Source organism: Advenella sp. S44 (assembly GCF_002810445.1).
Taxonomy (GTDB): Bacteria; Pseudomonadota; Gammaproteobacteria; order Burkholderiales; family Burkholderiaceae_B; genus Advenella.
On the sequence record NZ_NEXS01000015.1, the window covers coordinates 1 to 46613 of the forward strand.

General features: G+C 51.2%; 51 protein-coding genes, 4 pseudogenes and 1 riboswitch. Of the genes and pseudogenes, 22 read left to right on the forward strand and 33 right to left on the reverse strand.

The window, feature by feature from the left end:
- Positions 1-2: 2 nt before the first annotated feature.
- The 6 genes from CAP48_RS19495 to CAP48_RS19525 all read right to left on the reverse strand — a co-directional run bounded on the left by CAP48_RS19495 (position 3) and on the right by CAP48_RS19525 (position 4757).
- Positions 3-1159, reverse strand: a protein-coding gene (locus CAP48_RS19495) for an IS3 family transposase (protein ID WP_100699553.1) whose coding sequence is annotated in 2 segments (ribosomal slippage) — positions 3-922 and positions 922-1159 — 1158 coding nt in all. Because the reading frame shifts where the segments join, the coding sequence is not laid out codon by codon here.
- 435 nt (positions 1160-1594) lie between these two features.
- Positions 1595-1924 carry a TrfB-related DNA-binding protein gene (locus CAP48_RS19505; RefSeq protein ID WP_100006106.1) on the reverse strand — a complete coding sequence of 110 codons (330 nt, stop codon included), beginning with the start codon at positions 1922-1924 and terminating at the stop codon, positions 1595-1597.
- 9 nt (positions 1925-1933) lie between these two features.
- Positions 1934-2167, reverse strand: a complete 234-nt coding sequence (locus CAP48_RS19510) for a DUF3717 domain-containing protein (protein WP_100699555.1) — start codon at positions 2165-2167, stop codon at positions 1934-1936.
- A gap of 1 nt (position 2168) precedes the next feature.
- Positions 2169-3149 (reverse strand): ParB/RepB/Spo0J family partition protein, encoded by a 981-nt coding sequence (locus CAP48_RS19515; protein WP_100699556.1) that lies wholly within the window; start codon positions 3147-3149, stop codon positions 2169-2171.
- Between the two features lie 13 nt (positions 3150-3162).
- Entirely contained in the window at positions 3163-3930 is a 768-nt protein-coding gene (locus CAP48_RS19520; protein ID WP_100699557.1) for a ParA family protein, read from the reverse strand.
- A gap of 425 nt (positions 3931-4355) precedes the next feature.
- The gene (locus tag CAP48_RS19525; protein ID WP_100699558.1) at positions 4356-4757 is read right to left on the reverse strand and encodes a hypothetical protein; all 402 of its coding nucleotides are present in this window, start codon (positions 4755-4757) and stop codon (positions 4356-4358) included.
- 272 nt (positions 4758-5029) lie between these two features.
- Between CAP48_RS19525 and CAP48_RS19530 the strand changes: the two genes are divergently transcribed.
- Together CAP48_RS19530 and CAP48_RS19535 are read left to right on the forward strand one after the other, a co-directional pair.
- Positions 5030-5239, forward strand: a complete 210-nt coding sequence (locus CAP48_RS19530; RefSeq protein WP_100699594.1) for an antitoxin MazE family protein — start codon at positions 5030-5032, stop codon at positions 5237-5239.
- Entirely contained in the window at positions 5236-5556 is a 321-nt protein-coding gene (locus CAP48_RS19535) for a type II toxin-antitoxin system PemK/MazF family toxin (protein ID WP_100699559.1), read from the forward strand. Before CAP48_RS19530 ends, CAP48_RS19535 begins: the two co-directional genes overlap by 4 nt.
- On the opposite strand, the gene CAP48_RS19540 is transcribed toward CAP48_RS19535, so the two are convergent.
- From CAP48_RS19540 to CAP48_RS20160, 5 genes are all read right to left on the reverse strand, one after another.
- Complete coding sequence (locus CAP48_RS19540) at positions 5490-5810, reverse strand: hypothetical protein (RefSeq protein ID WP_242444579.1); 321 nt, start codon at positions 5808-5810, stop codon at positions 5490-5492. The two genes, CAP48_RS19535 and CAP48_RS19540, sit on opposite strands and share 67 nt — an antisense overlap.
- A 258-nt stretch (positions 5811-6068) precedes the next feature.
- A complete protein-coding gene (locus CAP48_RS19545) occupies positions 6069-7469 on the reverse strand; it encodes a replication protein (RefSeq protein ID WP_100699560.1) in 1401 nt (466 codons plus the stop codon).
- A gap of 165 nt (positions 7470-7634) precedes the next feature.
- Positions 7635-7949, reverse strand: coding sequence for a ParC family partition-associated protein (parC, locus tag CAP48_RS19550; protein ID WP_100699561.1), 315 nt, complete (start codon positions 7947-7949; stop codon positions 7635-7637).
- 98 nt (positions 7950-8047) lie between these two features.
- Positions 8048-8308, reverse strand: a complete 261-nt coding sequence (locus CAP48_RS19555) for a TrfB-related DNA-binding protein (protein ID WP_100699562.1) — start codon at positions 8306-8308, stop codon at positions 8048-8050.
- A 458-nt stretch (positions 8309-8766) separates the two neighbouring features.
- Entirely contained in the window at positions 8767-9162 is a 396-nt protein-coding gene (locus CAP48_RS20160) for a hypothetical protein (protein ID WP_153045734.1), read from the reverse strand.
- A gap of 351 nt (positions 9163-9513) precedes the next feature.
- Between CAP48_RS20160 and CAP48_RS19565 the strand changes: the two genes are divergently transcribed.
- The 5 genes from CAP48_RS19565 to CAP48_RS19580 all read left to right on the forward strand — a co-directional run bounded on the left by CAP48_RS19565 (position 9514) and on the right by CAP48_RS19580 (position 14837).
- Entirely contained in the window at positions 9514-9861 is a 348-nt protein-coding gene (locus CAP48_RS19565; protein WP_100699564.1) for a hypothetical protein, read from the forward strand.
- 262 nt (positions 9862-10123) lie between these two features.
- Positions 10124-10642 (forward strand): hypothetical protein, encoded by a 519-nt coding sequence (locus tag CAP48_RS20165; RefSeq protein WP_153045735.1) that lies wholly within the window; start codon positions 10124-10126, stop codon positions 10640-10642.
- A 477-nt stretch (positions 10643-11119) separates the two neighbouring features.
- Positions 11120-12589, forward strand: a complete 1470-nt coding sequence (locus CAP48_RS19570; protein WP_161495311.1) for a porin — start codon at positions 11120-11122, stop codon at positions 12587-12589.
- Between the two features lie 85 nt (positions 12590-12674).
- Complete coding sequence (mgtE, locus tag CAP48_RS19575) at positions 12675-14030, forward strand: magnesium transporter (RefSeq protein ID WP_100699566.1); 1356 nt, start codon at positions 12675-12677, stop codon at positions 14028-14030.
- 90 nt (positions 14031-14120) lie between these two features.
- Positions 14121-14837 (forward strand): MgtC/SapB family protein, encoded by a 717-nt coding sequence (locus tag CAP48_RS19580; protein WP_100699567.1) that lies wholly within the window; start codon positions 14121-14123, stop codon positions 14835-14837.
- Between the two features lie 288 nt (positions 14838-15125).
- Here CAP48_RS19580 and CAP48_RS19585 read toward each other — a convergent pair whose 3' ends face one another.
- The 3 genes from CAP48_RS19585 to CAP48_RS19595 all read right to left on the reverse strand — a co-directional run bounded on the left by CAP48_RS19585 (position 15126) and on the right by CAP48_RS19595 (position 17550).
- On the reverse strand, positions 15126-15530 hold the full coding sequence (locus CAP48_RS19585) for a DUF1641 domain-containing protein (protein WP_100699595.1): 405 nt from the start codon (positions 15528-15530) through the stop codon (positions 15126-15128).
- Positions 15531-15643: 113 nt separating this feature from the next.
- Complete coding sequence (locus tag CAP48_RS19590) at positions 15644-16834, reverse strand: FAD/NAD(P)-binding oxidoreductase (RefSeq protein WP_100699568.1); 1191 nt, start codon at positions 16832-16834, stop codon at positions 15644-15646.
- 86 nt (positions 16835-16920) lie between these two features.
- The gene (locus CAP48_RS19595; protein ID WP_100699569.1) at positions 16921-17550 is read right to left on the reverse strand and encodes a TetR/AcrR family transcriptional regulator; all 630 of its coding nucleotides are present in this window, start codon (positions 17548-17550) and stop codon (positions 16921-16923) included.
- Positions 17551-17814: 264 nt separating this feature from the next.
- Positions 17815-17912: riboswitch (TPP riboswitch) on the forward strand.
- A gap of 76 nt (positions 17913-17988) precedes the next feature.
- Between CAP48_RS19595 and CAP48_RS19600 the strand changes: the two are divergent.
- Positions 17989-18744, forward strand: a pseudogene (locus CAP48_RS19600) (phosphomethylpyrimidine synthase ThiC); the annotation flags it as partial.
- A gap of 35 nt (positions 18745-18779) precedes the next feature.
- Here the strand turns inward: CAP48_RS19600 and CAP48_RS19605 are convergent.
- Positions 18780-19151: pseudogene (locus CAP48_RS19605) on the reverse strand (Tn3 family transposase); the annotation flags it as partial.
- 20 nt (positions 19152-19171) lie between these two features.
- Here CAP48_RS19605 and CAP48_RS19610 point away from each other — a divergent pair.
- Entirely contained in the window at positions 19172-19402 is a 231-nt protein-coding gene (locus CAP48_RS19610; protein ID WP_242444576.1) for a hypothetical protein, read from the forward strand.
- Between the two features lie 54 nt (positions 19403-19456).
- Here CAP48_RS19610 and CAP48_RS19615 read toward each other — a convergent pair whose 3' ends face one another.
- The 7 genes from CAP48_RS19615 to CAP48_RS19645 all read right to left on the reverse strand — a co-directional run bounded on the left by CAP48_RS19615 (position 19457) and on the right by CAP48_RS19645 (position 24735).
- Positions 19457-19720: a BrnA antitoxin family protein gene (locus tag CAP48_RS19615; RefSeq protein ID WP_100699570.1), complete on the reverse strand. Its 264-nt coding sequence runs from the start codon at positions 19718-19720 to the stop codon at positions 19457-19459.
- Entirely contained in the window at positions 19704-19988 is a 285-nt protein-coding gene (locus CAP48_RS19620; protein WP_100699571.1) for a BrnT family toxin, read from the reverse strand. Before CAP48_RS19620 ends, CAP48_RS19615 begins: the two co-directional genes overlap by 17 nt.
- Before the next feature lie 79 nt (positions 19989-20067).
- Complete coding sequence (gene ssb / locus CAP48_RS19625; protein ID WP_100699572.1) at positions 20068-20556, reverse strand: single-stranded DNA-binding protein; 489 nt, start codon at positions 20554-20556, stop codon at positions 20068-20070.
- Between the two features lie 849 nt (positions 20557-21405).
- Positions 21406-21885, reverse strand: a complete 480-nt coding sequence (locus CAP48_RS19630) for a hypothetical protein (protein ID WP_100699573.1) — start codon at positions 21883-21885, stop codon at positions 21406-21408.
- Between the two features lie 86 nt (positions 21886-21971).
- Positions 21972-22922, reverse strand: coding sequence for an IS481 family transposase (locus CAP48_RS19635; RefSeq protein ID WP_100699574.1), 951 nt, complete (start codon positions 22920-22922; stop codon positions 21972-21974).
- A gap of 174 nt (positions 22923-23096) precedes the next feature.
- Positions 23097-24077, reverse strand: coding sequence for a zinc-dependent alcohol dehydrogenase family protein (locus tag CAP48_RS19640; RefSeq protein WP_242444577.1), 981 nt, complete (start codon positions 24075-24077; stop codon positions 23097-23099).
- Positions 24078-24153: 76 nt separating this feature from the next.
- Positions 24154-24735, reverse strand: a complete 582-nt coding sequence (locus tag CAP48_RS19645) for a recombinase family protein (RefSeq protein WP_100699575.1) — start codon at positions 24733-24735, stop codon at positions 24154-24156.
- Between the two features lie 137 nt (positions 24736-24872).
- Between CAP48_RS19645 and CAP48_RS19650 the strand changes: the two are divergent.
- Positions 24873-27766 (forward strand): annotated as a pseudogene (locus CAP48_RS19650) (Tn3 family transposase).
- Between the two features lie 26 nt (positions 27767-27792).
- Here the strand turns inward: CAP48_RS19650 and CAP48_RS20575 are convergent.
- Together CAP48_RS20575 and CAP48_RS19655 are read right to left on the reverse strand one after the other, a co-directional pair.
- On the reverse strand, positions 27793-27921 hold the full coding sequence (locus tag CAP48_RS20575) for a hypothetical protein (RefSeq protein WP_255411724.1): 129 nt from the start codon (positions 27919-27921) through the stop codon (positions 27793-27795).
- Positions 27922-27994: 73 nt separating this feature from the next.
- Positions 27995-28627 carry a DNA-binding protein gene (locus CAP48_RS19655; RefSeq protein ID WP_100699576.1) on the reverse strand — a complete coding sequence of 211 codons (633 nt, stop codon included), beginning with the start codon at positions 28625-28627 and terminating at the stop codon, positions 27995-27997.
- 272 nt (positions 28628-28899) lie between these two features.
- Between CAP48_RS19655 and CAP48_RS19660 the strand changes: the two genes are divergently transcribed.
- The gene (locus tag CAP48_RS19660) at positions 28900-29427 is read left to right on the forward strand and encodes a hypothetical protein (protein WP_153045736.1); all 528 of its coding nucleotides are present in this window, start codon (positions 28900-28902) and stop codon (positions 29425-29427) included.
- 70 nt (positions 29428-29497) lie between these two features.
- Entirely contained in the window at positions 29498-29959 is a 462-nt protein-coding gene (locus CAP48_RS19665; RefSeq protein ID WP_100699578.1) for a transporter substrate-binding domain-containing protein, read from the forward strand.
- A gap of 61 nt (positions 29960-30020) precedes the next feature.
- Here CAP48_RS19665 and CAP48_RS19670 read toward each other — a convergent pair whose 3' ends face one another.
- From CAP48_RS19670 to CAP48_RS19685, 4 genes and pseudogenes are all read right to left on the reverse strand, one after another.
- A complete protein-coding gene (locus CAP48_RS19670; protein ID WP_153045737.1) occupies positions 30021-30689 on the reverse strand; it encodes a helix-turn-helix domain-containing protein in 669 nt (222 codons plus the stop codon).
- A 26-nt stretch (positions 30690-30715) separates the two neighbouring features.
- Positions 30716-31872 (reverse strand): IS3 family transposase gene (locus CAP48_RS19675; protein WP_100699580.1). Its coding sequence is split into 2 segments (ribosomal slippage): positions 30716-31635 and positions 31635-31872, totalling 1158 coding nucleotides; the frame shifts between segments, so codons are not numbered across the junction.
- A 63-nt stretch (positions 31873-31935) separates the two neighbouring features.
- Positions 31936-32766, reverse strand: a pseudogene (locus tag CAP48_RS19680) (transposase); the annotation flags it as partial.
- A complete protein-coding gene (locus tag CAP48_RS19685; RefSeq protein ID WP_100699581.1) occupies positions 32753-33574 on the reverse strand; it encodes a TnsA endonuclease N-terminal domain-containing protein in 822 nt (273 codons plus the stop codon). The gene CAP48_RS19685 and the pseudogene CAP48_RS19680, both read right to left, overlap by 14 nt.
- Before the next feature lie 284 nt (positions 33575-33858).
- Between CAP48_RS19685 and parA the strand changes: the two genes are divergently transcribed.
- Genes parA through CAP48_RS20515 form a run of 3 tightly spaced genes read left to right on the forward strand, consistent with a single transcriptional unit; the run spans position 33859 to position 35287 of the window.
- On the forward strand, positions 33859-34503 hold the full coding sequence (parA, locus tag CAP48_RS19690) for a ParA family partition ATPase (protein ID WP_100699582.1): 645 nt from the start codon (positions 33859-33861) through the stop codon (positions 34501-34503).
- A 2-nt stretch (positions 34504-34505) separates the two neighbouring features.
- Positions 34506-34763 (forward strand): hypothetical protein, encoded by a 258-nt coding sequence (locus tag CAP48_RS19695; RefSeq protein WP_100699583.1) that lies wholly within the window; start codon positions 34506-34508, stop codon positions 34761-34763.
- A gap of 59 nt (positions 34764-34822) precedes the next feature.
- Complete coding sequence (locus tag CAP48_RS20515) at positions 34823-35287, forward strand: hypothetical protein (RefSeq protein ID WP_242444578.1); 465 nt, start codon at positions 34823-34825, stop codon at positions 35285-35287.
- A gap of 16 nt (positions 35288-35303) precedes the next feature.
- Here CAP48_RS20515 and CAP48_RS19705 read toward each other — a convergent pair whose 3' ends face one another.
- Both CAP48_RS19705 and CAP48_RS19710 read right to left on the reverse strand, forming a co-directional pair.
- Complete coding sequence (locus CAP48_RS19705; protein ID WP_100699584.1) at positions 35304-35930, reverse strand: SOS response-associated peptidase; 627 nt, start codon at positions 35928-35930, stop codon at positions 35304-35306.
- A gap of 59 nt (positions 35931-35989) precedes the next feature.
- A complete protein-coding gene (locus CAP48_RS19710; protein ID WP_153045738.1) occupies positions 35990-36712 on the reverse strand; it encodes a hypothetical protein in 723 nt (240 codons plus the stop codon).
- A 75-nt stretch (positions 36713-36787) separates the two neighbouring features.
- On the opposite strand from CAP48_RS19710, the gene CAP48_RS19715 reads away from it, so the two are divergent.
- The 4 genes from CAP48_RS19715 to CAP48_RS19730 all read left to right on the forward strand — a co-directional run bounded on the left by CAP48_RS19715 (position 36788) and on the right by CAP48_RS19730 (position 39803).
- Entirely contained in the window at positions 36788-37195 is a 408-nt protein-coding gene (locus CAP48_RS19715; protein ID WP_100699586.1) for a transposase, read from the forward strand.
- On the forward strand, positions 37192-37536 hold the full coding sequence (tnpB, locus tag CAP48_RS19720; protein ID WP_100699587.1) for an IS66 family insertion sequence element accessory protein TnpB: 345 nt from the start codon (positions 37192-37194) through the stop codon (positions 37534-37536). Before CAP48_RS19715 ends, tnpB begins: the two co-directional genes overlap by 4 nt.
- A gap of 92 nt (positions 37537-37628) precedes the next feature.
- On the forward strand, positions 37629-39230 hold the full coding sequence (locus CAP48_RS19725) for an IS66 family transposase (RefSeq protein WP_100699588.1): 1602 nt from the start codon (positions 37629-37631) through the stop codon (positions 39228-39230).
- A complete protein-coding gene (locus CAP48_RS19730; protein WP_100699589.1) occupies positions 39231-39803 on the forward strand; it encodes a plasmid pRiA4b ORF-3 family protein in 573 nt (190 codons plus the stop codon).
- 51 nt (positions 39804-39854) lie between these two features.
- Here CAP48_RS19730 and CAP48_RS19735 read toward each other — a convergent pair whose 3' ends face one another.
- Together CAP48_RS19735 and CAP48_RS19740 are read right to left on the reverse strand one after the other, a co-directional pair.
- Positions 39855-40556, reverse strand: coding sequence for a hypothetical protein (locus tag CAP48_RS19735; protein WP_100699590.1), 702 nt, complete (start codon positions 40554-40556; stop codon positions 39855-39857).
- 1 nt (position 40557) lies between these two features.
- Positions 40558-41310, reverse strand: coding sequence for a hypothetical protein (locus CAP48_RS19740; protein ID WP_100699591.1), 753 nt, complete (start codon positions 41308-41310; stop codon positions 40558-40560).
- Positions 41311-41697: 387 nt separating this feature from the next.
- On the opposite strand from CAP48_RS19740, the gene CAP48_RS19745 reads away from it, so the two are divergent.
- The 3 genes from CAP48_RS19745 to CAP48_RS19755 all read left to right on the forward strand — a co-directional run bounded on the left by CAP48_RS19745 (position 41698) and on the right by CAP48_RS19755 (position 45191).
- Positions 41698-42468 (forward strand): DUF3658 domain-containing protein, encoded by a 771-nt coding sequence (locus CAP48_RS19745; protein ID WP_161495312.1) that lies wholly within the window; start codon positions 41698-41700, stop codon positions 42466-42468.
- A gap of 137 nt (positions 42469-42605) precedes the next feature.
- Positions 42606-42884: a WGR domain-containing protein gene (locus CAP48_RS19750; protein WP_192871365.1), complete on the forward strand. Its 279-nt coding sequence runs from the start codon at positions 42606-42608 to the stop codon at positions 42882-42884.
- A 114-nt stretch (positions 42885-42998) separates the two neighbouring features.
- The gene (locus tag CAP48_RS19755) at positions 42999-45191 is read left to right on the forward strand and encodes a tyrosine-type recombinase/integrase (protein ID WP_100699593.1); all 2193 of its coding nucleotides are present in this window, start codon (positions 42999-43001) and stop codon (positions 45189-45191) included.
- A 275-nt stretch (positions 45192-45466) separates the two neighbouring features.
- Here the strand turns inward: CAP48_RS19755 and CAP48_RS19760 are convergent.
- Positions 45467-46542, reverse strand: a protein-coding gene (locus tag CAP48_RS19760; RefSeq protein WP_369806375.1) for an IS3 family transposase whose coding sequence is annotated in 2 segments (ribosomal slippage) — positions 45467-46293 and positions 46293-46542 — 1077 coding nt in all. Because the reading frame shifts where the segments join, the coding sequence is not laid out codon by codon here.
- Between the last annotated feature and the right edge of the window lie 71 nt (positions 46543-46613).

Below are 46613 nucleotides of genomic sequence, written 5' to 3' on the forward strand. Positions count from 1 at the left end.
TTTTATAGACAGTTCGTAGCCTCAGAAAAGTATTGCTGTTCGTAGTTTACCGGCGATAGGTTGGCCGCATGGCTATGACGGCGGACAGGGTTGTAAAACATTTCGATATAGTCAAAGATATCCTGTCGTGCGTGCTCTCTGGTTTTGTATATATTACGTTTAATTCGTTCACGTTTGAGTAATTGGAAGAAGCTTTCTGCGACAGCATTATCATGGCAGTTTCCGCGTCGACTCATACTCGGTTGTAGATTATGGTTGGCCAGGAACGCTGCGTATTCGTAGCTCGTAAATTGACTACCCTGATCTGAATGGACCATGATGGGTTGCTTGGGTTTGCGACGCCATACTGCGGCGAGCAGTGCCTGCAGAACTAAATCTTTATTCATTCGTGAATCCATCGACCAGCCCACTACCTGGCGCGAGAATAAGTCCACCACAACAGCCAGATAGAGCCAACCTTCATGGGTACGGATATAGGTAATATCGGTCACCCAGACTCGGTTCGGCGCTGCGACATCGAATTGCCTGTCCAGAATGTTAGCCACTACATTATGGGCAGCGCCACCATAAGACCCGGGTCGACGACGACCATACCCAACCTGAGCACGCCATCCGCAGCTACGCATCAAGCGCGCTACGCGATGACGGCTGCAGGTCTCGCCCAATGCCAGTAAATCCAAATGCACCTTGCTGTAGCCATAAACCCGGCCACTCTCAAGCCAGGAGGGCTTCATCAGAGCCAGCAATCGCTGGTCTTCATGATGGCGTGTGCTATAGGCATTGCGTCTCCAGGCGTAATATCCACTAGGATGAACGCCTAGCACCTGACACAGTCTGCGCACCGGGTATTGAGTCGAATATTGTTCTACAAACGCGTACTTTAGCCGGACTCCTTGGCAAAATACGCGGCGGCCTTTTTTAGGATATCTCGCTCTTGGGTCAATCGTTTGACCTCAGCACGTAGACGCCTGAGCTCGATCGCCTCAGTGCCAGCCTGCTTACCTGACTGCGCAGACTTACCGTATCGCTTGATCCAGGCATACAGGCTGTGGCTCGACACGCCCAGTCGTTGCGACACTTCAGCCACCGGTCGGTGGTGTTCTGTAATTTGCTTTATCGCTTCGAGTTTGAATTCTTCCGTAAATCGGACCTTGCTCATAATAATCTCCATCTGTGAGTATTATGAGGCTTAAAAGTGTCTAGTAAACCCTGGCCGATTCAAAAAGACGTATCCACCGGCTCACTCACATCAGACTCCTCAAAAAATCAATAAACCAACGAGTAGGGCGGTTTTCGCCTCGTTCGCACTACGTGTATGTGCTCAATAAGCTGATGGCCGTGCGCTTCATCCTCGACCAGGCACGTCATTTCACCATGCCGCTTTGAGCCTTTTCCTCCCCACCGTCGAACCACAACCCAATCACCCAAAAGGTCGTATACAAGTTCTGCCTCGTACCATCGACTAGACGTTTCCCAACGCTTGCGAAGAATCATCCCGGCAGTTCGTTTCATAGCACCTAAAGACGTTTAGTGACTGTAATTAGGGTTATGTTCTTTCAAGGCTTCAGCAGCCTCATTTGCTAACCAATTCATATCAATCCCTCGGCTCAGAAAAGTACCTAACGCGCTCCTGTTCCACTTCATCAAGGAAGTCATCTAACATTTCCTTGGGCGCATAAACAGTCTGTTTCACCCATGACGGCGGCACCATGACCTTCATCAGATAGGCCGAATAAACCTTGTCGCGGTAATGCTGAACACTTTGACGCGCTACACCGTATTCGCGGCCCACCTCGGACAAGCCTTTGCCGTTAACCAACACCTCGCGGGCCAGTTCGACATTTCTTTTCGCTACTCGGGGCATGGTGCTGGCCGCAGTGGTAAATTCTTCTTCCGTTAACCTGTAACGCTCCTGACTTCGCATCGTTCACCCTTATAAAAGCGGCAAGCTTTGCTGTTTAATTGCTAACTCGATCTTGCCAATTAACGCTTGATCTAAGTCACGAGCCGCTATAACGGCCTCGTGTGTAAAGATCATGTTGCCGTAAACATTAGCAAGGCGGCTGGCTGTCTCGCCAAGTGAAACCCCATCATGAGGCCCCTCAACGCCGCGCCAATAATTTACGGCCCTCTCAATTTTCTCAATGCTGTAAACCGTCTCATTCATATCAATGCTTTTGTGATAGCGCTGCTAGAGCCTCGCGCATACGCTGTAGTTCTTTACCCGCCTGAACCGTGCCATCAAGCACACCGCCTAAAGCGTTGCGCACATCAGGCCTTTCTTGAAGGGCACCCAGCATCTTTTCAAGTTGCTCATTGATTCGCTCGGCTTGCTTGCCCGCTTGTATTACCAACTTTGCAGAAGCTGGTTCCAGCGTCACCGGCGACACGTTTTTTTCTCGCATGCGGGAATCCGCTTTTTTGCTGGCTTTTGCGCTTTGGTCTTTGTCGGCCGGTTTTGTTTCTTTCAACTTCTCACGAACGGCTTTACGCACATTTAGCGCCGGGTCAGCCTCTGCCCGTTCAACAACTTCTTTTGCTGCCTTAGCATCTTCTTTTTCCAGTCGGTGCAAATCGTTGATGGCTGATATGTCAGCCGTAACACCCGCCGTCACCGCCTTACTCGCTTCACCTTCTGTCTTGACCACTTCAAGAAACTTGATGCGCTCGGACACCCAATTGATGCTTTTATTCCATTCAGCCGCCACTTTTTCCAAAGTACCTAGCCGTCGCCTGTCTTCGTTCAGTGCTGTAGCAACCTCAAGTTGAGTTAGGTTTTCCCGCTGAATATTCTCGGCCCGCTGAATACGTCGCGCCTGCTCGTCCGTAATATCGCGCACTACAACCTGTAATTTGATGCCAGCAATTTTGCTGGCACTCCAACGCCGTTCACCAGCAACCATCAAGTAGCGCCCCGGCTTAGTAGGGTGTTTACGGACGATAGCGGGTTCATGCTGTCCGTCCCGTTTCATGTCTTCGCCAAGTTCGGTTAACGATTCAATTGTTAGACCCGGATTGTCCTTACTGCGAATCTGAACCTCACAATCAACCAAATTAGGGTCAACTTCCTCAATGCGCTCACCGGGCAGGGCCGCGCCTTGCTTCTGAATCTGTGACAGCTTGCTAATTTTTTTCGTAAAAGCGCTCATTCCTATCTCTCCATTAGTTCATACCAAGACGTGACAGCACTTCGTCACATGCCTGTCGCATTTCTTTTGCCGCCAAGCGCTGATTACCACTTCGGGCACGATGCCATACAGGGTGGCCCTGAGCCAGCGCGGTCGATATGCAGGCCCGCGCAATAACAACCTCGTCAAAAAGCATGTCGCCATAGGCTTCACGCAATTCTGGCAGCGCTCGTACTTCGTTGGATGACTTGCTATTGACCCGATTTGCAACAAAACCAAGGTGTCGCAAATTAGGGTTGTATTCACCTTGAACCCCTGCAACAGTAGCCAACAACTTTGGCATTCTTGCCAAAGAAAACGGGGAAATATCGAATGGCGTCACCACGCCATCAGCAGCCGTCAGAGCGCCAAGCATGCGACGCTGTAAATTAGGCGGGGTATCAATGATGCACAGGTCGTAATCAGCAGCAAACTTGGTCAAAGACTCCCGTAGCCCCATGATGACGTCCAGCGGCATATCATCGACGTCCAGAATCTCTACATCGGCCTCGATCAGCGATATGCCCTCATAAACCTCTCGGGGGTTTTGCCCATTAAGTTCGCCGGAAAAAAGCTGGCTTGATTTCAAATATGGGGTTTCATCGTCTTCCTCGACCTCGGGAAAAACCTCTGAAATATCACCCTCGTCAACGTCAACAAGCAGTACTCTATAACCTTGTTCTGCGGCACGAAAAGCGATATGAACGCCGAACGTGCTTTTACCAACACCGCCTTTTTGGTTTGCCACTGCTAAGACTCGCATACCTTTCCTTTCTGGCTGCTCAGTTCGCATAGTAGGAACCTCATGAAGAAGATTTAACATTGGATAATGAATATTGATTTTGTACTGACATTATATTGACGTGTCAATACTTTGTCAATAGTTCCAGTTCTCGCATGCGGGAATTTCCAGCAACAAAAAACGAATCTATGATTCATGGTGCGCCGTCTATAGAATTGCAGCAACGCTCTTGATAGAATAGGGAAGTAGGCTTCTCAGCAATGAGGGGCTTAACATTGGATTTCATCCCGGCTTTTTGGCCGGGATTTTTTTTGCCCTTCCATCTAGCCAGCTTGATAGAATGGCCTTAACCCGCCGATATTTGTCATGGTCTGTTTCCTTGTGCAAGTCCAGTCGGGTCAGACGGGAATACGGGGCGGCTCCTGTATTCCCGTCGTCTTTTTCGCCTAAACGCGGCCTCGCGGCTCAATACCACGCGAAGCAGGGCTACTGTGCTCACGCTCCTGCCATGCCTTGGCAATTCCAACGTGCTCGTAGGGATAGCGAATTTCAACATTTGCCCCTTGCTTGAATAGATCTCTTTGCGAACTACTCAGGGTTTTTCTTTCATGACGAATATGTAATTCCCGGCGACCTTCACGGACAGTCTGTATAACGTGTCGATCATCAACTGACACAATCGGTCCTTTATAGGTTTTTCCTACTTCCGGGGCGTGTCGTTTAGGCTTGGCCGCAACGTCTTTGTGCTGATAGAACTTTCCATCGTTATACAGATCGTGCGTTACAACGGATTTGTGCGCCTCACCATCGCCATCGCTCAACGATAACTCACGGGACTTGTCTATCATCTTGCGTTCGTCAGCTACATAGGCCCTCATTGGGCCGGGCAGAGTAGGGCGCTGCTCGGCTTCGATTGCTATTTTTTTGTTTCAAGTGCGCTATCTTGCTGCACTTCTCGATCAGCTTTTTGCCTTGAAGACGAAAGCATCAGTTCTTGTTTTCGGTTCACGCTATGCCTCCTATATTCGTGCCAAAGAACCTATCTGCATGGTATCATGTAATTGACACATGACAGTCATCAATGATATGGCACATGCAACGTAACGAATTGGAGAATGACATGGGAACAACAAACAAAGTAAGGCTACACCGGGCCAGACTACGCGCTGAGGGCTTACGACCCTTCCAAATGTGGGTTCCTGATACACGGTCAACAAAATTTGCTGAAAAAATACGTCAGCAAGCCCGCAAATTGCGAAATGACCCTACTGAGCGTGAGATTCTGGAACAAACAGACGAAGCCATCCGCACAACTGAAGGATGGGTATGACACGAGGTAGCATCGTAACCGTGGCTTTTCAAGGTGACTTTGGAAAGCCACGGCCAGCATTAATTGTGCAATCAGATTTACTCGAAGACCTGCAAAGCATCATTGTTTGCCCGATCACCAGCGATATACAAGACGCAGCCTTTCGCATCACCATAGAACCAAACCCTACCAACGGCCTGAAATACCTTTCGCAAGTAATGGTTGATAAAATTGGCACCCTCTCAGAAAGCAAAATAGGCTCTACCATTGGTCAGTTGGACAATGAGCGTATGAGGGCAGTGGAACGAGCCATATTGTGGGTAGTCGGCATCGCCTGACTGGATGCACCCATCAATAGCTTTACAGCCGAAACAAAATCTAAACGGTACAGGTGCATCACTAAGTCGATAGCACCACCGCCGCCTTTCTCAACCCTTGAGTCATACCAACGCAGCCCGGTAGCCAACAATTCCACCACACCACCGTCAATAGAAACGTATAGCCGCAACGTCGATTTATCTTTGAGCGGTACAAAATCAGTATCACGCTTCCAATACAACCCCATCAAGTCCAACGCTTCAATTACAGGCATAACCCTGAGCGCCGCCAATACCTCGGGGGAAAACGATTTACGGTTTCTACTCATACCCATCAATTCCTTTACAAGCTAACCCTATTGAATCCGTAACACTCCGTGCCTGCGGCACTGCGCGGCATGTGGACAACGCTACCGCGTTGACACACAAGCCTTGCGGCTACTCGTGATATATAAATCACAGGGCTACTCCGGCTTTCAGCCGAGGCGGCCAAGCCGCTAGGCTTCGCCATTAGTAATACGCACGCACTTGTCTCATGCATTATGGTCACCGCTTTTGGCTTCGCCATTAGTAATACGCACGGACTTTGAACACCCGGCCTGTCGGTCGTGTAATACGCACGCACCTGTCTCACCAGCCGGGGGGGTCGGCTTGCCAGCGCGATACCAACTTGCCCGACTCATTCCGAAGGCCTCCCACGGCTTTGTGCGGCTCAATGACTGGCTTTCGTAGGTTTCCCGATCTATCGCCCCGGCTGCCCGCCTACGCGCCTTCTGGCGCTCTCTGTGACGCTCTGCGGCCATGGCTGTACTGATTACGGTGCGTAGTTTGCGCTGTTCCTCGTCGGTAATCTGAAACAAGCTGATTAGAGTGTCATTCTTTGGGGTATACAGGGGGGAATACTGACGGCCACCAAATTCTACTTTTTCACCGGCTTCGTATTGCTTCGCTTTAGCGTAAAGCGTCATCAACTCTTTGCTACGGTAATCATTCCAGTTGGGGGAAAGCTCGCGGGCCAACGCCTTCGCTTCGTGGTACATCGCGCCGCTGTGCGTAGCGCCCGATAGCAACAGAAAATTGAGTCGCCAAAAAAGGTGCTTCATGCGTTCACCTTCTTGAACGCCGCCGCGCAGCTTCGTTAGCAATCTAAGGTCTTCCAACCTATCCCACGCCAATTTTCGGCCTGAAAACCCGCGTAATTCGCTATTTTTCGTACCCTGTAGTAGTTTTAATTGTCGCTTTTCGCTGCGCTGTCGTCGTTCTTGCTCGATCTGCCACCGTGCCACCGGCAGCAGTATTTCGGCAAGATATTCAAATGAGTAGCGCACGGGCTGGCCATCTGGCCCGTTCTCGACGTGCACCACGCGGCAAATCTCGCCGCTCTTGCTGTTGACTGTCTGAATAATGCGCAATACACGGCTAGCGTCTTTAGCTGCCGGGTCGGCGCCTACATCGGCCAAGCGCTCCACTAAATAGCGTTGGCATGCGTTCCAGCGTGGCAACGCCTGACGTGGTACGGGTGTTTCTAACAGCCACTTGGCCTGTATGCCTCGACCGCTGAATACCAGCAATGACGGCGTGGGTAAACCTTGATCGTGACACAGGTACAACACGCTATTGGTAAGCTGCTCAGGGGTTCGTCCTTGCGCCCATGGCATGTTGTAGGTGTCCAAGTCAGCGAAAAGCAACCCAACGCGGGCTAGATTCACGACACGACGATTCGGCCTAATAAATTCAGCCTGCGTCAGCCAGCTATCACGGGTTTTATCGACCAGCCCTAGCACTGTCGGCATATCAACTAATCGGTGCGACGATTGGAACGTGCCACCGTCTGGATTCTTGACCAGGACGGAAAAAAAGCCGAAGCGGCTAGGGTCGTGATACGCCCCGGCCTCGTCGGCTCCATCAAACAGTTCTCGCTGTGCTAACGCCATAAAGCTGCCTCACGCTTTGCGGTCTTCGCGCAAAGCCCTTGTCAAATGAGGAATGCAGCCTTACAATGAGCACTATCAACAGCACTCTTAGCTGCTCGCCAAAGCAGTTGTAAGACTAAAACCTCGCCGAAGCCCCGTCGCCAAACGGGGCTTTTGCATTTCTGTTTATGACTCGTTGCCGGTGCCACCCGATAACTCGTCGCTCTTTCCTGCCAATGATCTTGGCAACCAACCCGAAACGTCTGCCTCAAACTTGAAAAGCCCGTGCTGGATTAGCACAGAGGCGGCACCGTCCACTGTTCGGAAGTATCGGGGGCCACCGCGATACTGACCGAGAACGCGTTCTTGCTCACCAATTCGCAGCACAAGAATCAACCCTTTATCTGCGAAACGAACCGCCGCGCTCTTGATGCCACCAGCCGAAAGCACCTCTTTGAATGCTGTTGGGCTAATGACAGATTTCGAGTCAAACATAATCATGCCTTACCTTTACTATTCTGTCCAGCACTAGACGCTGGTGCTGCAATGATAGCGCATTACGTAACAAATACTGTGTGTTTTGCGAAGTAGTCCGCTATTTATTTTTCTCGGGCAAGCTGCGCTCTTGCCTCAGCTTCCATTTTTCGCACTTGTTCGGCCATTTCAGGGGGTAGCCAAACCTCGACCTTTCGCCATCCTCTCTCGATCTCTTTGGCCGCTGCCCGGACACGGGCCACCTCGCTTTGACTCTTGCCCTCTACCAGCACCTCTCGGGTGATTTCGATAGTGCTAAGCGTAAGGTGACTCAACCGCGGTTGCAGCGCCTCGAATGCCTCTGCCGTCATCGTAGGTCTTGCCATTCACTACCTCTGCATGGATTGGTACGGGCCGTAGTGGCCCGTACCTGATTAAAAACTAGCGGTCACGCCGTGCGTACGATCTGGCGATCGATATCTCTTCCAGCCGCCGGCGAGGAAGCAACACGGCAACCGAGCATATCCTAGAAATCGAAGGCGAGGTTGGCGGCAACCCTCGATGGCGTCGTTCTACGATCGAGTTCCCGAAAGGACAGGCCGCGCTGACAGGCCTCAGTGTCGTGCTGTCATTGTCGACAGTCTTGGGACTTGAAGGTCGCCCGCCAGCCCCTGCGGGACTCTATTTCCCCGAACTACTTATGGATGCTGATTGGTTCCTGGATGAACTGGTACAGGCAGGTGCCACCGTAGTCGTCGATTCGAATTAACGATGAGCAAGTGTCCAACGTGCCACACCAGGAAACTACTACCCTGTGCGTGGCCGTTGACCAAAACCATCGTATTCAAACTAGATCGATTTTGCTGAAATCTGTGATATCGCCGTTATTGTCAAGCGTGATAGCGAAATTGACAATATCACCGTTCTGAAACACATTGGATTGCAATGGAGCCGCAAGTAATTCATTGAAGAATTCAACGTAAACCATATCCATATTGACTTTTGCTCGCTGGTCGGATCTGGAAGTCATGAATGATAAATCTCTTGACCATTTCATCGACCTGGAGTGTTGACCTGCTGGCGAGCGAGACTCCATCCGACTGTCAGCGCGGCGAGCGCCACTATCATCAAACTGATGATCTAATTTAAATGGATCGTGGCCTTGTCGTCGGCCAACAAGCCAGCCAACACCACAGGCACGACCTCCGAACGTGATTGGAAACCAATACGGAATATCCACAATCGACTAAAATCAGTCTTTATCTGACTACACGCTCGCATTTTGATGTATACTCCTTCTGTTTTCAACGTTTAGAGGTTAATTGTGGACACAGACGGATGTAGTCGATCTAAGATCGCACGCGCCGCCTAGTAGGATCAGCAGAAACCTTTTTTCTGTCACATCCTGCTAAGCCAGGATGTGGTAGGCCCCGGGTAACAGTCTGTTGCTCGTTCAAACCCCATTCATTTTTATCGCTTTTTTAGCTATGCTCATTGGCGGTGTACGTTCGCGTGCCGTCGACACATAGATAAAAGGCGGCGCATGCTCGTGGATTCATCACCGTTTTCTCCCCTTTTCAAGGAGATAACTATGCGCACCATCAAATTATTGCAATGGCTGCACCGTTCGGGCGCAGCCCAGAACGACACGCGACCCACCACCTATCGACTTACCATTATCAGCTTAAGCACGATGCTTAACACGATACGTAAACAGCTCTACCACGAGCTGCAGGCCTTGGACGTCCCTATTTCGCGGGTGCATGTTTCTTGTGCTGATGTCGAGCACTTGGCCAGCACTTCGGTCACGCTGGAGTGTCCCCCTCATCTTCGCCCAAGGTTAAATGCCCTGGCGCTACGGCTGGGTCAAAGTCCTGATATACGTCGAATTCATGTGGAAAGCGCAGCAGGAAGCACCCTCGCCGCGCTACCCGCCTGACAGTATTTTGATAAGTAATCCATAGGAGAGCGCCATGCCAGAAGACCCTGAGCCGCGACGGCACCCCACTTGGCCCGACACTCGTCCGCTGCGCTGACATTTTCTGTTTAACAGAGAATAACCGCTTAAAAATGGGCACGGCCAGCCTATAAAGCTTACCCAACAGGATTATCGTTCAGTGGCGCAAGCCACTGAGGGATAGTCGCACCCGTAGACAACGCAACACGCAAGGGGCGGCTGCGTACATTAGAAGGAGATCATCATGTTCATGACTCATTCGCCATTTTCATCAACGCGACGCCACCGTATTTCTTTGGTAGCGACACCGGACCACATCAACCAGGTATATGCCGCATTGCGTGCGGCCGCCTATGACCTTGGCCTTCATCTCACGCGTTGGCAGGAATTATCTGCTCCAGCAGTAGGATTCGCACAGGATGAGTCTGTCCCAAATGAAGCTCGTTTATTGCAAGCCGAATTCAGCACCACAGATAGTCTATCGACTCAGTTTCTACAGCGCGTTATTCGCGCCACCAACAACATACCCATGGCGAGTCTCAAGCTAGAGTTATTCCACCCGACGGTACCTGTGGGCTCCAAAACGCAATCCGCACTTGCCCCGAAGACCGGCAACGGAAAATTGAATACTGTCCGGCGCCCTCCTTCCCAACCATTGTGGGCATGGCTGCTACCCGAACCGCCATGCTCCTCTGAGGCTTTTGATTGGCCTGAAGAGCAATCGGCCTCACGCCCCACAGTACACAGCGCACCATTTCGATAGTGCGTGCTAATGGCACACACGATAAATAACTCACTAGAAAGGAAAAATTATGGACGAAGACGGTAACGAGATGTTGCTCGCTGGCCACCTTCTTGCGCGGCCAGCGAGCAACACCAACCCCAGCTATTTCTTTAACCGATCAAGGACTAACTTGAGCCGGCGGAGCGTTCTGTTGCCTAAATAAAAGGGCTGGATCTCCTGTCCGTGCTCAGGCGCATCAGGATGTATCTAATGAAAAAAATAACGCAACAGCTCCACTACGGAGATATCGCAAAAACGTCAACCTTTCACAATGACCCAAGCTTACCCATTGTGCACTACGCCTGGCACTCCCTTAACGCGGTGCTACACGAGTTAAGAACGGACCTTAAAGGGTTAGTTCAGGCCGATGCACTACAGCGTTTAACCCGTAATGGTCCTAACAAGATCGCTCTCGATAAGCTTATACGCCGCGTTGACAAACGCACCGACCGGCAATTGTCGCTACAACAACAACCCGCTGCCGTGCGGCGTCGCGCCACGCTGTCAGCGTCTCCCATAGAACGAGAAATCGCTATTCGCTCGCTTGTGCCAGGGGACATCATCACACTGAAGCCAGGCGACCTTATTCCTGCCGACATTCGACTGATCGACTCGGAGAACTTCCTTGTCGATCAATCCGCGCCAGACTCCCTACCCAATGCCTGCCTCATGGGTGCCCAGGTCATTCACGGGACAGCCACAGCGGTTGTCGTTGGAACCGGGCCAGCGACCTGCCTTGGCTCTGAAGCCGAAGATGCCATTGCTGCCATGCTCGCCGTGTCCGCCACCTACTTCTCATTACTGCGACCCGCATGTCGAGCGGCAACGGCAATCATTTGCTCGGGTTTGCTTTTAAGTGCAGCGCCCGCTCATGCCCAAGAGGGGGTATCTCTTTATGGCACTGTGGATACCGGCATAGGCTGGACCCGTGTGTCTGGTGGAGATCATCTGACCGGCGCCCTAAGCGGCGGCCAAGCTGACTCGCTGTGGGGATTACGCGGTTCCGAAGGGCTCGCTAACGGGTTTACAGCAAGCTTCGCTCTTGAAAGCGGCTTTGATCCGTCCACCGGATCGCTGGAAGATGAAGACCGCCTGTTCAACTATGCCGCATGGATAGGCATAGGACACGATGAACTGGGTGAGTTCCGCCTGGGTCGCCAACACGCCATAGGTCAGCGGTTCGGCGACGAACTGGAAATCGCCTCATGGGCTGACTTCGGACTGGGTGCGCTGTTCAAAGCCTCTGATAATTACCAGTTATCCAATACCATCAGCTACCTAAGCCCCGAGCTATCCGGCTTTCAGGCTGGACTCAGCTACAGTTTCAATGCCAACGACGGCGAGCATTTTCAAACCAGCCGTAACGCGCGTGCACTAAGTGCCGGCCTGCGTTATGACGACGGGCCGCTCTACGCGACGCTGACCTATGACCGCATGCAGCCAGGCCACGATGGGGTACACGGAAGCCGCTCAGCCCAAGCATGGCAGCTTGGGGCAAGCTACGACTTCGAGGTCATCAAGTTGGCAGCAGGCTGGTCCCGCCAAAGTAACGGCTTTGTCGGACTGAACGGCGGAGATACAACTACCGACGATCTCAGCGAAGTCGGGCTTTCAGGGGCGGGCCCAATGGAATTCGTCCAAGGCGGCCGAGTCGACGCCTGGTTTCTGGGGGCGTCGCTGCCACTAGGCCCGGGCCGTGCGTTAGCGCAATGGTCCATCGCCAACCCTGATTGGACATGGCGCAGCACGGGCGAACGCGCCAAAAAAGTCCAAACCTATTCCCTAGGCTACGTCTATGACCTGTCGCCACGCACCAGCGTGTACGCCTTTGCGGCAGGCGGGCGCAATTTTTCACTCGACGACACATTCACGGCACGCAACCCAACAGTCAGCCGGATTGCCGCTGGACTCACTCATCACTTCTAGCTTGACCGAGCTTTCGGTTGGCGGCGCCAGTCGCCAGCTCTCATTTACTACGCCATTTCAGCTTCAGAAATAACAAGGAACACCCATGACTCTAGATACACTAACGCTGCGCCTCCAACACCACATTGATCAAAAAGACTACACCGCTGGCACTGCACTACTTAACGACATACCAGCGGTAGACGCCGCCTCGGTGCTGAACGATACGCCGCTGAGCACGGCGTGGAAGCTGCTCTCGAGCTTGAATATAAACCGTAAAGCCTCGGTGTTTGGGCATTTGCGCCCCACCATGCAAGCCGACATGGCGCGCCTGATGAGCCGCAAAGAACTGGCCTTGCTATTCGAGGAAATGGAACATGACGAGCGTGCCGACTTATACAACCGGCTAAGCGAGTCCGAGCGCCGAGCCTTGCTGCCAGGGCTGGCCCATGCCGAACGCGAAGATATCCGTCTGCTTGCCAGCTACCCCGAAGGCACAGTCGGCTCGGTCATGACATCCGCTTACGTCACGCTGCGAGCCGACCAGACTGTGGCCCAGGCACTGGATACCATCCGCCTGGAAGCGCCAGACATGGAAACCATTTATCAAGCTTATGTTCTGGACGAAAGCCGTCACCTAGTAGGCACCCTGTCACTGCGCGACCTGATACTTGCTGTACCGGCCATGCTGATTGAACAGATCATGGTGAAAGACGTCATTCAGTGTCAGGCTCAGGAGCCGCGTACTGCAGCAGCGCGCCAGATCGCCCACTACGATCTGATTGCCGTGCCCGTTGTCAACGAAACGGGTCAAATGGTGGGCATCGTCACGCACGACGACGCACTGGATGTCACCCAGGAAGAAAGCACCGACGATCAGCTCAGGCTGGGCGCCGTAAGCCGCCTGGCGGTTTCCTTCAAAGATGCGAGCATAGGCGCGCTTTATCGCACCCGTGTCGGCTGGCTCGTCATTCTGGTCTTTGGCAACCTTTTTTCCGGAGCCGGCATTGCCCACTTTGAAAGTCTGATCGAAAGCCTGGTTGCCTTGGTGTTCTTCCTGCCTTTGCTTGTCGACAGCGGGGGCAACGCCGGTTCACAAAGCGCAACGCTAATGGTTCGTGCTCTGGCCACCGGCGAGGTCATGGCCAAAGACTGGGTGCAAATGCTGGGTAAGGAAATTATCGTCGCCCTGCTGCTGGGGCTGAGTATGGCCCTTGCCGTTTCGCTGATCGGCTTTGTACGGGCTGGACCGGAAGTAGCGTTAGTGGTGTCTATCACCATGGTCATCATTGTTATCGTTGGCAGCGTTATTGGCATGTTGCTGCCTTTTTTGCTGACTCGATTCAAGCTTGACCCCGCATCGGCCAGCGCACCGCTGATCACATCCATCTGCGACGGCGTCGGTGTGTTGATTTACTTCAATATCGCCAACCTGATGCTGGTGTTGCCAGACGCCGTCTAAAGGCATAACGTTAATCGCCCTGGGTCAAGAGCACATGCACAGGAACTCTGTGCATGTGCATCGACCAAACCACATAAATATTCAAAAACAATGAAAGCCTTCGCCAATATCCAATTACTTGAAATCGCCGACACCCTGGTCAGCCTGACCACCGCCTTCATTATGGGCTCCATCATCGGCTTCGAGCGCCAGTATCGCCAGCGTACCGCCGGACTTCGTACCAACGTACTGGTGTCCGTTGGCGCGGCCATCTTCGTTGACATGGCCTTTCGCATTGCAGGTCATGATGGTGCCGTTCGCGTTATTGCTTACGTCGTATCGGGCGTTGGTTTTTTAGGGGCCGGTGTTATTATGCGCGAAGAAGGCAGCATACGTGGCTTGAACACTGCCGCCACGTTGTGGGGATCAGCAGCGATTGGCGCTAGTGCAGGAGTAGGGCTGGTTGTAGAGGCGGTGCTAGGCACGTTTTTTGTATTGGCTGCAAACACACTACTGCGACCTTTTGTTAATTATATAAATCGCCTGCCCGTTGATACTGAATCCAGTGAAATTACAAACACTATCCATATCATTACACCCAGCGATCAACGCCAGCACGCGATGACAGCATTAGAAGAAATTCTAGAATCAGCCAATTACCCTTTGGCAGAACTGGACATTACCCCCTTTGGCGAGGAGGAAATTGAAATCGAGGCAACACTGATGGCGACATCGATAAGCAGTGAAGACATGGATCGCCTGATCACCAAGCTTAACGCTGAACCGTCTATCCATCAAGCCTTCTGGGCGCTAAGTACATCTGAATAAGTACCAGGCCACAATCGCAGATTAAGTATATCTATCTCATAGCACCTTCCTTAGTCAGGTTGTGCATCACCCGAAGCGGACGGAGTTGTCTAATACAGCTACTAGGCAATCATTAGTGCGCTAATAATAAACAGATCAGTCGGTCGTCAGACAATATCCATCAGCCCCCTTGGCCAGGAAAAAAAGTGACAAAACTCTTGGGTGCTGATGGAGCATCAAAAAATACAGGACAACTGATGTAATCAGGGCCAGCCACGCGTCTGACGACACTATGGCCCGAATCATTGCTCAGTCTTTGGTATAGTCCAGGCCATCATACGTAAGTCCTTTCCCCAGCACTCCTGCCATCGTCAGCATAAACGCAAGGCCTCGCCTGACGTCCGGCTCACGCGCCATGCGCAGCAAACCTATCAGGCTAGGGGTTTCCTGCATGTTCGAGACCTGAGTCCGTGCCATCCGTGCGGCGTTGCCGGCTGTCCATGCTGCTCCCATAGTTTCTTCAAAGGCTTTCGCCAGCTTCTCGACCATATACTCGTCAGTCATATCGACCAGGTCAGCAGTGATCGACACCAGATCAACGATACGGTTCAGGCGGCCTCCAGCCAGCAGGGGCTCTACCTTGGCAAGCAATTCCTGCAGTCCCTGCAGCGCTGCAGCATCGTGCAAAAGCCCGCCGGTCTGATTCGACGCCATAGAGTCAACGGTCTGAGTGTCTTGTGCCGCCTCATGCGGTGTCACATTCTTTAGTCCATCCATACTACCCTCCGTGTGATTATCGCCGTCTGCGTGACGTAGTTCTGGTGATGTCATACCAGCCCCCGGGCTACCGCCCAATAAGCGCCGCGATTAAAGCCTTTACGCATCAAGCCACCCAATTTGTTAGGCGGCGTGGGTTGGACGTCGACTTTGTAGTCATACCAAAGCGGCATACCGTCGTCCAGGCCCATCTGGGCAATGGCGACGACCTTGCCTTCATAGGCATCGCAGGTGCGTCCATGCCGTATTTCCGACGCAAGGTTGTTAACAACCACCGGCGACTGGCTATGACAAGAGCCGCCCGCTTTGCTAACAGGTAGATCCACGGTATCGCCCAAGACGTAAACGTTTTCTAACCCTATCACCTTCATCGTTTCGTGGTCTGTGGGTAACCACCCCTCATCGTCAGCGGCTTGCGAGATACCAGATTCCCGCACCGCCTGCACTGCGCGAATAGGCGGTGTAGCCATTAAAATATCGAAATTCTCTTCGTCGCCCTCTTCCGAATATGCAACCTTGCGATCCGGATCTACGCGATCAAGGGTGAATCCTCGCTGATGCTTGATGCCACGCTGCTCGAAGATAGTAGGCAGAACTTCACAGGTGTCTTTCTGCAAAAACAAGCAGTTGCGTAATAGCTGGGCTACCGTGGGGTAGGTGTAAATGATCTCGATCTGGTCCCTGACCCCGCGTTTACGCAGCATGTCGTCCAGCATCAGTGTGGTTTCTATCGGTGCAATACCGCACTGGTGCGGCACATTATGGGTCTTGGGGAAAGTCACGGTGATAAATATGCGGCCCTTTTCTATGGTGCTGAGCTTATCGGCTAATTGTCGCGCAGGCGCATGCTGATAGAAGTGATCACCGCCTTCTTTCAGGCCTTCGATTCGTTCCGGCGAGGGTATGCAACCGGTGGAGATCACTAAATGGTCGTAATCAATGACTTTGCCGCTGGCACACCGTACTTTGCTGGCGCCAAAATCAAATTGCTCGACCTCTTCCAGTTGAAAGTCGATTTCCGGACGAAGTAAGCTGCGCTGAGGCCGCCGAAGTTCATCCCGGAAAAAACCATTGAATGCCACATACATAAACGCCGGCTTGTAATAGTGCCATGGCGAATTGGACAGCATGGTCACCTTGACCTTGCCTGCGCGAATTTCTGGATAAAGCTTGGTCACTAGGTGGTTAGCGGTCATAGTGCCGCCTATGCCACCACCGATAATCAGGATGTGATGCGCCATCTGTATCTCCTTTTTTAACGTAATTCCAGAACGAAGGTTCGTTCTAGTACCAAACAAAAAATATCGGCTCGGGCTTATCTAAGACGTTACTCCGACCCGGATGAAACGAGGCCCCTGTGTGTTGTCAAAGCGGCCCATGTGTTCTGCCAAAGTTCATCGTAATAATCGCCTACTGGCTGGGGCACCAGCCCATCAAGGCGTAAGCATACCATGCGAATTGCAGCCCCGTAAACCAATGCGCCTGCCACCACGGGGTCCATAGGTTTGATCTCGCCGGTTAAAATGCCATCGGCCACAAACCGGCGCATGCGCACAAACGCCGATGTAGAGCAGATGGATTTTTCCGACGGCAGAAATTCACGATGCCGGGCGTGAATGATGAACTCCATCGCTTCGGGCTCGGCTTCGGTCAACTCAAACAGCATTCTTACAACGGCCGCGCAACGATCTTGTGCCCCGTCATGCGTGGCTTCAATATCGTTAAGCAAAGCATTCATGCGCTCAAGCAGATGGTCGTAAACTGCCCGCGCAATACCCGCCTTGTCAGTAAAGTGATGGTAGGCAAAACCGACGGACACCCCGCCTGCCGCCACGATTTCGTGAACGGACGTATTGAAATAACCTTTTTCACAAAACAGGCGCAACGCGGCTCGCAGGGTAGACACGTGACGGGCGCCAAGATCGGCGAAGAGGCTGAAGGATATCGTTTCGGTCATGTAGACATCATAGAACGAATGTTCGTTCGGTGGTATCACGCCTGCTTAGGTGTTTACCCATAGGTCGAAAAACGGGATATGAACTATGGGACTACTCCGACTTGCCATCAGCACGGCGACGATCATAAGAAATGGATAGTTAAAACTGAGCGTTCTCAGTTCATGCCGTCTTGGCCCTGCTGTCATTGCAGTGATTGCTCACCGTTCGTCTTGGCTTTACTGATGTAGATGCAAGTTCACGCCACAAGCTTATGTCCTATACTGGCTCGCACGCAGGGGTACTCGCTGATTTCAGCGGGTTGAGAAAGGCCCTTCGTACCAGTACGGATAATGCCGATGCTGGGAGCGTGCTTGTTTAACATCGTTTGACGCCCTGTCAGGCGATGACATCAAGCCTATTCCCCTATCGGCTCCATTGTTAATTTCTTGGAGCATGTCTTGAACACCCATCCCATCTTTTCAGCAGCCAGCGCCGAAGTCGACGCCGCCGCCATCACGCCTCTTCCCCAGTCACGCAAAATTTATCAACAAGGCTCACGCCCGGATATTCGTGTGCCATTTCGCGAAGTCTCGCAAGACGACACCCCCACTATGTTCGGCGGCGAAAAAAACCCTCCACTGACTATTTATGACACCAGCGGCCCCTATACCGACCCATCGGTCAAGATCGACATCCGTAAGGGCCTTGACCCAGTGCGTAGTGCCTGGATAGCAGAGCGCAACGACACCGAAAAGCTGGCAGGCGCCAGCAGCGAATACGGACAAGCCCGCCTGCAGGACGCAAAGCTTGATTCCCTGCGCTTCGAATTGAATCGCTTACCGCGTCGCGCCCTAGCGGGAAACAACGTGACTCAAATGCATTACGCTCGGCGCGGCATTATTACCCCTGAGATGGAGTTCATCGCGATTCGTGAAAACCTGCAACGGGAGCGCTACGTGGAAATGTTGCGAGCCAGCGGCCCGGATGGCGACAAGCTGGTAGAGCGGTTGCTGCGTCAACACGCAGGTCAATCGTTTGGAGCCGCTATCCCAGCCTCGATCACGCCAGAATTCGTGCGCGAGGAAGTGGCAAGAGGCCGGGCCATCATTCCAGCCAATATAAACCACCCCGAATGCGAGCCTATGATCATAGGTAGAAATTTCCTGGTCAAGATCAATGCCAACATAGGAAACTCGGCGCTAAGTTCAAACATCAGGGGGTCACCTCACGAAACGGAAAAAATCGTACGCTAAGCCTCTCGCGGTGTTCGTAGTGGCCGGAACCGGCCCCGCGCAACGCGTTTATCCTGCTGCCAGACGTAATCGCCGGTGAGATTGATGTGTTCCCAGCCCAGCGGCGACAGGTGCGGTAACAGATCTTCATCCACGGGCTGCCCGGAATCGGTCAGTGACTGGATCGCACGCTCCATATAGACGGTATTCCAGAGAATGATGGCGTTGACCACGAGATTCAGGCCGCTGGCGCGGTAGCGCTGGTTTTCGTAACTGCGATCGCGAACTTCGCCCAGACGGTTCAAGAATACGGCTCGGGCCAACGCATTCTTGGCCTCGCCCTTGTTCAGCCCCACCTGGACGCGGCGACGTAAATCGACGTTCTGCAGCAGGCTCGAAGGCTCAAGAGATGACTGTTGCAGAGCTGAAAAATCCAGACGTCCTGAAAGGCTACATCAAAGGGCTGGAAGACCATCGGACGGACCTCTATATCGGCAGAGATATCGAGAATGCCCAAGTACCGCAGTCGGACTTTGAGCGGGTCAATCAACTATTGACACCTGCTTACGCGGGTAGACTGAAAAACATAGAGCCACAAAATTTGGAAGTGAAATCAGACGGCCCTGAACTAGAACGCTAAGCCCATCTTGGCTACTAGAAACAACAAAGGCCACCCTTGGGTGGCCTTTATCTACTAGCGAGAGTGCGAAATATCGTTCTCAAGCAGCATTCGAACATAACGAGTATAGGGAATGCCTTTACTGGCTGCCTTCGCTTTCACCGCAGATAACAGCGCGGATGGAATACGCATGTTCAATGCAGCTTCCTTCTTGGCGAATTCAAACTTCATTGGCTTGAAGCCGGACAAATCGTATTCCGACAGATCAGCATCCGTCACAAATTTTTCGGCTTCTGCGTCACTACGCAACGATGGTAGAGGCTTAAGTTTTCTGTTCATAATGATCGATCTCCTTCTGGTGCATGAAACGTGCGCTGATGGGTCGCAATTTGGTTTGGCCACCTACCTTGCGAAACATAAACACCAAAAACACATACCGGCCAGCAACAGTTTTTCCAATAGCCCTCATGCGCGGCTCATCAGGAAACGGGTCAGGCATAACAGCAGGGCCACCCAAGAAAACCTGCTCGATTTCCTCGCGAGTAACACCATGCTTGCCGCACTTGGGCCAGTTGCCATCATCCCAGTCAAATCCATCTATTTCCATACAATCAATATACACCAATGTCTACACAAATGCAAAACAAGACCCTGTGACGGCAGGGCCTTGTAATCCCTAGTGACCGCTAGAACGGAATATCGTCTGTCATATCCGCCAGACTATCCGAGGCAGGAGGGGTATTGGATTGCGCTTGCTTCGCCGCCTGCTTAGCCGGACGCTTGCCAGTAGGCTTGCCCTGTGGTTGCGGCTCTGGCGCTTCGCCGGCACCCTCTCCACCACGACCACCACCCAACATCTGCATCTGCTCGACCACAATTTCAGTAGTGTAGCGGTCTTGGCCATCATCGCCTGCCCATTTGCGGGTGCGTAGACGACCTTCCACATAAACGGGTCGGCCTTTTCTCAGGTACTCACCTGCAATTTCAGCCAGACGGTTGTAGAACACCACACGGTGCCATTCCGTTTCCTCGCGGCGCTCACCAGAGCTACGGTCTTTCCACTGCGAAGTCGTGGCGATGGAAATATTGCAGATAGCAGCCCCTTCCGCGCTATAGCGTACTTCGGGGTCACGTCCAAGGTTGCCGACCAAGATCACTTTGTTTACCGATGCCATGATGTTTGCTCCCAAAAAATCGAATCACAAAAAGGTTTACCGCTGACCGGGATCGAAGATTCCGAGCCCGATTTGTAGATCTGTGTTGCGTTCTACATTTCGGCTTGCGGTGTGTGCCGCCGGTCTCGTTAGTTCGCCGCCCGTGCCGTGCCGAACCATGGAAGGACAAACGGAAAGGGACCGTGGAATAAATAGGGAGCGAAGCGAGCGGTTTATGCCGCGAAAGCCCTTGAAGTGCGGCCTGGAGTGGTACGGTCGGCGTTGTTGGGGCGGCGGACTGACGAGATCGGATTCGCGGTAGCCCAGTAATGAGAGGACGCAACACAGCCGCGCGGCGAGCGCCTTCTGTGCGCAGCGCACCAACTAGGCCGCACCGCGGCCCTGGCAAGCGAAGCGCGCAGACCCAGTAGGGTCGAAGCTAAAAAGTTAAATGGAACTCGTTGAACTCAACGACAGACAATTAAGTGCTCATTGATCAAGAGGACAAGGATGGACGCAATAATTCAACCTTTAGCAACTGCTATGTGGTGAGTGCCACCAATTGGTTTGCTCATTACCGCAGGTCTCATTACCGCTGGCTTGTTCCATGCTTATCGTGCGGTTCGACTTTGGCAACTCCGCAACACCCCAATCTCAGATCCTGTGATAGCCAAGGCCTTGGAGGGAGTGAAACCACCACCCTACGCGCTGTACGCTGTGATGTATCTTGCTGGAGCCATCGTTATGGCTATCGCAACGGTCATGTTGCGACAAGCTACTTTGATGTGAATGGCCCTTTCACATGAAAATCCGTACGGTCTAGTCGCCAGGACCACCCAAATCAACAAGGGCCCGGTAGGGCCCATATATTCAGAACAGGCTCATCTGCCCCTCCTGGATACCTTTGCTGATTGCCTGCTCAACGTGCTGCTCTGGCACATCAGTGTTGTGCTTTTGCTGTATCGGCTTGGGCTGCGGCATAAGCAACTGCTCTGCATCACTGACAGGCTGTTGTCGACGCAAGCGCCGCGACCACCCTCCTAGTATGTGAGCCGGTGTGCACCAGGTCTCGACCGTCTCAAGAGTCAGCGCATTGCCTTGAATCACGACGGCTGGTATATGCAGCAACGCTAGTTGTAGGAATGTCATATGAGCGCACCGTCGATCCACATCAATTGCTGTGACATGTAGGGCTTGTTGATAGTTGATACCGGCATCGGCCAATACATGCGCTGCTGCGATAATCATTCCTCCAGCTCCACTTGCTGGCTCTTGTAGCGTGAGAAATCCTCGCGTCTGCAACTGCGCTTTAAGTGTTGCTTCGTCTCCTAGGATCATTTCAGCCATCATGCGAGAGACCTCATATGGGGGTGGCCGGGGAATTCGAACAAAATCGTACGCTAAGAGATTGGAATACAAACACGGATGACTGAGGCCTAGATGTGTAAACCCACCACATTGTTCACGGCCAGCCCCAATCGGCTGATTGGCGTTTTATGATTCAAGCTGGCATGCGGTCGGTGCCAGTTGTAGTCATGCAGCCAATACGGCAGATACGCCGCGCGTTGCGCGGCGTCTTCATAGACATGCGCATAGGCCCACTCGTGCAGCGCCGTCTGGATCAGCCGTTCGGCCTTGCCGTTGGTGCGCGGCCGATACGGCCGGGTACGCCGGTGCCTGAGCCCCAGAAGCCGACAGGCTCTGGCGAACAGGCGCGATTGATAGCACGCCCCGTTATCGGTCAATACCGTGCGAAAAGACACGTCCAGACGCCGGTAGTATCGCAACGTGACGATCAGTGCACGTACGGCGCTGCAGCCCGTCTCATCCGGCCAGATCGTGGCATGCGCCACACGGCTGTGATCGTCGATCGCGATATGCACATAGTCCCAGCCGGCACCGCGCGACTTCGTTCGTCGATCTCCTGTCACTCGATGCCCCGGCTGAGCAAAGCGGTTCAATTTCTTGATATCCAGATGGAGCATATCGCCCGGCGCGTCATGTTCGTAGCGATTCGCGGGCGGCGTCGGCTCAAGCGCCGATAGTCGATTCAGGCCAGCCGCGCGCAATACGCGACTGATCGTGCTCACGGGCACGTGCGTCGACGCATGAATCTGGCGGTAGATCAAGCGTTGACGACGCAGCGCGATGATCTCGCGCCGTTTGGCAGCGCACAGTTGATGCGGACACTGCGTCGGTCGACAACTGCGATCGAACAGACCCGACTCGCCTTCGGTCCGATAGCGGGCCAGCCACTTGTAGGCCGTACGCGCGCTGATGCCCATCGCCTGGGCGGCTTCAACAGGGCGTAGACCATGTTCGCGGATACGGCGAATTAGCAGCACTCGACCTTGAAACGTCAGTCGCGCATTCTGATGCGTGTTCATCCGGGTCACTCCTGGGGCTTCTGGATTTCGACACCCATCAGCTTCAGGGATAGTGGCTCGGATGAACAATCTACTGAGAGGTCACACCTAGAGTCTTAGCTTTCGTCGGCTGTCGGCCAGAAGCGGCTCCTAGATGCTGGCATGGAATGTCGACAAAGTAGATTTAGTCGAAATTCAAATGGCACATCGCCTGAAGTCGATCATCGGTTTTTTTCTGCCTGGAATCGCAAAACTTTTGATCGCGCGGCGCCAGTGCGATAGAGGAAAATTCCGAGTCTCTGGCAGTCTCGAGTCAAGCAAGAGTGGCCAAATGGCCTGAAACTGCTGCTGCCATATTTCTGATTCCATCGTTACCAACTCATCCCTGAGATGAAAGCGCGTAAACTGAGCGCGAGGCTGGCGTGACGGGACAACTGGGCAACCGCTCAGCAGGCCATATCCGACAAACGTACTACCGAGCTTCATCGCATCGATCACGGATATAGCGACTGTTCCGCCCAGTGCATCAAAAGTTATATCTGTCTCTGCGGCGATGTTTTTGATAGCCGAGCTATCATTGAGAGCCAGCGGAATGATTCCAAGCTCCCGTATCTGCTCCGCCCTGCTATGGGAGCGGTAGATGCCGACCACTTCCGCAGCGCCTTGCAGCCTAGCCCAAAGCCCCAGCAGATTCGCGCAGGTTGATCCAGCGCCTGTCAGCAGAACCCGCTTTCCCTGCACTGGCCAATTTTTTAGCATTCTGAGAGCGGCTAGTGGATTGATATAACTGCGTGCGGCGGTCAAATCATCGACGTCGTTAGGGACAGTGACAGCAAAGGCGGGATCGCAATCCACAAAACGTTGCCACGTTCCAGGCCCTCGCAGGGGCAGCACACGTCGCCCAACCAGCCCGGCGTATGCAGACGGTGCATTGATTACTACGCCTACGCCTTCATATCCGGCAATCGCTGGAAGCTGGATCCGATGGGCATAGGCTCCTGTAACCGGGATCAGGTCGGACGGATTGACCGGTACGACCGACATAGCAACTCGCAGAACATCGTCTGTCGTAGTTGTAACGTCGGCCTCTTCCAACATTAGGCTTTCGTGCGGCGGACCGAACGACCGGTAGCGAAGGACGAGGTTATTCACAACGATGCCGCTTCGGCTGACCATGGCGGGAAACAGCTGGGAATTGAGATCAACTGCATAGTTGCAAGAGAAATTAACGGCAGCAAAGGGGCGAAGACGTTCAGCCGATCGGTTTCAAGAGCGTTGTCGGTCGGTGACGAGCGATGAGTCGACCCACAGTCGATGGATGGACTCGAAATAGCCGGGCAGCCTCAGCACTGCTCTTTTGACCCGAGATAACCAAGCTGACGACCTCTTTCTGCTGTTGCTGCGTAAGTTTTGGACGTCGGCCTCCAACTCGTCCTGCCTTTCGAGCCTCATTCATGCCGTTGCGTGTGCGCTCGCGCAGCATGGCGCGCTCGAATTCGGCAAACGAGCCGACCATCTGCATCATCATGCGCCCGGCGGGCGTTGAAGTATCAATGGATTCCGTCAAACTCCGGAAATCAGCACGGACCTTTTCAACCCGCTCCAGCGTCAGTAGCAGATCCTTCAATGAGCGGGATAACCGGTCGAGCTTCCATACCACCACGACATCATCCGCACGCAGTTGATCCAGCAATCGGTGTAGTTCCGGTCGGTCCCACCGACCGCCGGATGCCTTCTCCTGAAAAATCTTTTGGCACCCCGCCTGTTCGAGCGCCGCGATCTGCGCTCGGGTGTCTTGTTCCTGGGTCGAAACGCGGGCATAGCCGATACGCATGATTGCATAAACCTATTGCCAATACGGTTTATTATGCAATACGTTTGTGCAACTCGCAAACCCTCATTCCACCGTTACCGAGAAGGCCGTAGCACAAACATACGTTTGCGCAATCGCTTTTTGACCCGGAGCCTGCCATGCCTCGACGATCCGTACTGTCCGCATCGGAGCGCGACAGCCTGCTCGCACCGCCGGAGGACGAGAGCGAGTTGATCCGCTACTACACGTTTTCGGAAACCGACCATGCGCTGATTCGGCAGCGCCGAGGGGTGGCCAACCGATTCGGCTTTGCCGTGCAACTCTGCTTATTGCGTTATCCAGGCACAGTGCTCTCACGCAACAAGGCCATCGCGATGAGACACGGCGTGAACATCTACAGGTCCTCCTGGCGTACCTTGGGCTCGCGCCGTTCGGCTTGTCCGAGTTCCGCGCATTGGTGAATGAGCTCACCGAGCTGGCTTTGCAGACCGACAAAGGTCTGGTCCTGGCGTCGCACGCTCTAAAAGCGCTGCGTCGACGCCAAATCGTCGTACCCGCATTGCCGGTCGTTGAACGCGCCTGCGCACGCGCCATTACCCGCGCCAATCGTCGATTGTATCGACGGCTGATCCAGCCGCTGACGGCATGGCATCGCGAGCGGCTCGATGGTTTGCTAGACATGAAACCGGAGAGCCAAACGACTTGGTTGGTCTGGCTTCGGCAATCGCCATTGAAACCGAACTCACGGCATATGCTCGAACACATTGAGCGGCTTCGATGTTTTCAGGCACTCGACTTGCCGGCGAACATCGGCCGCGATATTCACCAGAACCGATTGCTTAAAATCGCCCGAGAAGGCGCCCAGATGACACCGCGCGATCTGCGCAAGTTTGCGCCGGAGCGCCGGCACGCCACCCTGGCGGCATTGGCGATCGAGAGTATGGCCACAGTGACCGATGAGATTATCGATTTGCACGATCGCATTTTGATCAAGCTGTTCGCTCATGCCCGTAACAAGCATCAGCAACGCTTCCACAGTCAGGGCAAAGCCATTAACGATAAGGTCCGGTTGTATTCGGCGATCGGCCATGCGTTGCTACAGGCCAAGGACAACGGAGAGAATGCGTTCGAGGCGATCGAACAGGTCATTCCTTGGGATGCCTTCATTCAAAGCATCACGGAGGCCGATCACTTGGCGCGCCCCGGTTCGTTCGATCATCTCCATCTGGTCAGTGATCAGTTCCCCACGCTGCGGCGATACACGCCGCAATTTCTGACCGTGCTGAGCTTTCAGGCCGCTACTGCGGCACAGCCCGTGCTGGATGCGATCGAGACGCTACGCGCCATGAATGCTGCGAACGCGAGAGCCGTACCGGCCAACGCACCGACAGCTTTCATCAAGCCGCGCTGGCGCACGCTGGTATTCGATGAGCGCGGGATTGATCGTCGTTTCTATGAAATCTGTGCGTTATCCGAGCTAAAGAATGCACTGCGCTCCGGCGATATCTGGGTTCGCGGCTCTCGGCAGTTTCGCAACTTCGATGATTACCTTATTTCCGGCGAGACATTCAAGGCACTCACGCGATCAAACCAGTTGCCGATCGCAGTGAATTCGGATGGTGATCAATACCTGGAAGAACGGCTGGCGGAACTCGAACGCCAACTCTCGACGGTCAGCCGGTTAGCTCGGGACAATGAATTGCCGGATGCCACGCTGACCGAAACAGGATTGAAGCTGACGCCACAAGAGACTGCGGTGCCAGCGGACGCGCAGCGGCTGATCGACCAAACCGCTCAGTTGCTGCCCCGGATCAAGATCACGGACTTGTTGATGGACGTGGATGACTGGACCGGGTTTACACGACACTTCGTCCATCTCAAAAGCGAGGAGCCGGCCAAGAATCGAGTCCTGTTGCTGTCCGCCATACTGGCTGACGGCATCAATCTCGGGCTCACAAAAATGGCGGAATCCTGTCCGGGAATAACCTACGGGCGACTGTCCTGGCTCCAGGCCTGGCACATCCGAGACGAAACCTATACGGCGGCGCTGGCCGAACTGACCAATACCCAGCTTGGCCGCGCATTCGCCGGTTACTGGGGCGACGGCACCACGTCCTCATCCGATGGCCAGCGTTTTCGCGCCGGCGGCCGTGGGGAAAGCACGGGCCACGTCAACCCGAAATATGGTATCGAGCCTGGCCGTTTGTTCTATACCCACATCTCGGATCAATACGCGCCGTTCCATACGCAGGTGATCAACGTCGGCATCCGCGATTCGACCTATGTGCTCGACGGCTTGCTTTATCACGAGTCCGATTTACGCATCGAAGAGCACTATACCGACACGGCCGGTTTCACGGACCACGTATTTGCATTGATGCATCTGCTCGGCTTCCGATTTGCACCACGCATCCGCGATCTGAAGGACACGCGGCTCTATGTACCGTCGAAGCGTTCGGAATATCCCGAGCTTCAAGCGATGATCGGCGGCACGCTCAACGTCAAGCACATCTGCGCGCATTGGGACGAGATACTGCGCCTGGCGACTTCGATCCAGCAAGGCACCGTCACGACGTCGTTGATGGTGCGCAAACTCGGCAGCTATCCGCGTCAGAACGGCCTGGCGGTCGCGCTACGCGAGCTGGGCCGCATCGAGCGAACGCTGTTCATTCTGGATTGGCTGCAGAACGTGGAACTGCGACGCCGCGTCCATGCCGGACTGAACAAGGGCGAAGCACGTAACGCGCTGGCGCGAGCGGTCTTCTTCAATCGATTGGGCGAGATCCGGGATCGCAGTTTCGAGCAGCAACGTTACCGAGCCAGTGGATTGAATCTGGTGACAGCGGCGGTCGTGCTCTGGAATACCATGTATCTGGAGCGGATCACGACTCACCTCCGTGACAAGGGCGAGTCCGTGGACGAAGAACTTCTACAGTATCTGTCGCCGCTAGGCTGGGACCATATCAATCTGACCGGCGATTATGTCTGGCAGCAGAATCGCGGGATCGCACCGGGACAGTTTCGCCCGCTACGGGCGACAGGCAAACCTTAGCGTACGATTTTGTCCGAATTCCCTGTTCACCCCTCATAAGCAAGTTGATCATTGATAGGGCGTTCCCGCTGCGCATCTAGGTATTCCTGATGGTGGCGACGGTTCTGCTCTTCATATTCCGTGCCCATACGTGCATTTTTTTGCCTATATTCCATGCAACCTCCCATTCATTAGTTTTTTCACTTACCGACGTGTTGATGATCGACGCCAGCGCCACGGCTCGATGCATCATTTTTTGCTTGCCTCCGGCTTCAAGGCGATGGTCAGGCTGCTGAACTGCTCTTTTAGAGCCTCTATCTGCCCTTGCATATTTGCCGCTTTCTGACTGGCCTCTTTCGCCTCTTTATGAGCCGCGTTCGCCTCGGCTTCCTTGGCGGCAAGCATTTCCTTGCAGCGATTCAATTCTTCGACACTGCGGCGCTCAAGGTTCGCCAGTTGGCCAGCAAGGTCATTGCGTTCCTGTACAACCGGCTCTAACTGCTCAACACGCTCACGAAGCCTGTCATTTTCCAGCGTCAATGAGTCAGCCAACTCTACTGTCTCAGCAAGTCCTTGCGCAATGTCCTGTCTTTCGGCCTCGATGCGCTCACGCTCTGCCGTGAGTTGTTCTTGTGCTTTTGTAAGGGCAATAGCCCAAATGACATTACCAGCTTGGGTAAGCTGGTCGATCACTTCTGTCGGCGCTGGCTCAGGGCTTGGGGCAACTTCGGCTTTACGATTTTTCCATTCGCTCATGGCGTCTGAAATCGTAGTGTAGCTGCCACTTCCTAGCTTTTTTCGTACAGCAGCAAGGGTAGGGCGGATGCCCTCAGCATCGAGCGCATCTGCCACCTTCCAAATATCTGATTTTGTAATCGCCATGCTAGAAGCCTCTTTGTATTACGGTATGTATGTTGTATTATACATACTACAATACAACATACAATATCTTTTTTTGATCTGGCGACGTCTCGGACTATACTTTTTCAGTAGTAAGCTACTTTCGTGACTCCTGCGTCTCGGAAGCACAAAGCCCGGACGGTTGCCGCTGTTCGGGCTTTTCTTATTTTGTACTCCCCGCGGTTGAACTTTAATGCTACGCAGCTTAGATTGTGAAAAGTGAAGCAGACGATTTATAGCAAGGAGGGTGGGTTTTGAAAGGAATAACAGGCTTCAACAAAAGCAACACTTTGTTAAATAGAGTTCGAACAATTGTTTTTGGAGTATTAGCGCTTTCTCCACTTGCAGCGTCTGCCCAAACTGATGCTTCCATGAGTTTTGATATCGACATTAGTCTGTCAACTCAAGCCCTTACCACAATCAATGAAACCGGCGAAAACCTAACGATGCTTGTCACCTACTATGGTGACCCGTCACCGGCTGGTAAAAAATACGTAAACGATATTGGAACGGTAGAACTCGTCTCAAAAACGATTGAGCTAAACGTACCGGGGGAACCTATTCATGTCAGTGGCCACGATATAACGCAAAGCCGACTCGCATGGATTAACGACTCAGTAAAGGTCAACGTCAATCTCTATTCGTCTCGCAAAGCCAGCGACGACAATATTCTCGACTGCGACTTTATTGATGATGAACTAAAGAATGTGGTTAGCGCTTCCCCGGTGCCGATGCACTGCTCTCTTATTAGTGAGAACCGACAATCTAACGCTAAACCGTAGTGGACGACTGATAGACTATCCCACTATGTAAACGACTTTGGTGAAAAATTAATAACGACACGGAAAGCATATGTTTTCTAGCCTGATACGTTTTCTTTTGTTGGTCAGTTGCCTTGCTTGTGTTGCAAACACATCCGCTCAAATTGAGTCACCAGAAAGCGCGGAAGCGGCAACACTACAGCCTTCGACCGTTGGGGTGTACGTGCATCCGCCCTTTGTCATGAAAGGGGATGACGATCTTACCGGCATGGCGATTGACTTATGGGAAGAGATGGCCGCCCATCTCAACCTTGATAGTTCATATGTCGAGTTCGACAATGTTGGAGAGTTAATTCGCGCAACCGAATCAGGAGATATTGACGTTGCCCTTACCAACATGACGGTCACTAAGGATCGGGCACAGCGCATTGATTTTACTCACCCGTGGTTTGATGCTGGACAACGTATCATGGTCTCTACCGAGCAAGGTGCAAGTGCAGGCAGTCTTTTCAAAGGGTTAAGCGAGTCTGGTGTGGGCGGACAATATAATTGAGAAACGGACAAAATAGTTCAGAACTATGACACTAAAGATGAGAGTTTTATTTTTATAAAATTTAAGCCGTATGCTTGTCATTTATGAACTCAGAAGGTCGTTGCCCAAAAAAAGCTTTAAATGCTGCACTGTAAGCACTATGGCTGCTGTAGCCATAGTTCAGCGCAATTTCGGTGATAGGGAGCCCTTCGTTCAATGCTTCTACTGAGTACAGTAAACGAGCTTGTTGTCGCCATTTACCAAAAGAAATCCCCGTTAATTGTACAAACTGTCGTTCAAAGGTTTTGGTGGATATATGTAGCTCATTAGCCCATTGCCCCATCGGGCGCGAGTCGAAAGGGTGATGTATAAGGTATTCACAAATATTGTGATAGCGGGCGTCTTGGGGCCAAGGTAAAAGCAAATTTAACGAGTTATGGCGTTTCAACTCTTCTAATAACAAACCTACTAATAAATTAGCGTGTTTGTCTTTTTCGTAATCAATGGGTAGCAAAGTAGAGGCGAGAATGAGCTCTTTGAGTAAAGGGGTAACGTTGATGACGTAACTTTTATTTGGTAGAGCTGTTGAGGTCGTGTTTGTTTTAATTAACAAACTTCGCACTTTGCAGTGACTGCGCATGACAACAGTATGTTCTTGTTTTGCGGGTAGCCAGACGGCGCGGTTTGTGGGGACAAGCCAACGTCCTTTCTGGGTCTCAATCAGCAAGGTACCAGAAATAGCATATAACAATTGTGCGCTATGAATCGACCAGACTTTTATAGACAGTTCGTAGCCTCAGAAAAGTATTGCTGTTCGTAGTTTACCGGTGATAGGTTGGCCGCATGACTATGACGGCGGACAGGGTTGTAAAACATTTCGATATAGTCAAAGATATCCTGTCGTGCGTGCTCTCTGGTTTTGTATATATTACGTTTAATTCGTTCACGTTTGAGTAATTGGAAGAAGCTTTCTGCGACAGCATTATCATGGCAGTTTCCTCGGCGGCTCATACTCGGCTGCAGATTATGATTGGCCAGGAATGCGCCGTATTCGTAGCTGGTAAATTGACTACCCTGATCTGAGTGGACAATGACGGGTTGCTTGGGTTTACGACGCCATACTGCGGCGAGCAATGCCTGCAGAACTAAATCTTTATTCATTCGTGAATCCATCGACCAGCCCACTACCTGGCGCGAGAATAAGTCCACCACAACAGCCAGATAGAGCCAACCTTCATGGGTACGGATATAGGTAATATCGGTCACCCAGACTCGGTTCGGCGCTGCGACATCGAATTGCCTGTCCAGAATGTTAGCCACTACATTATGGGCAGCGCCACCATAAGACCCGGGTCGACGACGACCATACCCAACCTGAGCACGCCATCCGCAGCTACGCATCAAGCGCGCTACGCGATGACGGCTGCAGGTCTCGCCCAATGCCAGTAAATCCAAATGCACCTTGCTGTAGCCATAAACCCGGCCACTCTCAAGCCAGGAGGGCTTCATCAGAGCCAGCAATCGCTGGTCTTCATGATGGCGTGTGCTATAGGCATTGCGTCTCCAGGCGTAATATCCACTAGGATGAACGCCTAGCACCTGACACAGTCTGCGCACCGGGTATTGAGTCGAATATTGTTCTACAAACGCGTACTTTAGCCGGACTCCTTGGCAAAATACGCGGCGGCCTTTTTTAGGATATCTCGCTCTTGGGTCAATCGTTTGACCTCAGCACGTAGACGCCTGAGCTCGATCGCCTCAGTGCCAGCCTGCTTACCTGACTGCGCAGACTTACCGTATCGCTTGATCCAGGCATACAGGCTGTGGCTCGACACGCCCAGTCGTTGCGACACTTCAGCCACCGGTCGGTGGTGTTCTGTAATTTGCTTTATCGCTTCGAGTTTGAATTCTTCCGTAAATCGGACCTTGCTCATAATAATCTCCATCTGTGAGTATTATGAGGCTTAAAAGTGTCTAGTAAACCCTGGCCGATTCACAGCAATCGTGGCATCAATCTCATAACGGCTACCAGGTCCTAATGCTTGAGAGGTTGCTGTGCTACTTAATGGTCGTACATCTTTTTTATATACCCCTGCTTTAACTCTGGACTTTAAGCGCTGAGCTTTAGGATATTCGCGATCATAAAAATAACGAAACTGGCGTAGCGTTGGATAATCCTCTTGAGGAATACGAGGAAAATACTGAGCAAATAGGTCTACAAATCGCCTATAAGCAACGGTAGTTTTTGTGCCTTTTTGATTGAGTAGGTGCTTTTCTATGGTCAGCCTAAAAAGCCGTTCAATCTCGGGGGTAACCTTGACCCCCTCACCCTCACCATATTCTCTAGCTCGGCCAGCTTTTACTGTGCCTGTCGCTGAGCGACTTTCTCCTGGTGCGCCGCTGTTTTTGTAATCGGGAATTAATGCATTAGGCGTTTGACCACGCTGCCAGTAACGGCGTAACAACTTATAAACTGTAGCCTTAGTAACCTTATACTCTTGGACCACATGCTCAACGAGTTCGCTCCTGATTTTAGGGTCGAAACGATCCTTACTATTAATAATAGGAAGAATTTTTCGATAATCCTCCTCGCGCTTCTGGAAGCTGACAGAATCTACAGACGGCTCTTCTAAATCAAGATGTACATAAGGATCATCAGTTCTGACTAAGCGGCCCTCATCTAAATACTGCATTAGCAACAACTCAGCCCTAGCTTGTGGAACTCCTTTATCAGCGCTTATTTGCATCCAGATAACTTGGCCATCCTCTATAGCCAAAATGCGATACGGATCATTATCAAATAGCACAACCTCATTAATTTGCCACATAGCGTAGCTCCTCCATATTCACTACTTGGCTAATACAGAGATCTGCACACTTATTTGCCCTGAAAGACTTATAAATATTGAACTTAATAAAACCATTTGCGGTTAAGGCTCGTATCTCACTCAATGTTTTTCCTAGCTCCAAATCATAAGCAATATCAACCTGCTTACAGACATTGATAATGTTTTTATCTCCTTTTTCTTGCAGGATATGGGCCAATGGGGATAGTTGTGCTAAAAGCTCCGCAGAAACTTCTTCTGTTTTCACTGAATAAAGCCATTCAATATTTTCTTTTACTACGGGATTTATTTCTTTATCAGTAAAAATGAACCAAGGAATTTGCTTTTGCTGCCAATAGCGACGCTCTAGTTCTAGTTTTTCTAAGGTACGCTCGTCTTGTAAGACTGCTGCAGGTTTGACTTGAATAGCAAACTGCTCAAAAGGACCATCTTTGCAGTCCACTAAAAAATCAGTAGACATAACCTGATCTACACCACGAATAGCAGGATGCTTAATACCACTATCTATTGCAATCTGCCTGGTATCACTAGGCAATAAGGGGAACTGCTCGCGTATATCTAGCACGCTGCTCTCCCACTCAAGACTGAGAAAAACAGCAAGTTCTAAATCAGAGAGCAAATGATGGACTCGTCCCGTTTTATGAGAATAAATACGGTGGGAACGACCTGAGGAAGGAACTTCTTGTACTGTTAGCCATGGAATATAGTCTTTACCATGCCCTTGGCCACGCCCCTCTTTAATACGACGGGCAATTTGTACTTCAGAAAATGAAGAGTTTGCTTTAGCCATAACAAAAGTCCAGTATGCTTTTTCACAGCATAACTGGACTGATTTCAGTTTACAACTATTTTGTCTAGTTTAAGACTTTATTGTCATAGTTTAGATCTATTTTGTTCAGTTTAAGACTTTATTGTCCGCCCACATATTTAACTATATAGTTATGTTGCTAATTAAGAACATAACTATATAGTTACTTTGTTATTCATTAAAATAGTTATATTACTAGATGATTATTTAATTATATAATTGAATTACCGTATAGTTATTCAACTAAACTACTATATAGAGCGACTATGATAATTTCATTCCTTAATCAAAAGGGTGGCGTTGGTAAAACCACTCTAAGCATAAATGCAGCCTATGCATTAGCTGACCAAGGGCACAAGGTCATTCTGGCCGACAGTGACCCACAACGCAGCTCGATGGCTTGGGCTAGCGTCAGAAATAACGCTAATAAACCTTTATCTTTCAATGTGATCGGTATTGACTCAGGAAGCATGCGCGAAACCTTGACTCGGATGAAGCAACAAGATGGGTACGACTTCATCGTAATTGATGGCGCACCCCGAATGACCGACTTGGCAAGGGCAGCAATCATCATTAGTGATCTAGTCGTTATGCCAATGCAAGCGTCGGGCTTTGATCTATGGGCGACCGATGAACTTAAGTCGATGATTGAAGAAGCAAAAATTTATAAACCGGAAATCATCCATGCCGTGTTGCTAAACCGTGTTGTTCCAAATACGAATTTGGCAAAAGATGTTCTGGCCGATATGCAAGAAAATGGCTGGACCTTTTTCGATACGGTAATTGGCCAGCGACAAAACTTTGCAAATGCTGCCACACAAGGGCTTACTGTTTTTGAAGTGGCAAACAGTAAATCCGCTCAGGATGAAATCCTGTTTATGATCGATGAAATTTTAAAATTGAAGGATTAATAATGGGTATCCCAAAACCAGAAACGATACGTAAACCGAACTTACAGACATCAATTGATAAAGCAGCACAAGAATGGATTGACCAAGGAAGGGAAGAGAAAAAACCGGCAGCGACCACCAAAGCACGCCAAACCACTACTATTATTCTTGATGCTGATCTACATACCAATATTAAAGTTTATTGCGCACAGCAAAAGGGGATGAAATTCAATAATTTCGTTGAGGAAGCATTACAAGCATATTTAAAATTAAAACAGTAGATAACTCGCAATCAATTATATAACTATATAACTAATTAATTAAATATAGCAGGATAATCATGCGTCTAATTTCAATAGGGCTTCTCGCCACAATAAGCCTCAACTGTTATGCTTGGTCGGCAACATCCGATGACAAATGGCGTTCTGGATGGGGGCAGGGAGTCTCAGAACTCCAAGTTACACAAGGCTCCGGCAACAGTATTGATGTTATATGTGCTTCCCCACTCGACTTTCCGGGTGGGAGCAAAATTAGCTTTACTGTAGCCGGTAATTCGCTCAAAAACGGTGAAATCCTAACCATATTTGATAATGAAAAACCAGAAACCTTTCAAACCAACGAACAGAGTGTCATTGAGTCTGCTAGTAGAGTAGGGGCTCAAAATTTTAGATACTTGTTAGATAAATTTAAAAAACATAGCAAAGTATATGTACGTTACCCGGATGGTAAAGAAGCAACATTCACATTGAAAGGAGCTTCAAAGGCTATTGGCGACGATTGCGAAGCGGCCTTCGATCACCGTTAATTTGCAGTGAAGTGAATTAATACAGGATCTCAAAGTCAAATGCTCCTGGTGTCTCGTACGGATGGAGTAGACTTTCCGCTTGACCAGGAGTACCAGTAAGCCAAGTATCGTACTCATGCGCAGGCAGAACTAATGGGGACCGATCATGCAACGATTTAATTGGGGAATTCTGGCCAGGCTCGACGGTGAGCATTGAAAAAAAACTGGTGACTTCGCCAGTCTCTTTGTCTATCGTATCCTCATAGATCCCTGCAGCACCAAAAGTAGGGCGCATAGGCATGAAGATCCGGATTTTAGTTTTAATTCCGTTGTTGATTTCCGGAATTTCTGGCCATTCAAACCAGGCATTTAAAGGAATAACACAACGTCTTTCAGCAAAAGCGTGTTTGAAACTCCTGGTTTTCGTTATTGACTCAGACACAGCATTGAAAAGGATTTTCTTTGTTAGCTTTCCCGTCTTACCGGGCCAATGCCGAATAAAACCCCAGTGCCTGAATTCAACTTCGTAGGAATTTGGGTTTGTTTCCACGATTACCGGCGCTTTATTAGTAGGGCTTATGTTTAGATCAGGCTGAAAATTCGGCCACTGGACAAAATTAAACTCTTCGCCAAAGGATTTTGAAAATTCGTATCGTCCGCACATAGAACAATTCCCATACAGTCGGTAGAAAATATGAAGTTTCTAAGATCTTACATAAAAAATTACTCAGCAGAAGTATTATTTATGTACTCAAAATTTGCACAATCAGTTTGTAAATTTATATCGCCTACAGATAATGCAAGAGTCAAAACACTGGCATCATCTTTTAGCGTAGTTATGTCCTCACCAAGAAGAACGTGGTCAACCCAAAACCCATCCGTCGCCATGCACCACATTTCATAATTATCTAATTCAAACTGGCTTACCGCTGGTTCATCAAAATGACGAATCCTTAGACATTTGGTTAGACTATTACGCTCTATAGACTGCGCATGCTTAATAGTAAACTCTTCGCCAAATGCATTGGCCGCAGAATGAACTGGTGTCAACCAAAGCACATCCCCATTCCTATTAACACCGCCAACGCGGCAATCACCACAGTTCAGAGTCCAGCCAACCCCAGCTTTCTTATCTAGCACGAGTATTGCATATGCAGCTTTCTCATGAATATAGCCTTTATTTCTAAGCATACAATGGGCATTGAATATCCCCATTCGGATATGAGCAGGAGAAAGATTACCTTGCTTTTTCACAAGATTTATTAAGTGATTTTTCCAGTCGCTACTAAATTCAATCCCATTTAAACCGTGATCTGTAGCGTCAACTAAAATAGCAAATACTACATCGTGGTTTAAATAAACACTACACGAGTCTCGATTTTCGTGTTTATTACTCCCTTTTTTACTAAGCCATGAATTAAGAGTGAATTGTAAGCGCCCGCCCAATACCGTCTGGAGATCTCACTGAGATTCGCGCAAACTACGTGTCCACCTATTAAATGAAATGGACATGCAACGTTAATGAGCACTTCTCTTTCTGTCGTTCCGGCTGGCCGGGCCCCGCGGCGGCGTTATCCGCTTGAATACAAACGCCAGGTGGTACAGGAGTCCTTGAGCCCGGGCGCGTCAATCGCTGGCGTGGCACTGGCCCACGGAATCAACGCCAATATGTTGCATAACTGGCGCTGGCAATATCGACGTGGCGATTTCGGCGCGCTTTCATCGATGCCGACGTTTGTGCCGGTACACGTGGCGCCCGATAGCGCCTTGTCCACTATAAAGCCCAACTTACCGGCTAGGCGCATTGACGGACAAGCCGATGCCCGGTCCAGCGAAATTGAGCTCGTATTTAACGCCGCGTGCGTTGTCATCCGCGGCGCGGCGGATCCGGCGACATTACGGTGCGTCATCGACGCGTTACGTCCATGATCGGGCTGCCCGCGGGAACGCGGGTTTGGCTGGCGGCCGGGGCGACGGACATGCGTCGCGGCTTTGATGGGCTGGCGGCAACGGTTCAAGCCACGCTGCACGAAGATCCCTTTAGCGGTCATGTGTTTGTCTTCCGGGGCCGTAAGGGCGATCGGCTCAAGGTGCTCTGGTGGAGTGGTGATGGCATGTGTTTGCTCGCCAAGCGTCTTGAACATGGCCACTTCGTGTGGCCCAGTGCCGAATCGGGCTGCGTGCATTTAACGTCGGCGCAGCTCTCGATGCTGCTTGAAGGCATTGATTGGCGACGGCCTGTGCGCACGCATAAACCGACACAGGCTTGATCGCTGCAAAAAAGGCTAAGAGTGGCGTATTTATTAGCATTCAGGCGCTTTATTCATTAGGAGAAACGGTCGTTATTGGGTAAAATAACGCCATGTTAAATCGCGTCCAACTTCCCGATACTATCGATGCCTTAAAGGCGTTGTTGTCGGCCAAGTCAGCCCAGATCGCCGCCTTCGAGCAAGAACGCGAGGTCTGGCATCTGGAGCGCGATGCACTGCGTGCCCAAAAGCACGATGACAAACATGAGATCGCCCGTCTGTCGCTGTTACTCGATAAGCTGCGACGCATGCTGTTTGGCCAGAAGTCTGAAAAGCTCGTACACCAGATCGACCAATTACAGCTCGAACTGGAAGAACTGCACATCAATCAGGGCGAGCGCGCCCAGAAAGTCGAAATGGCACAGGCGCCTGCCTCACGTCCTGCACCGCAACGCCGGGCGCTGCCCGAACACCTGCCTCGCGATATTGAAGAACACCTTCCTGACGAGGCTGTCTGTCCTGATTGCGGCGGCGCGTGGGCTCGCCTGGGCGAAGACGTCAGCGAGGTGCTCGAACACATTCCGGCAAGCTTTAGAATTGTTCGTCACGTGCGACCGCGTCTGGCCTGTCGCTGTTGCGATCGCATGGCCCAAGCCCCTGCGCCCAGCCGTCCGATTGCACGCAGCTTCGCCGGCCCCGGGTTGCTTAGCCACGTGATGGTCAGTAAATACCTGGACCACCAACCCCTGTACCGTCAGTGCCAGATCTATGAACGCGAAAACGTGAGCCTGAGCGAAAGCACCATGGGGGATTGGGTCGGTGGCGTGCACGAATTGCTGCGTCCCTTGCTGGATGCGTTGCGTCGCCACGTCTTTGCGGCCGATAAGCTGCACACGGACGACACGCCAATCAAGGTTCTGGCGCCCGGCACCGGCAAGACACGCGAGGCGCGCCTGTGGGTGTATGCCCGCGATGATCGGCCCAGTGGCGAGTCCACCGCACCGGCCATGTGGATGCGTTATTCGCCGGATCGGCGTGGCATCCATCCGCAAACGCACCTGCAGCACTATCGCGGTATCTTGCAAGCGGATGCGTTTGCCGGGTACAACAAGGTTTACGCATCGGGTCGCGTCATAGAAGCGGGTTGCTGGGCGCATGCCCGGCGTAAGTTCTACGACATTCACGTGAAAGACGCCACCTTCATCACGACCCACGTGCTGGAGAGAATTGCCGAACTTTACCAGATTGAAGCGGGTATCCGGGGCAGTCCCCCCACCGCGCGGCACGCCGCCCGACAAGAGCACGCCAAACCCATCGTCACCGCGCTCTACGCGTGGTTGCGCGACCAGTTGCCCAGCGTCTCACGCAAATCAAAAACGGCCGATGCGATCGGTTATGCCCTGAATCAATGGCAGGCTCTGGCGCGCTACGTGGATGATGGCCGCATTGAGATTGACAATAATGCCGCCGAGCGGGCGCTGCGCGGCGTAGCTTTAGGCAGAAAGAACTATCTCTTCCTGGGTTCGGATACCGGTGGCGAGCGCGCGGCCACCATGTACAGCTTGCTTGGCAGCGCAAAGTTAAACGACATCAATCCCCAGGCGTACCTGCGTCATGTGTTGACGGTGATTGCCGATCATCCGGTGAACCGCATTGATGAGCTGTTGCCGTGGAATGTGGCCAAGCACTCGCTGTCACTTGATAGGGCTGCATAAATGGTCAGTAAGGTCCTCGCGTTGCAAGGGCAAGCGCTCGTGTTGCGTATCGAATTGGGCTACGTTCAGCCGACAATCCATCGCACCATCGTGGTGCCTAGCCGCATTACCTTGCCCAAGCTGCACATCACCATCCAGAACGCCATGGGCTGGCTCGGCGGCCATCTGCATGAGTTCATCATCAACCATGTGCACTATGGCGTGCCTGACCCTGATTACCCCGAGACCGATCTACAAAGCCAAAACCGGGTCCGCCTGGACAAGGCGCTGGGCTTAAGTGGCCAGTTCGAATACCTCTACGACTATGGGGATTACTGGCTCCATCAAATCCAAGTGCTCGAAGTGATGCCCTTCGAAGGTCCACTGGACTCTCCCTGGTGTTTGGATGGGGCCAATGCGTGTCCGCCTGAGGACGTGGGCGGGGAGCCGGGCTATATGGACTTCCTGCAAGCCATGGCTGACTCTGATCACCCCGACCATTCTGATCTGAAGCAATGGTATGGCGACCCCTTTGATCCGGCCGCCTTCGACCTGCAAGAGGTCAATGAACGGCTGATGCAGATCCGGCTTTAAAGCAAGACGGTACTCACCGGACCGTTACAGTGAATTCATATTGAAACTTCATTAGATACCTAGCTTAATGATATTGTCGATACGTTCGTAAATTAGATCTTTACGGCCCCGATCGCTTAGGCTCGCACTATCAATCGCATGAGACATTGATGGAAGTTCCAATAAAAGCTTAAACTCATCGGCTATATATTTTCTCAAGTCAGTTGAACTTGCGGCTATCTCATCTATCAATGATTCTCGTCCGTCTATAAGATTGAGAACATCTTCGATATCTTGACTGATTAACGGGTCTCTATTTCCACGTCCTTTGAATGCCTCTAGCTTAGTACCGATGAAGTAGGGTGGAGTGACCAGACGTATACTTGTCCCATCAAGGTCATAGATCTGGGATGTTTCCTGTGCTTCTTTATACCAACGATTTGAAAACCCGAGTATCTCCTCATCATCTGGCATAAAGTCAACACGCAGTTCGCCTAGCCACATGGCGCACGTAGGGGCATTTTCAATCATTTTTACTTCAAAACCATGTTTTCTCAGTCTGGCTTGAAACTTGAACCATTCAGCTTTGCCACCCATTAAATATAAAATTAGATCAACATCATCTGTAGAGCGAATCTGTTCAATTGAAAACTCATCAGTAATAAACAGTCCGGTAGTACACCCACCAACAAAAACTACTTCGTTGAGCAATTCTGTGCCAAGTGCATTAGCGACACATTGAATCATTCTCTTTTGTGTATTAAATTCAGACATTTTAAATATCTAACATATTACGAAGAAGCTCAGAAGAAATAGCGCGTTCTCGTGCAAGTCCAATCCGAATTGAATCGGTTAAAGCTAAGAATTTATATAGATTTACATCTTGTTTTACCGCTATTGGTACTGACTCATGAATAGGTTCCAATGTCATTCCTTTAGTATTTCCTCTGGCATCAGGCCATACCAAAGGGGTTTCACCTGCCGAACTAATGCTGCCTTTTAATGCTGGTGCTGCCCACGCTGTTGCGATACCTCGTGTTAGCGCTCCGCGCTTAGCTGGAAATACATATTTCAATCCATAAATTACAAACTCACCAAGTGCAGTAGCATTAATACGCGGTATTTCAGTGAGTCGTTGAGGTTCCGCTAAGCCGACGTCATAACATCTCGCTAGAGAAAGTGCTACTTGCGATTTACTGATACCTGTCATTCTTGCTAGGGAGCGAACTTTGTATTTATCACTTATAGATTCTGGCAAACCAGGAGATCTCGCTAAAGAACGCGCTACTTGAGCTTTACTAATAGGAGTCATTTTTGCTAGGGAGCGAACTTTGTATATATCACTTTTAGATTCTGGCAAACCAGGCAGTGTGTGCTGACTTAAATCGAATGCCATATCATCATCTGGATAATAGGGATCTTCTATTTCCCAATCTTGCCAATTGCTTTCGTCGACATAATCATTGCCTCGTTCACTTATTTCTAAGCTGGCTAATTTAAACAGTAATAAAATGTCTTGACCTTTCATAATTATTCCAAACCTATCGTCCTGCGTCCTAGGACTTAGGACAATGATTATACATACAAACTCAATTGTCAACCTTTTTCCAGTTTATGGGAAAATTAAACAACTTTAAGCAACTGCCATTTGAGTGTGCTCAAACGCCATAACCCGTAGAACGCGTAATTTCAGTAAAAAGCATGATTTATATGTCACTGACATAGATTGAAGATCTATATTCCATTTTCTCCAAGACGTAGTAGTTAATAACTATAATTATTAACTATACGATTATTGTGCGAATTATCGGCTTATCGTAGAATAGAGCACAGGTAACCAACTATGCGCCCCGGATTTGTGGACGGGCACAAAGTGTAAGAATAGTTGGGGAAAAATCAGACGGAAGGAGATTCAGTGGGCAAAACCGTACACATAATACCGGGTGAATCAGCGGCGAGTTCGTTCCGGCACGCGCTTGCGCTGGCCGGCCGAGACGATGAATATATTGTGTTTATTGATGATCTCAGTGGGGGCCCCATCGCGTCGGACGATCCTTCTGTCCGAATCAATTGGTGGAATGAACAGTTTGACTGGCCAGAGGTTCAAGATAATATCCTGACCTTTTGGCAGAACATCGTGGCAAGTGAGGCTAAGATTGTCGTCTGGTTTGGCCAGTTCTCAGCGCGAGAGTGTGCATTTCGCCACGCGTTCGCCTGGCATTTTCGTGAGCGTCCCTATTATGTGGTCGATGTGACCGGCCAACGTGTGCCGTCTCATGCCGGTGAATTGACCGAGCCCTTGAAGGCTTTAGCCGTTGTACGGCCCGAGGGACTGGCGTCCTTGTTGGGAAGCGAACGGGCAGTTTCATCACAAGAAGAGCTGCACTATCGGAGCAATTGGACGCGACTTCTAACTGAAAATACCCCGTTTCGCATTGTCACGCCGGCGGGACTTGTTTCCGCGCCGCTGGACTACTTCGACCCCATGATCTTGGATCAAGCGGGCTCAGATTGGAAGCAAATGGCCTATGTGATTGCACATGTCCTGGGCGTCAGCCTCGCGCCGTACCGGCAGGTGTCGGATTTGACGTTACATCAACGGGCGCTCGCACTGGTCGATAGCGGTCAGTTACTGGCGAGGGGGTATCCGTTGAATATGAGAGCGTGTCATATAAAACGTGCGTAAGCGGATCGCATGGAGCGGGCAAAGAACACCACGATGACATGGCGACAATCTACCATTTCACAGCCGATGACAACGTTTTTATACTCAAACGAGTCAGTCTCACTGCCCGCGAGACGTGACACGGTAAGGAGCTGGCCATGGCCAACATCGCTTTTACCTCAACCTTGGACGAGGCAACACAAGCGTTTGACGAAAGACATACTCACTACTGGACTCATCCCGGGACCGGGCGCTACTACGCCGCGAGCCTGATCATCAATCTGTTTGGCCAATGGGAACTGAAGCAGGCCTGGGGCAGTCTATCGAGCCGACGGGGCCGACTGCGCTATGTGCCCTTGACCGGCCTGGCCGAGGGCCAAGCGCAATTGCAGAGGGTGGTTCAGCGGCGTCTTCAGCGCGGTTATGTGGCCGGTTAGGTGTCCTGGACTGTCAGGATAGTGCAGTATCGTTAAACAGCTAATTAACTGTATAACCATATAACCATATAACTAAATAATTAGTAACTCAGACCGTAGAAGGAAACCTGATTGATGGCCAGCGTCAAAGAGCTCTTACCCGTGCGCAAGATCGGCCTGCACCACATTGCGTTTTACCGGGCTTTTTTTGAAAACACCCTGAATCTGGCCGATATCGCCGATCAGTACCTGGAGACCGGCCGCAACCTGGTTGATGCGCGCCATACCCTGATCCTGGTCCAAGATGCCTTATTAGTGGTGGGGGCCCGCAAGAATAAGGAACCCGAACAGCTGGCCCTGTTAAAACTGCCGGCCAGCGTACGCAAAAGCGTCACTGAGACCCAAAAGATGCTCGATCGGCTGCGGGCGATTAAAAAGCAAGTCGCCGGTCAGGCGCACTCACTGGAGCCATCCGTGTCTGTGACACCGATCTCGTTTGAGGATTTTATTGCCGCGTTTGATCCGGACAATGTGCTGGGTCAGGAAGAGCAGTTGTCGTTTTATTATGCTGAAGTCGGTGGTAGTCTCACCTCGGCCACTGAGGAGGCGAAACGGGAAGACCGCGAACGCCTGGCCCTGGTGCCTGAGCCCGAAGACGACAACCTGTCTGAGGCTCAAAAAGCGCTGCAGGCGCTGCACGTGAAAAACCTCGAGCGACGCCTGGTCATTATCAATGAATTGGCGTTCGAATTGACCTCGACCCCAACACTGGATGATCCGGTGGCGGGGTGGTTTCATCCGAAGGTGGCCAATAAATTGATCCGGGCCCAGCTCGATACCCTTGGAAAGTTGGTGGATTTCGCGAACGAATATGGCTGGTGGTGGTTCAAGCATGTGAAGGGGCTGGGACAGGTGACGGCGGTCAAACTGACCACGTGGCTCAGCCAGAATGAGCACTTTTTAGAAAAGCAGATTTATCAGCATGTGCTCAAAAAAAGTAAAGACCTGCCGGGCGGTGTCCGACGGCGAAGCCCGAAGGTGGGCACACTGCTGATCCCACCGCAGACACCAGCGAACGATTCTAGCATGCTCGCCGAGGGCAGCCACCAAATTGAGCCATTAGAGGCGCTGCGACTGCCAGCACGGTTCAATGGCCAGCAAGGCAGTAATCGTGCGCCGCGACAAAATAACCGACTGAGTGCTCAGAATGACTATGAAGCGATTCATGAGTGGCTAGCGCTCTATAAGGCTCACACCTATCAGTCCTACCGAAAGGAAGCCGAGCGGCTCTTGTTGTGGAGTCTGTTCAATATGCAAAAACCGCTGTCGTCTCTCACCACGCGAGATCTGTCGCTATTTCGGGATTTTCTATGTAACCCTCAGCCCGCCAGCTTGTGGGTAGCTAAACGAAAATACCCGCGTACCCATGAAAAATGGCGGCCTTTTGTGAATGCCAATCGACCGCCTGATGAGCCGGCAGCACTGGCCGCCGATCCGAGTCAAGAGGTCGAACTAAAGGGATCGATGAGTCGAGAGAGTGTTGCACATACGCTGACGGTGCTGGGGGGCTTGTTTGAATTTTTAACGAGCCAGCAGTATCTGCTCTCCAATCCGTTTAAGGGGCTGCCGAAGTTGTCCTCGAATCGGAGCATGCGCGTTAATCACCGGATTAATCAACGACTGTGGCGACGGATTCAGGATGGGTTAGATCACGTGCCGGCAAGCGATACTGTGGCGTATCGGACCGTGTTTGCGATTCGGTTTTTTTATTTGACGGGGCTCAGATTGTCGGAGCTGTGTGCGGCAAAGATGGGGGATTTCCTGGTTCAGGAAAACGATGAAGGCAAGCTGGCCTGGTATTTGTCAGTCGAGGGAAAAGGGGAAAGGACAAGAGAGGTATACTTGGTGAAGCCGGCTCTGGATCTGTTGCAACAGTACTTAGCAACGCAGGGGCTGGATACTGACCCGAGATTGAGTGATGCCGATGCGCCGCTGATCGGGTATAAAAAGTGGGTGACTGATGAACAGAGTGGAGAAGGGCGGGTAGAAAGACTCCCTATTTACCATACGGTGATTTATGCGGATATAAAGCGGCTTTTAGGCGAACTGGCAGATGAGATTGAAATGGAAGCACCGTTTGATGCGCAAGCGTTGAAAGCCATCACGCCGCATTGGTTGCGGCATACGTTTGCCTCGATGCTAGTGAAAACCACGCCTTTGGCTCAGGTGCGCGATATGTTGGGGCATGCCAGTATCCACACCAGCAGTCTATATTTAGGGACTGAAAAAGAGGAAGGGGAGGAGGCAATGGAAAGGGCTTTTGAATGAATCTTCTTTACATATTCAATGCATATTGTTTAAATATTCCAAAAGACATTCTCAGACCTCTCAATCCTTTTCAAACCAGCAATTTATTAATCCGATGCAGTCTAGTCAACTCACACGGCATCACTACCTCGAGGACTACCTGCTGGTGTCCTAGGTTATATAGAGGAATATGGTGGGCAAAGAGGACATCTAATCACGAGCAAGAATAGAAAATGAATAAATGTGCTTTGAATGTGTAAATACCCCATTTATAACACAGTCATCTCGTAGAGAATTTATGCCGCATTTCGGTACTCTAACGGCGTCATGTCATTCAGTGAGTCGTGTGGTCGTTCAGTGTTATATAACTCAATCCAGTTTTCGGTTATTTGCTTTACCTCATTCAGGTTGTTGAAAATATATAAATCCAGTACATCATCACGATACGTTCGGTTAAATCGCTCAATGTATGCGTTCTGGTAAGGGCAACCAGGTTTGATGTAATCAATCATAATGCCATGCACTTTTGCCCAGCTGGTGAAGACTTCTGAGGTAAATTCACTGCCGTTATCAACGCGAATTTTCTCAGGGTAACCGTGCCATTCAGCCAGTTGGTCCAGATAACGTATTACACGCAACGATGGCATACTGGTCGCGATATCAATGCCGAGTATTTCACGGTTAAAATCATCAATAACATTGAATGTCCGAAACCGGACTTTGTTGTGCAAGCTGTCGCTCATAAAGTCCATTGACCAGCACTTACCCAGCGCACTAGGCGCAACCAAAGGCTCAGGGTTGCGGTTAGGCAAGCGTCGCTTTCCTTTGCGCCGTAGGTTCAGTTTTAACTCAGTATAAACACGATACACTCGTTTGTGGTTCCAGCGGTGGCCTAGCTTGCGAAGACGTTTGAAGCACTTAGGAAAACCCCAGCGATGATGTTTTTCAATCAACGCATTGAGTGCATCAATGATTGCAGTGTCATCGGTTAACTTAGGTTCGTAATAATAAGCGGTACGGCTGATGCCAACCGCATTACAGCAGGTTACAACGCTCGCGTTATACTGCACCTGTAGCTCACGTGCCCAAACTTTTCGTTCTGCCACAGGTGCTAAAGCTTTTTTATAATATCTTCTTGCATCTGCGATTTTAGGCTCAAATCCGCATACATTTGTTTGAGCCGACGGTTTTCTTCTTCAAGCTCTTTTAAACGGCGCACATCGGATGCTTCCATACCGCCGTATTTTTCGCGCCACTTATAAAACGTTGAATTGCCGATGCCATACTTACGGCAGAGGTCTTTGATCGGCATACCAACTTCAGCTTCTTTCAAAATCGCCACAATTTGGCTTTCAGTCTTTCGTTTGCTCATCGTCAAACTCCTTTCGTTTAGCTTAAAAGAAATTCTACGAGTAATCTGTATTATTTTACGGGGTAGTTACA

Excerpts from the sequence above, each read along its gene's own strand:
- CAP48_RS19505 (WP_100006106.1), bottom strand. The coding sequence starts at position 1,924 with ATGCGAAGTCAGGAGCGTTACAGGTTAACGGAAGAAGAATTTACCACT.
- CAP48_RS19510 (WP_100699555.1), bottom strand. The coding sequence starts at position 2,167 with ATGAATGAGACGGTTTACAGCATTGAGAAAATTGAGAGGGCCGTAAAT.
- CAP48_RS19515 (WP_100699556.1), bottom strand. The coding sequence starts at position 3,149 with ATGAGCGCTTTTACGAAAAAAATTAGCAAGCTGTCACAGATTCAGAAG.
- CAP48_RS19520 (WP_100699557.1), bottom strand. The coding sequence starts at position 3,930 with ATGCGAGTCTTAGCAGTGGCAAACCAAAAAGGCGGTGTTGGTAAAAGC.
- CAP48_RS19525 (WP_100699558.1), bottom strand. The coding sequence starts at position 4,757 with ATGATAGACAAGTCCCGTGAGTTATCGTTGAGCGATGGCGATGGTGAG.
- CAP48_RS19530 (WP_100699594.1), top strand. The coding sequence starts at position 5,030 with ATGGGAACAACAAACAAAGTAAGGCTACACCGGGCCAGACTACGCGCT.
- CAP48_RS19535 (WP_100699559.1), top strand. The coding sequence starts at position 5,236 with ATGACACGAGGTAGCATCGTAACCGTGGCTTTTCAAGGTGACTTTGGA.
- CAP48_RS19540 (WP_242444579.1), bottom strand. The coding sequence starts at position 5,810 with ATGCCTGTAATTGAAGCGTTGGACTTGATGGGGTTGTATTGGAAGCGT.
- CAP48_RS19545 (WP_100699560.1), bottom strand. The coding sequence starts at position 7,469 with ATGGCGTTAGCACAGCGAGAACTGTTTGATGGAGCCGACGAGGCCGGG.
- parC (WP_100699561.1), bottom strand. The coding sequence starts at position 7,949 with ATGATTATGTTTGACTCGAAATCTGTCATTAGCCCAACAGCATTCAAA.
- CAP48_RS19555 (WP_100699562.1), bottom strand. The coding sequence starts at position 8,308 with ATGGCAAGACCTACGATGACGGCAGAGGCATTCGAGGCGCTGCAACCG.
- CAP48_RS19565 (WP_100699564.1), top strand. The coding sequence starts at position 9,514 with ATGCGCACCATCAAATTATTGCAATGGCTGCACCGTTCGGGCGCAGCC.
- CAP48_RS20165 (WP_153045735.1), top strand. The coding sequence starts at position 10,124 with ATGTTCATGACTCATTCGCCATTTTCATCAACGCGACGCCACCGTATT.
- mgtE (WP_100699566.1), top strand. The coding sequence starts at position 12,675 with ATGACTCTAGATACACTAACGCTGCGCCTCCAACACCACATTGATCAA.
- CAP48_RS19580 (WP_100699567.1), top strand. The coding sequence starts at position 14,121 with ATGAAAGCCTTCGCCAATATCCAATTACTTGAAATCGCCGACACCCTG.
- CAP48_RS19585 (WP_100699595.1), bottom strand. The coding sequence starts at position 15,530 with ATGGCGTCGAATCAGACCGGCGGGCTTTTGCACGATGCTGCAGCGCTG.
- CAP48_RS19590 (WP_100699568.1), bottom strand. The coding sequence starts at position 16,834 with ATGGCGCATCACATCCTGATTATCGGTGGTGGCATAGGCGGCACTATG.
- CAP48_RS19595 (WP_100699569.1), bottom strand. The coding sequence starts at position 17,550 with ATGACCGAAACGATATCCTTCAGCCTCTTCGCCGATCTTGGCGCCCGT.
- CAP48_RS19610 (WP_242444576.1), top strand. The coding sequence starts at position 19,172 with ATGACTGTTGCAGAGCTGAAAAATCCAGACGTCCTGAAAGGCTACATC.
- CAP48_RS19615 (WP_100699570.1), bottom strand. The coding sequence starts at position 19,720 with ATGAACAGAAAACTTAAGCCTCTACCATCGTTGCGTAGTGACGCAGAA.
- CAP48_RS19620 (WP_100699571.1), bottom strand. The coding sequence starts at position 19,988 with ATGGAAATAGATGGATTTGACTGGGATGATGGCAACTGGCCCAAGTGC.
- ssb (WP_100699572.1), bottom strand. The coding sequence starts at position 20,556 with ATGGCATCGGTAAACAAAGTGATCTTGGTCGGCAACCTTGGACGTGAC.
- CAP48_RS19630 (WP_100699573.1), bottom strand. The coding sequence starts at position 21,885 with ATGATGGCTGAAATGATCCTAGGAGACGAAGCAACACTTAAAGCGCAG.
- CAP48_RS19635 (WP_100699574.1), bottom strand. The coding sequence starts at position 22,922 with ATGAACACGCATCAGAATGCGCGACTGACGTTTCAAGGTCGAGTGCTG.
- CAP48_RS19640 (WP_242444577.1), bottom strand. The coding sequence starts at position 24,077 with ATGGTCAGCCGAAGCGGCATCGTTGTGAATAACCTCGTCCTTCGCTAC.
- CAP48_RS19645 (WP_100699575.1), bottom strand. The coding sequence starts at position 24,735 with ATGCGTATCGGCTATGCCCGCGTTTCGACCCAGGAACAAGACACCCGA.
- CAP48_RS20575 (WP_255411724.1), bottom strand. The coding sequence starts at position 27,921 with ATGGAATATAGGCAAAAAAATGCACGTATGGGCACGGAATATGAAGAG.
- CAP48_RS19655 (WP_100699576.1), bottom strand. The coding sequence starts at position 28,627 with ATGGCGATTACAAAATCAGATATTTGGAAGGTGGCAGATGCGCTCGAT.
- CAP48_RS19665 (WP_100699578.1), top strand. The coding sequence starts at position 29,498 with ATGTTTTCTAGCCTGATACGTTTTCTTTTGTTGGTCAGTTGCCTTGCT.
- CAP48_RS19685 (WP_100699581.1), bottom strand. The coding sequence starts at position 33,574 with ATGGCTAAAGCAAACTCTTCATTTTCTGAAGTACAAATTGCCCGTCGT.
- parA (WP_100699582.1), top strand. The coding sequence starts at position 33,859 with ATGATAATTTCATTCCTTAATCAAAAGGGTGGCGTTGGTAAAACCACT.
- CAP48_RS19695 (WP_100699583.1), top strand. The coding sequence starts at position 34,506 with ATGGGTATCCCAAAACCAGAAACGATACGTAAACCGAACTTACAGACA.
- CAP48_RS20515 (WP_242444578.1), top strand. The coding sequence starts at position 34,823 with ATGCGTCTAATTTCAATAGGGCTTCTCGCCACAATAAGCCTCAACTGT.
- CAP48_RS19705 (WP_100699584.1), bottom strand. The coding sequence starts at position 35,930 with ATGTGCGGACGATACGAATTTTCAAAATCCTTTGGCGAAGAGTTTAAT.
- CAP48_RS19715 (WP_100699586.1), top strand. The coding sequence starts at position 36,788 with ATGAGCACTTCTCTTTCTGTCGTTCCGGCTGGCCGGGCCCCGCGGCGG.
- tnpB (WP_100699587.1), top strand. The coding sequence starts at position 37,192 with ATGATCGGGCTGCCCGCGGGAACGCGGGTTTGGCTGGCGGCCGGGGCG.
- CAP48_RS19725 (WP_100699588.1), top strand. The coding sequence starts at position 37,629 with ATGTTAAATCGCGTCCAACTTCCCGATACTATCGATGCCTTAAAGGCG.
- CAP48_RS19730 (WP_100699589.1), top strand. The coding sequence starts at position 39,231 with ATGGTCAGTAAGGTCCTCGCGTTGCAAGGGCAAGCGCTCGTGTTGCGT.
- CAP48_RS19735 (WP_100699590.1), bottom strand. The coding sequence starts at position 40,556 with ATGTCTGAATTTAATACACAAAAGAGAATGATTCAATGTGTCGCTAAT.
- CAP48_RS19740 (WP_100699591.1), bottom strand. The coding sequence starts at position 41,310 with ATGAAAGGTCAAGACATTTTATTACTGTTTAAATTAGCCAGCTTAGAA.
- CAP48_RS19750 (WP_192871365.1), top strand. The coding sequence starts at position 42,606 with ATGGCCAACATCGCTTTTACCTCAACCTTGGACGAGGCAACACAAGCG.
- CAP48_RS19755 (WP_100699593.1), top strand. The coding sequence starts at position 42,999 with ATGGCCAGCGTCAAAGAGCTCTTACCCGTGCGCAAGATCGGCCTGCAC.